The following is a 51529-nucleotide window of genomic DNA, read 5'->3' as shown; positions in this document are numbered from 1 at the left end:
GTTAAGACCATTATGGTATTTCTCTTAACGGGTGTCCACTTTCCATTCTAGTTGCAAGACGTCCGTGCCGGGTTTAACCTCGACATTATTGTAAGTCAGCCCGTTGCCATCCATGACGTATCCCCGTTTACCGTACAACCGTTGGGCATTTCCGTAATCCTTATATAATCCGACACCAAGCCCGATATACTTGAATGATTCCGATGTTTTGCTCTCGAGCTCGTCCAGCAGTTTGCTGGCGATCCCCTTTTTCCTGTACTCTTGAAATACGCTTAAATCATTTACTTCCGGTATATGACGTTCGGCAAAATACGGGTATTTGGACTCGTAGATCAAATGACAGCAGCCCGTCAGCTCCTCCCCGTAAAAGGCCATCAACGTTATTCGTTTCCCGGCACGGTTCTCTTCCAAGCATCTGATATAATAATCGCCTTGCCGATACCACGGAAAATGTGCGGCAAATTCCTTATTCAACATCTCGGCCTCGTCCAGGCTGGAAAGCTGTCTCAGTGAAATCCTGTTAGTCATTTAAATACACCTCCATGTAGAAAATAAAGCGATATGGAGTATTTTACCATGACGGTATAAAGGTACAATAAATTCTTTTTCATATCGCTTGACTTAAACCAAGGTTTAAGTCGTATGATATTCCCGTCGACAACAAATTGGAGGACTCCAGATGAACTATTATTCCATTGGTGAAGCTGCTGCCAAATTAGATATACCCGAATCAACGATTCGTTACTATGAGAAAAAAGGTCTTCTCCCGCTAATTGAGCGTGATCATGCCGGCAGAAGGTTATTTTCGGAAGATCAAATGACATTGCTTGGAACGGTCATGTGCTTAAAAAATACGAACATGCCCATCGATGAGATCAAGCAATATATCGATTGGGTCATTGAAGGCGCAAGCACGGTGACTCTTCGTCTTGACATGCTGAACAAGCATAAGCAGACGGTGCTGGCGCAAATGGCTTTAATGACGGAATCCCTAGAGGGAATCGAAGTAAAAATACAACGTTATATCAAACAAACCCAGGAGGCGCTAATATGAAACTTTCAGGAAATACGATACTCATCACAGGCGGAAGCACGGGGATTGGTTTAGCATTCGCGGAACGATTTATGAAAGCCGGCAATACGGTTATTGTTACCGGAAGGCGCGAGCAAGTGCTTCAAGCCGCGCAAGACAAGCTGCCCGGCCTTATAACCAAAGCCAGCGATTTGAGCAATGAAGCCGAGCGGATCGCTCTGTTTGATTGGGTGACTGCGAATTATCCGGCGACCAACGTATTGGTTAACAATGCGGGGATTCAGCAGCGTTTCAACGTGTTGAAATCGGATGTAAAGAACGACTGGGCGTATTTCAATAAAGAATTGACCACAAACATTGAAGCTCCCTTCCATCTTGCGATGCTGTTTGCTCCGTTTTTTGCGGAAAAAGAGAACGCGGCTATAATCAATGTGACATCCGGTCTGGCCTTTACGCCATTCGCCATTGCACCGATCTATTCGGCTACGAAGGCTGCCCTCCACTCCTTTACGATCAGCTTGAGACATCAGCTCTCGGCAACTTCCGTAGAAGTCATCGAGGTTGCCCCTCCGGCCGTTAATACCGATCTGGGCGGCGCGGGTCTCCATTTCCACGGCGAGCCTCTCGATGCCTTCGCCGATGGTATCTTCCAAGGTCTTCAGGAAGGCAAATCCGAGATCGGCTACGGCACCTCGGTAGACCGTCTCCGCATGTCCCGCGACGATATCGATAAATACGCAGAGAACATGTACCAAGCGACAAAAAATTTGATCGAATAACCAACCGATCCTGCTACCCCACAAAAACAAACTAACAAAACAAAGGAGCTGCCAAGCTCCTTCTTTCTTTTTATTTTTTTCTTTTGTGAGCGCTTTTTCAAATTTTAAAATGGTTGGTATAACGAAGCTGCTCGAATGATTCTGGAAAAGCGGAGCGTTCGCCTTTGTTCCCGGATTCCCACCATTAAAATTTAAATTCAAGGAATCTGGGAACAACAGCGATTGGAAGAACATTCGACTGCGCAGTTTTACCGTACCATTTCATTGTAATTTGACCATGCGCATCACAATTTCCTGTACTGGTTAGGCGACTGCCCCTCAAACTTCTTAAACACCTTGCTGAAATATTTATCGTCGTCATAACCGACCATCTCGGCGATCTGGGCGATCTTCAGATTCGGATTTTGCAGCAGCAGCTTCGCTTTTTCAACACGGATACGGCCCAGGTAATCAAAAACATTCTCCCCCAACTCCTGTTTGAAGCGGCGGGAAATATATTCTCTGCTCAGGTAAAACCTTTCGGAGATATCCTGCAGCGTAACCTCGCGATTATAATTCTGCTCCATGTATCTGGCAATGTCCCGCATAATGCTATGCTCTTTATTGCCGCCGGCACCCGTTAATGCCGCAAACGCGCTAAGCCCGTTCAGCAGCTCGCGCCTGCAGAGCTCCAGAGACAATCTGCCCTGCTCATCCAGCAACACATACAACGGCAGGCTCGAAGACGGCTCCGCACTTGCCTGAATGTCCTGCTTGGCCGCAAGCTCCTGCCGCCAGCGGCTCAGCATGGATTCGTATTCGAAGCGCCATAGCTCAATCTGCTCTTGCGTAATAACCGGCAGCAGCCGTGCATTCTCGAGGAAGCTCTCGACGGCCGTCTCGATATCTTTCTCCTTGCCGCTCCACACCGCAAGACGGAACCGCTCTTCGTAAGCGGCAATGCTCAGGGAGTGGATTCCCGTTTTAAAGCCTTGCTCGCTGCAATGAACATAACTGTTGTCCTTGAGCAGATTACGCTGCTTCAGCGCGGCTCTTGCCTCCTGGTACGATAACGATAAACCCGTTGGGAAAGCCTGCTTATGCCCTACTCCGTAATGGAACCGTCCATGAATCGACTTCACGATTCCTTCCGTGATTTGCGCAAGCAAGTCCTCCCAATCCGCCAGCCGATCCCACAGCAAGATAATAATCTCATGCTCGCTGTTCCAATAGCGGAACGCAAAGCCGTTATTTTTCGGCTTGAGTATTTCGTTGCACACATTGATCAGGCAAAAAGTGAGCAGATCCCGGTTACCATCGAATTTACGGGAGATTTGAGGCTCCAGCATCCCGGTGCTCAGAATGATGACCTGGCATTCCGTCGCGCGATCCAGCTGAAATTCCTCCTTCAGCACGGCCGGAACCGCCACTTGCCCGCCAGCCCCGGCTTCACTGATCATCGTCGAGAACAGCTTATCCCGGTACACCGGCTTAATCTGGTTGATTTCGATGCTGCGCTGCTGATCAAGCCTGCGGGCCTGATCCTCCTGCTCCCAGCTCTGCTTCGCTTTCTGAAGAGCCTCCATCAGCTGCTCCGGGTCAATCGGCTTCAGCAAATAATCCTGACCGCCGTATTTCATCGAGCTGCGCACCAGATGGAAATCGTCGTAGCCGCTGATGACGATCGTCTTGCTTTTTCGCCCCTTCTCTTTCATCCAAGCCAGCAGCTCTACCCCATCTCGGTTCGGCATTCGCATATCGGTAATGACGATTTCCGGCTGGATATTCCCCAGCACTTCAATGGCGGAATCGCCGTTATCGGCTTCGTAAATTTCATTGATTCCGAGCTGCTCCCAATCAATCAGCAGCTTAACCGCTTCGCGCACATGCTGTTCATCGTCTACAATGAGTATTTTCATGCTCGTTCCTCCAGCTCTTGCACAGGTATTCGCAGGGTCACGGTAAATCCGCCCGCAGGCGAAGAGTCAATGCTCATTTCCGCTTCCTCGTTGTAATAAAGCTTCAGCCTCATCCAGACGTTGCTGATGCCGATGCTCCTCTGCTCCTCGAGCAGCGCTCCGGTGGAACGGAATAACAGCTGTCGCAGCTCCCGCAGCTTATCCGGATCCATCCCGCTACCGTTATCCTCAATCCGGATCGTCAGCCAGCTTCCGTCGTCGGTAACTTCCGAGAACAATCGAAGAACGCCGCTGCGCCCCGAGTTCTCATAGCCATGCTTGAAATAGTTCTCGACAAGCGGCTGCAGCAGCATTTTGGGCACCTGTACCGACAGAGAGGCCGGATCAATCTCGTAATGCACCGTCAGCTGTTCGTTGAATCTTTGCTGCTGCAGCTCAAGATACGCCTTCGCATGATTCAGCTCCATCGAGAAAGGCACAATGGACTCGCTGGTATTCATGTTGTATCTCATCATTTTCGCAATCGAAGTGATAAGCGTATATACCTTTGGCGCCCCGGCATGAAGGGCCAGCGTCCCGATCGACTGCAGGGCATTGTACAGAAAATGCGGATTGATCTGCGCCTGCATCGCTCTCAGCTGATTCGTCTTATTGGCAATTTCCAGCCGGTATTCGCTATTGATCAAATCCCGGATCGTCTGAATCATCGTATTGAAACGCCTTGCCAATATGCCGATCTCGTCCTTCCGATCAACTGGCACCACGACGTTGAAATTCCCGGACTGCACCTGGTTGATATGCCCGATAAGCCGCTTGACCGGCTTCGTGAACTGGTAGCTGACGAGGAAGCTTGCGATAACCGCAAGCACCATAAAGATCGCGATAACCGACGTATTAATCGTCCGGATCGCCGTTGCGCTCTCGTACAAATACGAGTACGGAAGCTGCTTCACCACGACCCAGTCCATGTAATTGGTACTGAGTGTATCATAAATGACGATGCCGGAAAAAGACTGATCTTTCCATTTGATCACGCCGTTTTCCTGCTTGGAAGCAAGAACCTGATTCGTCCATTTCAGCTGATCCTGGTCTTCCTGCCCATTTACCGAGCACACGAAATTGCGGCTCCGGTCGATAATATACAGCTGCTCTTCGGAAGACATCGTCAGCTGCCGGCAGATCTGGTTCAGCTCATCCGATTTAACGTCCATCGACAAATAACCGATCACTTCGTCGCTAGGCGTCCGGATAATCGGCCGCCGCAAAGTGAAAACGCTTTCCTCTTTGACGGCATGACTCCAATCCAAATTATAATGCACGCTTGTATGCGTAGCCTCCACAAACGGCTTCGGATTCGAGCCATGCTCCGTTGGCCATTCCAGCGGTTGATTGATCCCTCTGCGGAAAAACCCGCGGGCCATCAGATACGTCAGCTTGCCATCCCCGATCTGCAGCTGGATTTGATGAATCCCGTTTGTAGACTGATAAATATTCAGCATATGGGCGTAAATCTGCAAATTATTTTTCTCGTCGAACATCGGTACGTTTACGTTTGGCGACTGCCCCCGCTCGATCAAGGCATACAGCGAATTGGACTTGTTAATGTTCAAGTACACGTCAAGCGAGTTTTCGTTGATCTTGTCCATATAGCCCAGAATGTTGTTTTTGCCAAGCGCCAGCAGGTTCTGATTCTCGTGAATCGACTGCTGCGTCACCTTATCCTTGATGTAATAATTCGAGATAATCATCGATACCGTAATCGGAATAATCGTGACGGCCAGCAAGAGCGCCATCAGCTTCCGGTTAATACTCGTTGCGAACGCAAACATGACGTCCTAACCCCCAAGGTCAATATATTACACCTAACCCATCATATCTATCGGTGGTTCAAATTTCAATAACTGTTTATAGTCTAGCTATGCACCGATACTTAAAGCCGCATTACGAAGGGGGACTCCAATTGAACTTACGAAAAAGATCAAACGAATGGATACAGCAGCTTGTATTTGTCGGACCGGGCATGATCGTCTTCACGATTATCGTGCTTATTCCGTTCCTGCTTGGCTTCTACTTTTCCTTCACGGAGTGGAATGGCCTGGATCTAGACAAAGCGAAATGGATCGGCATGGATAATCTCCACCGCATCTTTACGAACGACGACAAATTTTGGGCATCCTTTAAATTTACGTTGAAGTTTACGGTCGTGACCGTAGTCGTGACCAATATTCTGGCTCTTATCCTGGGGCTTCTGTTAACCCGGCCCATGCGGGGACGCAATACGCTCCGTACGATTTTCTTCCTGCCTAACATGATTGGCGGTATTCTGCTCGGTTATATCTGGCAGTTTATTTTTACCAAAGGCTTCAAAACCATCGGCGAAATGACGGGCTGGCACTTCTTCGAGCTTCCATGGCTCGGCACGCCGGAGACCGGCTTCTGGGGACTCGTTATCGTCTTCGTCTGGCAGACAACCGGCTACATGATGGTTATTTATATCGCGGCGATCGTTGGCGTACCGAAGGATTTGATGGAAGCCGCAACGATTGACGGAGCAACCTACTTCCAAACCGTCCGCAAAGTGATAATGCCGCTTGTTATGCCGGCCATTACGGTCTGCTTGTTCCTGACGACATCCGGCGCATTCAAAATGTTCGACCTGAACCTATCGCTTACGAAGGGCGGTCCGGGTACTTCCACCCAATCGCTTGCTTATAACATTTATGCCGAGGCGCTGGTCAACAACCGTTACGGGCTAGGCACCGCCAAAGCCATGCTGTTCTTCTTTGCAGTCTCCATCATTGCCGTCACGCAAGTGTGGCTGACCAAACGGAAGGAGGTCGAAGCGTAAATGACAGCTTCCCGTTCCCGGCTTTGGGCCGTAGCAGCTGCAGCGATCCTGCTCGCTCTGCTTTTCATTGCTCCTTTTTACTTCGTCCTTGTCAATTCGGTAAAAGCGCTTGGCGAGATTATGGTGGACGCCGCCTCGTTCCCGGACAAGTACCTGTTCTCGAATTACTCGAAGGTATGGGATATTATTAAATTCCCGAAAGCTTTGCTGAATTCGGTCCTGATTACCGGCATCAGCGTGACTGGCATCGTGATCATCAGCGCCATGACGGGCTACCGGCTTGTCCGCAAGCCAACCGTCTTTAACAAAATCCTGTTTACGGCGTTTATCTCGGCGATGATCATACCGTTCCAGTCGGTTATGCTTCAGCTGGTACGCGTAACCAGCTTCCTGGAGCTTAGAGCCAACATGTTCGGCATTGTCGTCTGTTATCTCGGCTTTGGCTTATCGCTTTCGGTCTTCCTGTTCCACGGGTTTATTAAAAGCGTTCCGCTTGAGATCGAAGAAGCGGCCGTAGTGGACGGCTGCTCGCCGTATGGCGTGTTCTGGAAAATCGTGTTCCCGCTGCTTCGCCCGATTATCGTAACGGTTATTATCCTTAACGGCTTGTGGATCTGGAACGACTACCTGCTGCCGGTGCTGATCATCGGTTCGAACAAGGATCTCACGACCATTCCGCTCGCGATTACCCGCTTCTTTGGGCAATATACGAAGCAATGGGATCTGGCTCTGGCCGGTCTGACCATGGGCATAATGCCGATCATTATCATGTTCCTTATGCTGCAAAAGCATATTATCGAGGGAATCTCTTCGGGATCGCTCAAAGGGTGAGAAAACCACTATCGAGGCTTCTCAAAGATGAACGACCGCGTTTAGAGGTAGGTTTTATCGCCAAATAGAATTTATGTTTCGAGTTCTCCGAAACGTATAAATTCTATTGTGGTAATATCAATATTTTGCACTTTTCACGACAAAAACGTCTGTGTTTCTTGGCTTTCAGCTTCCATATAATCAAACTTGTAAAGAGAACCGCTAAAGCTTGACAAACCATGGGGAGGTTAACGAAATGAAAAAGCTTTCTATTCTTCTCGCTGCAGCAATCCTGACATTGACCGCTGCCGGCTGCGGTAACAACAGCAACAATGGCAATAGCTCGGGCTCCGAAGCAAGCAACAAGCCTTCTGAATCTGCCAATGCGACATCGGAGGCTTCTACGGCTCCTAAGAAAGACGTTAAGATCAAAGTATTCCAGTTCAAAGTGGAAATTGCCGACGCGCTTAACCGCATGGCTGAAGAATATGAGAAAGAGACCGGCGTTAAAGTCGAAGTCGAAACGCATGGCGGCGGCGAAGACTACAATGCCCTGCTGAAGGCTGAAATCGCTTCCGGCTCCGAACCGGAGATCTTCAACTCCGAAGGTTACGCAGCGCTTGAAGCTTATTACGACCGCGCAACAGACTTGTCCGGCGAGCCTTGGGCGAAAGACGTCATCCCTGCTGCTGCAGGACCTGCTCAAGTAGACGGCAAGCTGCTCGGCATGCCGATGAACATCGAGGGCTATGGCATTTTCTATAACAAGGACTTGTTCGAAAAAGCCGGCATCACTACCCTTCCTAAAACGTTGACTGAGCTTGAGGACGCAGCAAAAAAACTGCAAGCAGCAGGCATTACGCCGTTCTCGACAACAAACGAATGGTGGTCGATCGGTCATCACACGATCAACGTTGGTCTTGCCGAACAGCCGGATCCAATCGCCTTCATCAACGGAACAAAAGACGGCAGCGCAAACTTCAAAGACAACGATGTATTCAAGAAATGGATTAACTACGTTGACGTTGTGTTCAAATACAGCCAGAAAGACAAGCTGACAACCGACTATGCGACGCAGGTTGCGAACTTCGCATCCGGCAAAGCAGCGATGATTCAGCAAGGTAACTGGATCCAAGGCGACGTGGACAAAGTAGCGAAGCTGAACGTTGGCCTGCTCCCTATTCCGATTGACGACAGCGGCAATGCTCATATCTACACGGGTCCTGCAAACTTCTGGATCGTAAACAGCAAATCCAAAAACGCCGAAGAAGCGAAAAAATTCCTGAACTGGATGGTTACTTCGGACACCGGCAAATCGTACCTGACAAAAGAATTCAAATTCATCCCTGCTCTCACTTCCATCAAGCCTACAGCGGATGAAATCGGTCAAATGGGCGTTGCCGTATCCGAGCAGGCAGCAACTGCCGGCGGCTGGCATTGGGGCCGTTACCCTGACGGCGTGCCGCAAGGCTGGGGCGCTGCCATGCAGGAGTACCAAGGCGGATCGATTGATAAAGACCAGCTCTTCGACAAGCTGGAAAAAGCGATTCAAGATATCGTAGCGAAATAAGCGAAGACAGGTGGTCTTGAGAAGTCCTAAGCGGACTTTTCGAGGCCGCTTTCTTTTTTGGGCCTACCGGAATTTTGAATTTGTTTGGGGAAAGGCTATAATGGGACTATCTGTATATCGAACGTAAGGAGACAAGCGGATGCAAAATGTAAAAATCTTTTCCGGTTCCTCGAACCGCCCGCTCGCGGAAGAGCTATGCCGAAAACTTGACGTTCCTCTTGGAGACATTGAAATCTCCAGACTGGCAAGCGGAGAAATCAGCCTGCGTTACATAGAGTCAATTCGCTCGGCCCATGTTTATATCATTCAATCATTGTCTCATCCGGTGAATGAGCATCTTGTTGAACTTATGATTATGATTGATGCGGCCAAACGGGCCTCCGCAAAAACAATCAATATCATCATGCCTTATTACGGTTATGCCCGTCAGGAACGGAAATCCGCTCCGCGCGAGCCGATTTCCGCCAAGCTGGTTGCCGATGTCCTGACGACCGTTGGCGCCGACCGCCTCATTACGGTTGACCTGCATGCCGATCCGATCCAGGGCTTTTTCGAAATTCCGGTCGATCATATTACCGCCCTTGATTTGATCACCGACTATTTGAAGAGCAAAAACATTAAAAACCCTGTCGTTGTCTCGCCGGATGCCGGACGCGCAACGACGGCGGAGAAGCTTGCCAACTACATGGACTGTCCGTTCGCGATTATGATCAAGAACCGTCCTGCCCACAATACGTCGAAAATTACGCATATTATCGGCGAAGTCGAAGGCATGACGCCGATTATTATCGAGGATTTGATCGATACGGGCGGCACCATTATCAAGGTTGTGGAAGCCTTGAACAAACGCGGTGCCAACGATGCTTATATCTGCGCCACTCACGGCCTGTTCTCGGAGAACGCGCTTGAGAAGCTGACGCATCCTTTCATTAAAGAGGTTGTGATTACGGATACGATCGCGATTGACCCGAACCATTCGGACAAGTTTGTTGTTCTGCCAATGGCGGATCTGCTGGCGAATGCTTTGCGTATCATTAATAATGGCGGATCGATAAACAGGTTGTTTAAGACGAAGCAGATGTGAAGTTAGGTCGTGCTGGTGGTCGGGATTACGGAAAAGTATCGCCTTGCGGCTGCTGTTGGTCTCGTGGGATTCTGAATGAATTTGATTAGGTGTATTCCCACGAAACCAAAGGCAGACGCTCCGCTCCTCCAGGCGATACATTTCCTCCACCCCTCTTCGCATGCACTTTTAACATCACAAACGCTTCGTCCCACACCTGTTTATCGGGTGTGGGAGTGGGAACAAAACAAGAGCCCCGGAATTGAATCCGGGGCTCTTTGTTATTGGAGAAGATGTTACTTAGCCCGATAGAGGCCGTACTTCTTAAGGCTGTCGCGGATTGGTTTGGTATCCTCGGCCAAGCCGCCGTCGCCGCCGTTAAGGGCGAGATCAACCTGCCAGGCGGTCAAGTCGGCGACGTTCATGGACTCCATTTCCTCGAGGCTGAAGAAGCCCGCGCCGTCTACTTCCACGCCGTCCGGACGAGGCTCGCCGTCGATGTATTCCATTTCGAATGTTATGTAGACGTCATGCACCGAATGCGGCCGGTCGCGAATGCCGATAATTTTGGACACGATCGCGCGGACGCCCGTTTCTTCCCATACCTCGCGAGCAACCGAACCTCTAATCTGCTCGAACTGTTCAATGTAGCCGCCCGGCGTTGTCCAATAGCCTTTTCCCGGTTCATGGGCGCGGCGGACCAGAAGAACCTTGTTATCCTTCACGACGCATGCTCCTACGCCGATGCTGTAATTACCCCAGTGAACAAAGCTGCAGCTTGGGCAAGCCTTGCGGTCCTCCCCGCCAATCCCCCTTACTTCCAGCTTATCTCCGCAAGCCATGCAAAAATTAATATTTTCCATGTGGATTTTCCCCCTCCGGCAAAATGGCAAACAATATAGAGATCATTATACCTTAGCTTTGCGGACAATGGCCCTAATTTTTTATGTGAAACTAATGTACTTTTCAGCTTTGTTTAATCTTGGGAGAACATAATGACCATACTCCCTATTTGATATAGCTTGTCTCTTGGGCCCGTATCCCGAATGCGGGCCACTTTTTTATTCTAAGACAAAAAGGACCGGTACAGAACCGGTCCTTTTCTTCGTTTATTATTCAAATGGATAACGCAGTCCCCATTGCCCGCGGATTTCGTCCATGATCCGCATAAGCTGCAGGGTTTCGTCCAGCGAAATAACCTCGCTCTCAAGCTTGCCTTCACGGATGTATTGCCCTGCCGCTTCGGCCTCATACACGTAACCAAGCGTCGTACGGTCATCCGAGAAGGTTTCTTCCGTACCGTCCGAGGCAACAAGCGTTGCGGACTTGGCATTAAAGAAGGAAGGAATCTTAATGGAGCCTTCTGTCCCCATTATGTAAGCATCACTGCCCGAGTTCAGACGGATGGCCGAGCTCAGCAAAGCGGTCTGACCGCCTTCATAAGAGAGCAGGATGCTGTTCTCTTCGTCTACGCCAGTCTCGCCAAGATGAGCGGTGCTAAGAATCTGCTTCGGTTTTGCCCCAAATAACATGGAAGCGAAGGAGAGCGGATAAATGCCGACATCCAGCAGCGCGCCGCCAGCCAAAGCCGGTTTAAATAAACGTCCTTCCGAATTAACTCCGGTGCGGAAGCCAAAGTCTGCCTTAAGCAGCCGAACATCGCCGATACGGCCCTCTTCGATCCACTCACGGACCTTGCGGATGACGGGCAGGAACCGCGTCCACATCGCTTCCATCAAGAAGATGCGGTTTTCTCTTGCGTATTGCACAACTTCCTCTGCTTCTTTTACATTGACCGTAAAAGGCTTCTCGCATAATACCGCTTTGCCTGCGCGAAGACATTGCAGAACATGTTCCTTATGGGACGGGTGAGGAGTCGCGACATAAATAATGTCGATCTCGGCATCGTTCACCAGCTCCTCGTAACTTCCATACGCGCGTTTCCCGCCGAATTTGCCGGCGAACTCTGCAGCCTTCTCAAGGGAGCGAGAGCCTACCGCGCTAAGCTCTGCATCCTGTGCAAAAGCCAAATCGCGGGCGAATTGGGATGCAATCCAGCCTGCGCCGAGAATGCCCCATTTGATCGTTCTATTCTCCATTATTTCCTACACCTCCAACCGCAGTATATCAGCAATTGACCCGATATGAAAGCGGTTTACGGAGATATGTCCGCGCTTAATTTTGCTGCCTGGAGATGAAAAATAAAGTAAACCAGATAAACACAAAACCTGTAATCTGTGCGCTAGTGATCACTTGGCCGAATACCGTCCAGTTCAGAAGAACGCCCACCATCGGGAAGCTCAGCTCGGCGATTGTCGCATAAGAAGCCTTGATCTTGCTTAAACCTTTATAGTAGACAAGCAGGCTGACCAGCCCCGGAAGCAAAGCCTGAAGCAGCAGATTGACGATAACGGCTACCGGATCCGTTCCTTCCGCCAGCTTCCATGCTGCTCCCTCCGACCAAGTAATCACAAGCAGCAGCGGCAATGCCATCATAAATCGCAGGGAGGTAACCGTCTCGTATTTCATGCTGCCAAGCAGATAACGCCCCATAACCGTCGATCCGCCCCATAGAGCAGCCGCGCCTAGTGACAGCAAGCTGCCAACCTGGACAAATTCATGGACATGCCCAAAAGGAAGCGTAAAGCCAAAGGTCAGCAAATAGGTTCCGACAATGGCAAGAACGAGCAACGGTCCGATTTTTTTGGGCAGAAGCTCTTTCAATAGGATCCTAGCCATCACAATCGCGAAGAGAGGCTGCAGCTTCTGCAGCAGCAGAACCGCGTTAGGATTGCCGTGAACGAGGCCTTGCGTGAATAGAATCGTTGCCAGCGCCGAACCGCCCCATGAGACAAACAGCAATGCGCCAAGCTGGCGGAGACGGACTCCGCGAAGATCCGCACGGAACTTCCATAACACCGGAGCTGCTGCGATGAACAAAATGATATGCTCCAGCAGCACAATTTGAGTAGAAGTTAATGTTTTCAGCAAAATAATGCGGAATACCGGATCCACGCCCCACAGCGCGGCTCCAAGGACAACCAGCCAAAACTCCGGACGAACGGGAGATTTGGTACGAATAAGTGGTGATGCGGTGACATTGCTCATAATGAGTACCCTTTCTGAATACAGGACGGAGCAAGCGTTACGGCTACGCCTTCGGCTAGAAGAACGGCAGACGGTTTCGCTATGCAATTAAAAGCCCCGATCCGCTTGGTTCCGCGAATCGGGGCCAACTCAAATAAACATGCGTTTGGGCGGTTTCCCGTCTACTGCAGGCTTACTTAAGCGATCTTCTATCATCCGGACTATACCGTCGGCCTTGGAGTTGCACCAAGTCAGTCCCCTTGCTGTTTGTCAGCTCAGGGAGTCGCGGGCTTTGCTATCCTCTGCCAAGCAGGGAATCACGTTTACCGCCGGTCAGGAGTTTCACCCTGCCCCGAAGATCCTTATTCCATTAATTTTTTTAAATGATTGGATTGAGTATAACGCTGTTTTTCCGAGTTGTCTAGTGTGAATAGTAAGATTTAAAAATCGTTTAACTATACTTTTACTTGCAGGGCTTCCCGGACAAGCGGCGCAACTTCCTTCGCCAGCAGTCGGATGGAAGACTCCACCTGGGCGGCAGGCATGCCGCCAATGTCCATCTGGGCCATAAAGCGGGAATGTCCAAACAGCTTATGCTGGGCGATAATCTTCTCCGCAATCAGCTCCGGACTTCCGATCGCAAGCGCCCCCGCCAGCTTCTCGAAATCCTCCCGCGAGAGCGGCGTTCCGTTCTCCTTGCCGCCCATGAACTGGGAATAGTATACCGAATAACCGGCGTAAAATTCATCCAGCGCCTGCTCGGTTGTCTTCGCAACATAACAGTGACCGGTAATCGCCACCCTCAGCTCTTCTTCCCGGTAGCCTGCCGCGATGCCCGCTTCCTTGTAGCAGTCTACAAGATGCTTGAATTTCGTCGGTTCTCCGCCAAGCAGCGCAAGTGCCATCCCTGCCCCCTGCCGACCGGCCAGAGCCGCGCTTTCCGCCGTACTGCCAACGCCGACCCAGAGCGGGATTGCCGGCTGCGCCGGACGCGGTGCAATTTCCGCATCCTCCAAAGGACTGCGAAGACGGCCGCTCCATGTAACCCGTTCCGACAAATTAAGCTGTCTCATTAATTCCAGCTTCTCGGCGAACAATTCTTTATAGTCATCCAGCTCAAAGCCAAAGAGCGGGAACGATTCGATATAAGCACCGCGGCCTGCGATAATTTCCGCACGGCCGTCAGAGATGAGATCCAGCGTCGCAAAATCCTCGAATACCCTTACCGGGTCCGCCGTCCCTAGGACCGTAGTCGCGCTTGTAAGCCGAATGCGGGAGGTCGCCTGCGCAATTGCGGCAAGTATAACCGGTGGCGAGGATAAAGCAAAGTCCAAGCGGTGATGCTCGCCTACCCCAAATACGTCAATACCCGCTTCATCCGCAACTTTTGCTGCCCGGATAATCTCCTTCATTCGCTCTCCCGCGTTCTTGAGCCCGCCCGTACGGGGATCAACCGCAAGATCGCCTAATGTGTAAATGCCAAACTCAAAATTCCCGTCATTCCCTGATGAACCCATCCGTATGTCCTCCTCAGCAATGCCACCGTGATCTAATAGTCTAATGATTGACATTGCTTCCATTCCTATTCATGTACGTAAAGTAAGTAGTATACGTATAGTAAGTGAAGTCTCTAGTAAGTAATTGTGCCTAATTCTATAGCATACGTCAAGCTTCCTTGCAAAAAAAGAAGGTTTTGATATCTATCACGGCGATAGTACTGCCGCTAAGCTCGATCAGAATACCATTTTACAGTCTTTTTTAACCCCGTGGACAAAGAAATGGCAGGCTTCCACTGCACTTCATTTTGAAGCCTCGCAATATCAGCCCTTACGACAACCGGCTCTTCCGGCCGTTCATCGCCAAATCTAATATTTGCTTCGCTTCCGATAAGGCTGCCGATCATTATGACCATCCGCTCCAGCTGAACGGGCTGTCCGCTTGCGATATTTACCGTTCCCTCACATCGGCTTTCGAATAAAGCCACCAATGCGTCCGCCGCATCTTGGATATATAAATAATCCCGGTACAGACTGCCTTGCCGGCAATAAGCTTCTTCCTTGTTCAACAAGGAAGTAATCATGGATGCCACCAATCTTTTACCGGGATCAGCTGGGCCGTACAAATGAAACAATCTAGCCCATGCGCTGCTAAAGCCCGCTATCCGCGCATAGGATTCCAGCCAGATCCGCAAGCTGTTCTTGCAGGCTGCGTAAGCATGGGCATATGAATCGGGGGATTGCGTTTCCGACAATACCCCTTCTCCCCATACATACTCCGCGCCCGTTCCGGCTACAACCACGCGCTTGCCGCCGCTTTGGACAAACTGATGAATAAGCGCCATGCTGCATCTTGTCCATTCGTAATTGGTCAAGGACCGGTAACATCCCGGAGGAATGGAGTCCCAAGCAAGATGGATTAACGAATCGGGCTTTACATTCAAGATAAAACGCGCCGCCTCATCTGCGTTCAGCAGATCAACCTGATGCCAATTCTCGCCTAACGCAAGCGGAGCTGTTCGGTATGCGGCATGTACCTCGTATCCTTTTGCCAGCAGCGAAGCGATAACGTACCTGCCAATCCAGCCGGTTGCGCCGGTTACGGCTACCTTATGCGACAAGCGTCAAACCTCCCCTCCAATCTGAAGCAAGCAACCTAAATCTAACGTAATCTCAACGACCGGAATTCCGGGATACGGCGCAAATCCTCCGTTATAGTGGCAAGAGCTAAATAGTTGGTTTCTAGTTCATGCAGATTAAATAGATGATGGCTGCCCATGTTGCTCTTCAAAGCATCTTCCGGAATTGTGGGACCAATCTGCAATTTCCTTGCAATCATGGCATGATTCCAGGGACTGAACGAGAATTTCATAATAAAAGCCGGAATCAGAAGCACCTCGTAAGGCTTAGTCGTCCAATGTCTGCCTGCCGTATATCCGCCGCTTCTGTATTTATGAATAAATCTTCCGTTATACAAGGCCTGAGGATCTGCCGGGAATAAGCCGTGATAGCGCTGTTTGACCAGCGGCTGCGCATAGATAGGATCCGTATAGTAACCTAGAGGATCAACCATCGTAATCGTCCTCACCGAATACATTTTCCCGCCAAGCGAATCCAGGACCTGAAATAGTTGAATGCCGTATCGGCTGACGAGAAATTCCGTTGTATTCAGCACGATTTTCCAGCCGGATACACCCTTCTCGATATCCATTACTTCCTTGTCGACTTTAACGGCATGAAAGTCCGGGACGCTGGAATCCCTTAACTCCCAGTGAGGTGCGAGCTTCCGAATAATGTCCGCGGATCTGTCCGTTGACCCTCGGTTAATCATAATGCCGTGGTCAAATAAGGGAACATGATGCATCAGCCACCAGGGCAGCAAATATTCCTCATTGTAGAAGTGAGAAATAAGCGTCGCCATCCGTTTCACCCCCTTATTGACTCTTTAAATCTGTAAGGATACTTTATCTACTATTATATGAAAGACGGCTGGAAGGGTTCATGCCAGGTAGGTCTCGAGAATCAGACCAACTAATTTGAGGCATGAATATTTTTCGATTGACGTAAACGGTTGCATGAATTATAGTGAAAACGAGCCAAATATATAACAAGCCTTTTGGCATGTTACTAGTTCGACTAGGCATGAGCCAAGGAGAGTATCCGCCCGAATGACGGCGGTGTCTTTTCTTGGTTTTTTTGTGCTCATAATGGGGAATTTACTACTGAGAGGAGGGATTGACGTGGGACTTACGGGACAACTTCGGATCGACCGGATCGTTGGCAACAATGTCATCCTGACGATGGAGCCGAATTCATCGAGGGAATACGTGCTGTTTGGCAAGGGCATTGGCTTCTCATGCAAAGGCCAGAAGTTTATCGATGCCGAAGACCCACGAATCGAGAAGCGGTACCGGCTTGACGACCGGGATAAAGCTCTGCATTACCATTCACTTTTGGAGGAATTGGACCCGGAAGTGGTTCAAATCTCCGAGCAGATCATTGATGAGATTCGGGAACGGCTGGGAACGCCCGTCGATCCGAAAGTGTATTTCGCCTTACCGAGCCATATCCAGTTTGTCGTCTACCGGTTAAGAAACGGCATGGAAATCGTCAATCCTTTCCTGTACGAAACGAAGATGTGTTATCCCCAGGAGTTCAAGATCGCGGCCAAGGCAGCCAAGATGATCAGCGAGAAATTCGACGTCACTATCCCTGAAGATGAAGTCGGCTTTCTAACGTATCACGTGTATTCGGCAGCAGGGTCCGTTACCGCGGGACAGATGGTTCAGCTGACGGAGCTGATGAACGAGATCGTAGAGCGGATCGAAGGTTGGCGGGAAGCGCCAATGTCCAAGAAGAGCTCGGATTATGCCCGGCTGATTATGCATTTGCGTTATATGATGGAACGTATTTTGCAGAATAAGGAATCTGAAAATCCGTTCTCCGCAGAGATTAAAGACAAAATACCTACCGAGCATCGCAAGGCGGAGTTAATTGCGAAGATGATCGGAGAAAGACTAAACGTCAAGGTCTCCACCGACGAGATCGGTTATCTCGCGATGCATTTGTACCGGCTGTTCCGTTCGGTGGATACAGAATGAACATAAACAGACAACAACATGGATAGCAAGGAGTAGATCATATGAAATGGTTTGGCAAAAAATCGAATTCCGTTAGTGTAGCTGCACCTCTTAGCGGCAAGCTTGTTCCGCTTAGCGAAGTGCCGGATGAAGCGTTCGCGCAAGGCTTAATGGGAGAAGGAGTTGCAATCGAGCCGACGGAAGGCCGCGTCATCGCGCCGTTTGACGGTGTCGTGAGCCATTTGATCGACACGCATCACGCCTTGATCATTGAACATTCGTCCGGACTGCAGCTGCTTATTCACGTTGGCATCAATACCGTTGCTTTAAACGGCGAAGGCTTTAAGGCGCTAGTGAAGACAGGCGATTCTTTCAAAGCGGGTCAAACCCTTCTCGAATGCGATCTGGATAAAATCCGCGATGCCGGTTATCCGGTCATAACACCGATTATCGTAGCGAACGAAGACGGCGCGGAGAAAGTGGAATGCACCTTCAAAACCGTTAATGCCGGAGAACCGGATGCGATTAAGGTTGTTCTGAAAACCTAAACTATTTGACATGGAGTGAGATAAGATGCTCGCATTTTTGCAAAAGATCGGTAAATCTCTAATGCTTCCCGTCGCAGCTTTGCCTGCGGCAGCCCTCTTATTGCGTTTCGGCAACATCGATTACGTAAAGGATTTCGGATTTGGCCAGTTCGGCGACTTCCTGAACCATTATATCGCTCCGTTCCTTGCAGCGGGCGGCTCCGCGATTTTTGACAACCTGCCTCTCATCTTTGCGATTGGCGTTGCGATCGGGATGGCCGGCGATGCGGTTGCAACGCTTGCCGCCGTTATCGCGTATCTTGTTCTTACGAACGTGCTGGGCAAAATCCCAACCGTATTCACGGGTCTCGTGGATAAAGACACAACGCTTAACATGGGTGTATTGGGCGGTATCATTGCGGGTCTTGTCGCTTCCTACTTCTATAACAAGTACCATGACATCAAGCTTCCGGATTGGCTCGGCTTCTTTGGCGGCAAGCGATTCGTTCCGATTATCACTTCGTTTGCGATGGTTATCGTAGGTCTTATCTTTGGCCTCATCTGGGGACCTGTCCAATCGTGGCTCGATACGTTCGGCCGCTGGATCGTAGACCTTGGCGGCGTCGGCGCGTTTATCTTCATGACGGCCAACCGGCTTCTTATTCCGTTTGGTCTGCACCACGTCATTAACGCAATCGCTTGGTTCCAAATCGGCGACTACACGGATGCAGCCGGCAACGTCGTTCACGGCGACCTGCACCGCTTCTTCGCAGGCGACCCAACGGCAGGCATGTTCATGACAGGCTTCTTCCCGATCATGATGTTCGCCCTCCCGGCCGCTGCCTTTGCGATTATTCATACGGCAAAACCGGAAAAACGCAAGCTTGTCTCTTCCATCTTTATCGGTTCCGCTCTTGCTTCGTTCCTGACGGGTATTACGGAGCCGCTTGAATTCGCGTTTATGTTCGTGGCACCTGTGCTGTACGTGATTCACGCCGTGTTGACCGGTATATCCGCATGGCTTGTCGTTGAGCTTGGCATTCATCATGGCTTTGGCTTCTCGGCCGGCTTCCTTGACTACGCGATCAACTATCCGCTCTCCACGAAGGGCTGGATGATTATCCCGATTGGTCTCGTATACGCGGTTGTATACTATGTCCTGTTCCGCGTCGTCATTGTGAAGCTGAACCTGAAAACGCCTGGCCGCGAAGACGATGATCTGGTGGAAGAAGGCGGCAAGGACGGTGCTCCGGCAGGTGCGGGCGACGATAAAGCGAGCCAGGTTCTCGCAGCCCTTGGCGGTTCCGGCAATATCGAGAGTATCGATGCTTGCATCACCCGCCTCCGTCTGATCGTTAAGGACGAGAAAGCGGTGAACGACGCTGAACTGAAGCGTCTTGGAGCGGCAGGCGTTATGCGCCTTGGCAAAGGTGCCGTGCAAGCGATTTTCGGTACGCAGTCGGAACGGTTGAAAGAACAAATCAAAAAACGCATGTAGTCAGATAAATAGGATACATTTTAGGAGGATTTATGGTGGAGAAAGCATACGTAGTTATGAACCCGACGGGCGTCCACGCCCGTCCTGCTAAAAAAATCGTTGAAGCTGCTAAAATTTGCGAAGGCACGGTTTACATCGAGAAAGGCGGACGTAAGGTCAGCGCAAAAAGCCTGGTTAACGTGCTGTCAATCGGAGCCAAGCAAAACGATACGGTAACGGTCAGTGCCGAAGGAGAAAAAGCCGAAGCTGCGGTTGACGCTATTGGTGCGGTGCTGGCTTCTGTGGAAGCCTAGTAAGGAGGCACGCAAAATGATGGCAACCGAGATAAAAGGGATCGCCGCATCGGAAGGTTACGCAATTGGCCGTGCTGTTATCCTCCGCGAAGAGGCTGTTCCTCAAGGGATAACTTACGTCGAAGCAGGCGAAGAAGCGGCTGAGCTCAGCCGCTTCGATACTGCTGTGGCGGCAGCGCGTAGTGAGCTTGAAGAGCTTCATAACCGCATGATAACGGACGGGCGCGAGAAGGAAGCCGAAATTTTCGAAGCGCATTTGATGCTGCTTGAGGACGAAGAGTTGATTGGCGCGGCACAGGAACGGATCCGCGGACAACGTTACAAGGCGGAAGCGGCGATGAACGAATCCGGCGAAGAAGTAGCCGACATGCTCGCTTCCCTGGATGACGAGTATTTGCGGGAGCGCTCGGCGGATGTCCGCGATGTCAGCCGCCGCGTCATTCGTAAGCTTGGTCACGGCACGGACGCCGATTCCGTTCCGGCTTCAACAACAGCTACGCATTCAAAAGAAAAGTCTATCCTGTTCGCCTTCGATCTGACGCCGTCGGATACGGCTCAGCTTGATCCTTCTGTGATTGGCGGGTTCGTAACGGCGGTTGGTGGGCGCACCTCCCACTCCGCCATTATTGCCCGTTCGGTCGGCATCCCCGCGATTGTTGGCGCCGGAGATGAGGCGCTGCGTATTGAAGACGGTCAGCTCGTTATCGTAGACGGTGCAGCTGGACTTGTGCTGGTCGAGCCGGAAGACGAAGAGCTGGCCCGATATCAAGCGCTGCAAGAAACAGCCGCGGGACAACGCGCGCTGCTTGAGCAATTCCGCGGCAAGCCTTCGGTTAGCGCGGACGGACATCAGGTTGAACTGGTCGCCAACATTGGCTCCGTGCAAGATGCGCATCAGGCGCATGAACAAGGCGCAGAAGGCGTTGGCCTGTTCCGTACCGAGTTTCTGTACATGGGCCGTTCCGACCTGCCTACGGAGGATGAACAGTTCTCCGCTTATAAAGATGCGGCTGAGGTCTTTGGCCAAGGTGCTCCCATCGTCATCCGGACGATGGACATCGGCGGCGACAAGGAGCTGCCAAGCCTGCAGCTCGAGAAGGAAGACAATCCCTTCCTCGGCTACCGAGCGATCCGGATTTGTCTGGACCGGCCGGAGCTGTTCAAGACTCAACTACGCGCCGTTCTGCGCGCAAGCGCCTACGGCAATCTGAAAATTATGTTCCCGATGATCGCTACGCTTGGCGAATGGCGGCAGGCCAAGGCTTTGCTCGAGCAAGCCAAACAGGAGCTTAGAAGCGAAAATATCGCCTTTAACGAACGGATTGAAGCCGGCATTATGATCGAAATCCCTGCTGCCGCCCAAATGGCGGATCGGTTCGCCCGGGAGGTCGATTTCTTCAGCATCGGCACCAATGACCTCGTGCAATATACGATGGCAGCCGACCGGATGAATCCGAAGCTTGGCTACTTATCCGATCCCCTCCACCCTCCCGTCCTCCGGTTGATCGATCAGGTTATCCGGGCGGCCCATAAGGAGAACAAGTGGGTAGGCATGTGCGGCGAAATGGCGGGAACGCCAATCGCCATTCCGATTCTGCTTGGCATGGGGCTGGATGAATTCAGCATGAGCGCATCGGCCGTCCTTCCCGCCCGCGCGCTTCTCTCGCGTTTAGACCGCGAGAAACTGACTTCCCTCGCGGAAGCCGTGCTTGATCTGGACGATGCGGAAGCCGTGCGTTCCTACGTTGAGCAGCACGTTTCGGAGCTTGCGAAATAAACATGAAAGACAGCTTACAGCAGATAAAATGCTGAAGCTGTCTTTTTTTTTGCAGGTATAGATATTACTCTAGATACGATGTCTGTGCTTAACTAGGAAAGGGTTGGGAAACACTAAAAAAAAAATCCCGATCGGCAGTGTTGACCGGGATTTAACGTAAACATTCATTCTTTTTTAGATGACGTTTAAAAACTCGCTGCGCCTCGTAATTTCCGCGGATAAGCTCTCCGGCATTCTAGAGCCTACGCAAATAAACCGAACATCCGTATTGATATTTAGATATCTTAACAGCTCGAATATCTCGGAGATATTCGTGCTCGTTTCAAATTGTTGAATATTATCGAAGACAAAATGAGAGATCTTCTTTTTTGCCAGTTCCGAACACAACAAGTGAATTAAATAATCATTTTGATATTGTTTGACAAAAGGAACTTCTATCGAATGCAGCAATTGAAGGATCAACGATTTAGTAGATCTAGCAGACATTAAATTCATATAAGCAGCATGATCGTTATCCTTGCAGTATCTCTTAAGCACGAAAGAATTCCCGCTTGTATGATCTGCTGTCAGAAAACAAAACACTTTATCGTTGCTTTCGTTCAAAAAGCTAGATATTAAAAGATGAGTTTTATCATAACTCAGTTGTTGACTCATAGAAATAACCTCCAAATATACTAGATATTCAGAAGTATCGTCGCTAAATTTAACTTTTATACAACAATAGACTAGTTAGGAAATCTTAGATGGGTTAAACGATCTTCCAAAATCAAACGCAGCTCTTCTGGAATACGCTCAAACACGACCCCTTTCCCCAAAAATAACAGCCAATCCGCGTAGTAAGCCAGTTCCTCAGCATCCGTCACATTGAGCTGAGCATTAAAAATCCCGCTCGACTGAAACATTCCGGTAAAGGACAAAATAATTCCCGGCGGGTGCATGCGTTTAAAACGCTGAATCCCAGCCGCGTCAAGCTTCACAACTAGATTGGACTGACGCGCACCGATCCGTTTTTTGCTTAAAATCTCTTGCTCGGAGTGTTTCAACTCATCCTCGGAAATCGCGGAATCCCGCAGCAAATCAACCGGCAAATAACGAAATTCGTCCGTATCAAAATCGTAAACCTCGACTAGCCACTGGGCATTCGAGTTGAAAATATGCAGCAAAAAAACATCCAGCAACTGCGGCCAGCCGGGACTCGGTTCATACGTCACGCGCAAATGCTTATCTCGCACAGCAAGCGAAATCAACTGATTTAATTCCGCAGGCGCTGCATCGTCGAGCTCCAACAGATTCGGATTGGCAGGATTCGTATTTTCAAAAAGCAAAATATGATTCAGCTCGATTAGCTCGTCCTGCTGCGTTTGCGACGCGATGCCGATAAGTTTTTCCGTGATCGAGCGGCGATTTTGCAGATAGGGCAGCTGTGAGTTTTTCGAGGCTATAAAACTGATAAAAATCGCCTTCAGCTCATCCGGCGTGAAACGTGCAGCGGGCAAATATTGATTTTGCAGGACATTGTAGCCACCACCCCGCCCCAGCTCGGTTGTCAGCGGAAAACCCATCGCCTGGATCTCGTTTATGTCGCGAATCGCCGTCGCACGGGAAATTTTGAACTCCCGCTGAATCTCGGCAATCGTAAAATGCGCGCGGTTATTGATATAGCGCATGATTAGGTTTACTCGTTCTGTTTTCTTCATGTGTTTATTGTATCAAAAAAGTATCATTTTTTGATACATTCGGCAAATAGAATCAATCTTGTCAAAGTAAACACACAAAGGAGATAATAAAAATGTCTAACTACTCCATCAAAACGATCTCGGAAAATTACAAAATGACGGCTTTCGGTGTTTCTTTCGAGGACTTTAACGACTGGGCAGGCAACGCAGCAAAAACGGCAGCGAAAAAGGCTGAAATCACCGAAAACGGCAAGCTTGCTGAGCTTCTCGCGCTGGCTGACGGGCAAGAATATCAAATCAATTACGTGCTCGACGGCAAGGCTTGGCGCGGCTTCGGCGTGATGGGTGATTTCAAGGTGGAAGACGCGATCGTCCTCGATTTCCTCGCCGGCGACTACCTCGTTGTGCCTGGCACAGGCTCTAACAAAGACAGCCTTGCTGATGAAATCACAGGCAAAGTTTTCGGCGGCTTGCTGCAAGAAGTTACTGACTACAAATACGTAGGACCTGGCAACTCAACATTCGTCAAAGCAGCCGAAAACGGTGAATTCTACGGCGAAATGTGGCTTCGCGCAAAAAAAGTCGACGCCTAATCTTTGCGAAATTCGAAAGGAGCTCCCATGGCAGCAGAATATACAATCGAGCACAAAAAATCGTTCACATTAACCGCATACGGTTTTTCAATCCAATCCAATTTCCAGGACATGACAGCTTTGCAAAAGGAAAAAGCCGAATTCTGGGGCAAACTCAAGGCTGACGGGCGATTTGCTAAGCTCAAAGACGCTGCAAAAGATGACCGTGAATGGTCCGTGAACGAGGTATATCAAGGCAAGCCGTGGAATTATTTTGCTGTGGAAGCTGGAAAATCAGTGGCTGACGCTACCCGCATGATCGAATTTCCGGAGAGCGAGTACATCGTTGTCGCGGGAAAGGGTGACAAGGAGACTCTGTTTGATCAGTTGACTTACCTTGCTTTTGGCGAAGTCTTGTCCCAAATCACTGATTATGCTTACATCGGCGGACCAAATGCGACCTATCGCGAGGATAACGGAGAGGGCATCTTTTACGGCGAGTTCTGGGTACCTGTGGTAAAAAAATAACTTGCACCGCCATGAAGCTGTCGACAATATCGGCAGCTTCATCCTCGTTGCGTAACGGTATGGCTATTTCTCCAACTCATAACGGGTCGCAATAATGCCCGACTTGAACGTTCGGCTGGATAACAGCTTGAGCTTAACCTTCTCGCTGCCTTCGAATACCGATTTTCCGCTGCCCAAGACGACCGGACAAATCGTCAGCAGGAATTCGTCGATCAGGCCAAGCTCAAGCAGTGTTTTCGCCGCTCCCGGGCTGCCGAAGATGACGAGATTCTTCCCTGGCTGCTCTTTAAGCTCCTTGATTTGCTCTGCGATATTCTCCTTAATCAGTATCGTATTGTCCCATTCCGACTTGTCCATCGTTCCGGAAATGACGATCTTCTGAACATCCTGCAGCCATCTGGCATGCTCCATCTCATGGACTGACGCATCAGGATTGTCCAACATCGTGGGCCAGTAGCCCTCCATCATCCGATACGTCGTACGCCCATAGACGGGAGCTCCGACCTCGGCAACGATCTCCTCGGCGTATTTCTCTAGTTCCTCGTTATACGGAATCCAATCGAGTCCTCCGTTCAAATCCGACGCATACCCATCCAGCGATACATGCATAAACAATACGAGCTTTCTCATGTCCGTTACTCCTTTGATTTCGAATTTATTCACTTTTATCATAAACCATTACGTAACGTCAGGTTCAAGCAGAATTTTTCTTTGGCTGCATCATCGTAATGATCCCCGTGAAGATGGGTAATAATAACTGCATCAATACCACGGAAGATTTCGTCCACCGATAACGGCAATTCAGTTAAAGGGTTTGCCATGTCGTCTTTCAGAGTAATTTCAAGTACACGGGTTCCAGAAGGTCACTTCATCTACCTCTAATCTTACAGTCGGGTGTCCAGGTTCTTTTGCTTTTCCAACAGCGATCAGTAGAACATTAACGAGATTTTCTGGTATATTGAACTCTTTACGAAACTCTTCAACATCGTATCCAATCATAGGTACAGTATCGTAACCTCTTGCTTTTGCAGCTAACATAAATTGCATAGCTGCTAGGCCGCTATCAAGCATTAGCCATTCTCTTTTGACTTGCTCATTTACATGCCCACTAAAATTGTCTATGCTATTATCAATTTTTTCTTTAACTTCTTTTGTCATAAAACCCGCATCGACAGCTTTTTGGTTAATTCTATCTGAGTTTTCTATAGAATAAGCATTCAAATCACCTAACACAGCAATTACAACAGATGCTTCAAGTGCTTGACGTTGTCCTAAAGCAATTTTGTGTAATCTTTCTTTAAGAACAGGATCCGTAAAGACCATAAACCTCCAAGTGTTTAGATTATGAGCATTTGGAGCAAGGATAGCTTCTCCAATAAGTTCTTTAATTTCTTCATCCGGAACATGAACTGAAGTATCATATTTGCGAACAGATCGGCGATCATGAATCACATCGTAAAAACTAGCACTTAGATTTTTCTTCTTTTCCATTTGCCTTGCCTCCGTCATATATGAATAGATTAGTTTAAGCTATAAGACCTAAATAGCTTACCGGGTTTATTATGGTATAGTACAAATACATTGAAAAGTACGCACTTTTTCGTGATATACACACGAAAAAGTAACAATTGCATTATTGTTAGGAGATCAAATCAAAATGAGAAAGACATATAATAATCAAGTTGAAGTAGTGTTAGATGTAATGGGGGGAAAATGGAAGTCACATATTATCTTCAATTTAGGAAGTGGACCTGTTAGAACGGGTGAATTAAAACGTTTGGTTACGGGGATTACACAAAAAATGCTTATAGAAAAATTAAAGGAACTCGAACAAGATGGGTTAGTTTCCAGAATCGTGCACAATCAAGTGCCGCCGAAGGTTGAATATTCGCTTACAAACTTAGGGGCTTCATTGAATGATGTTTTAAAAGGAGTTTGTGATTGGGGAGATCTTTATGTTAAGCAAAGATACTCTGAGGATGAAGTTATAATAAGGGCGAATGAGCATGACACACACCCATAAATAAAGGCAGCCGCTCATTCATCCTCCGATCTGCTGCTTCTTTTTAAAGGCTTGCTATCGATATCTGACGGAAGCACACTCACGATTGTTGCGCTAACCTGCCCTACATAAACAAAAGCCGTAACTGATCATCCGATCTGCTGCAGCTTTATGTGTTGAACTTATATATTAGAATGAATAAAACATCTAAGATTTCTTAGCATCTTTATACAAATTCTAAATATCTATGATTCCACATCTTTTCATAAAAATTAATAGTCTCTTCTGCAGACATAAATGAATTATTTAATGTGGAGGTTGCGTTTTTTACCATAAAATTTTTGTACCCCAGTCCATGAGCAAACTTAATAGTAGCATCCATACAGTATTCTGTTTGGGCACCGCAAAATTCTATACTGTGTACATTTAATTGATCTAAAATCTCCTTTAAGTTCGTTCTATAAAAAGAATTTGCATGTATCTTTTTTATCAAAAAATCTTGTTCTTGGACATCAAGTTTAGCATCAATAGCCCAAAGTTCCTCTCCAGGTATGAGCTCCTCATCACAATGTTGAACAAAAATAATTTGTTTATTCAACTTTCTGTATAACGAAATTCTTTCATTTACTTTAATAAGTAATTCCTCTAATCCAAACAAGTGTTCTTTGTTGTAACATACACCATTTTGTAAATCGATAATTATTAAAACATCAGCACTAGTTTCCATAATTTCCACCTCTTTATTTATCTAAAACTTAATAAATTTAATTATATCATTCTTTAATTAACTGTAATTCACCTTTATAAAAATCTATAACCTTCATCAGTATAGTAAGGTTTTCATCTATATTTCCGGACTCTAATCCATGATCTGCATTTGGAATTTCAAAAACCCTTTGTTTATTTTCAATTTCAATTGCATTTTCCCTTGTAAAGTACGGATCGTTTCCACCATAAATGACAATTCCTTCTGATGCATTAATGAATGGAATCGTTTCAACTAAAGGGGTTAAGTAAATATGCTTTGCTTTTATTTGTAATCTTTTGTAAACCTCACCTGCCACAATAGTCCCCATACTCTTGCTAATAAAAATAATTTCATCATAGCTATCCACTTTACTCTTAATGGAGTCATAACATTCATCTATTACTCTAGATAAATCATTCATGTCAAAACCGGTTCGTGCAGCTTGATATCCGTATTCCAATATAAATAAATCATAATTGTGTTGAAGCGCGACATTCCCCGCATAATAAAGAAGCGGAAGTTCACAAGAGTAATTTCTACCCGGAAATAGCACAACAAGTTTATTATTTCGTTCTTGAACTGAAATAAGCTTTTGCTTTAAATCAGTTCCCCAAAATGAAGGAACTGAAACAATTTCAAATTTCATTTCTCCTCATCCCTTCATAACTCATCTGCTCCACTGTAACCAGATGTGACCATCCAGAGCCTTCATTTCATAAATTTTTTGGAGAATATGGACACACTTCGTCTTCTCATCATCTGCCACCGTATGGAGATACTGCTCCACAAGCCTGTATCCAAATACAAGAAGGATTATTTCGTAGACACAATGATCGGTAATAAGGGATACATCCACATACTCCGAAAAGCCTTTATAGTACGCAGGGATGCATCGCTGGTAGTGTTCTACCATGTGATCGATATCTGCTTCATCCGCAATCAGGCTTGCGAGATCCTCGCCGAGGTAGCCCGATCCGCTGGTATCCCAGTCGATGAGCGCGAATTTCCCGTCAACATATATCAGGTTGGTTACCCAGAAGTCCCGGTGGCATAGCACGAGGGGCAATTTTTCGATACGGGCGAATATCTGATCTGCTTGCTCATCGATGTCTATAAGCATTTGTCGCACGTGTAGCGGAAATTGGCAGTCTTCCGATCGGATATAATCGTAGACGACCGGCCATGACCGATAATGCAAGTAAGTATTCTTCATGAAATCCGTATGACTCAGGTTGGTCAGGCTCTGTAGCACAGCGGGCTGTTCCGCATACAATTTGCCTTGAAAGCGCCCTAACTCTAGCGCAGCTTTTTCATACATGTCACTGGTCAAGTCTAAACCGGTTAAGCCATCTATATATTCCAGCCAAAGCTGGTATTCATTCTCTTCCGCATTGAGTTCGGCGAAATAACATGTCGGCGAGCGAAGGGCTGGCGAGAACGTCGATCCTAGATCAGACGAATACAGATCATATTCCCGACGCCATGAGCCCGGATCGCCGTAACGCTCCCATTTATTCTGGTGTTTCAGTACTATACGGTACGGCAATTTTTCGCCGTCCACGGTTTCAGCGATCCCCTTTAACAGGTACACATTTCCGACAGTTCCGCCCTGTAAAGGAATAGTTTCGCAGTCGGCAGAGATGATATCCATCTTGAAGCGTTGGTTTAAAGCATAAATAAGCTTCTTATGTTCAATATTCATTAATTCCTCCATTTTCTTCGTTTACTTAATCCACATTGCGAGAATCAGCAGCTGCTTAGATGATTATATCAAATGGAATTACCAATTTACGGAAGACTTTAGTTATAACGATTCTGCCTTCGTTGACATACTGGCAGCGAAATTAATTTTCCATGCTCCATCGTATATTTGTACATTGCATAGTACTGAATCTATGAATCTAATATATGAAAATAAGATAAAGAAGAGGACAGGAATTAGCTTTGCAGTTAGGTGTTCTTCCACGCATCGCAAATAATTGAGCCTCCGTCTGCTTGAGAGCCGCCCCCCATAGGTTATCCCCCCGAAGTACGCTATCTCAATCTCTATTACACTTTTTTAAAGTGAAATCCCCCAGACCGATAAGGGACAGATCATATAGGTCCTATTTCGTTCTACAGAAACAGCTGGTAGGAGTACGACTACCGTAATTGGAGCCCGTTTTGAAAGGAGGTGATAGTATGTCAGTTAATATTGTAGATCACCAATATCAAGATGTTGCAGCAGGAACGGGTTCGCTTCCGTTTATAATCTCTCCTGGTGCGGAATACCTGTTGACCTCATTCTTTCTCCAAGTGAACAACATCAACAATCGGATCGAAATAAAAGCAACAATTGGCTGGGAGGCACAGCTGCTTCTACTCACAATTGTTCCGAAGCTGCTCTTTCGCATCCGGAGAGGCGGAACCGCTGCTCCTGCTCCTATTATTTACCAGACAACAGATTCTGCTTTTATCGGAACAAGAGATGAGGGTCCTTGGGTATCGCTTGATTTCACGACAGCCTTCCAGCATACGGAAATGGCAACAGCCGCTCTAGTTGGTACTTTCCAGCAATATGCTCTGACCGTAGAACAAATCGGTCAAAATTCCGTTACCATAACCGGTCCTGTGCATCTTGACGGAACGGTCTATCTGTAATTAGGCAGTAAATAGGCGGTTGGTTAGCTTAAACTAGGTAACCAACCGCCTCTTTTTTATCCCTCGGCCAAATGCTCCGGGCTTGCCATTCTGGCCAAAGAGTATCGCCTGATTAATAAGCTTTACGTTAGGTGATAACATATTGCCCCTTACTTCAACAAAAATGGCAACCGATCATTTTTCAGATCAGTTGCCATTTTGTTGTTCTCAACTAAAGTTCGCCGTTAGCGTAAAAACCTTTATACGCTAATGTAACGCCAACCGCCAGAATCGGTAATATCTTCAGCTATTTGCTCCGCATAACCTTCGCAAATAAAGCCGGGAATTTCGGTGCCATCCTCAAGCTCGACTTTCCCGATTCCAAGCGGTGCAGGAATAAGGGCTGTGAATGCGCCAAATGCCGCCTTCGGCATTTCCCATACTTCCAACTGAATGGACTGCCCTCCGTTACCCTTCTTGATCAAGCCGGGTTTAGCCGGAACGGTCGGCAATTTAATCATTTGATATTTTGCGGCTGTAGCCGCCTCACGAACAAAATGGGCACCATGCTCCAGCATTTGCTTCTCCAGAGGAAATCCACGCATATGAAGTCCGCATACGGCAACGGGTACCATTGCTTGCTCCGTTACGGAATTAGGTATAGGCGGGTTAGCTGCGCCACATTCTCCCGTAAGGAAAAGCTCAGCAGCGCCGGTAATGAGTGCCTCCTCTTCTGCAAGCGCGAACAGCGTAATCCCAAATGGCAGCTCATCAGCGGCAAAGCCTGCAGGAATCGAAACCGCGCATAAATCAAGCAAATTGCAATGATTGGTATAGCGCCCCATATCCGAGTTTGCCCCTATTGGATCGGCACTCACCTGCTCGCGCGTCCATGTGCCTCCGCAGGTCGGCATCACCATTACCGCCTGCTTAAGCAGCTTCTTCGTTTCCAGCTTATACTGCTGCAATTGGTGCATAGCTTTAAACACAGAAGCAGCGCTGTGCTTCCCGGAAGCACCTGACCTCAAAATTCGCTCCGTCGTCTCAAACGTTACGCCCGGATTAGCTGTCACGAATGGTTCCAGACTCGCCCACCGCTCCGCAACCCAAGGCCCGTCGTATAATAACGCCGCCGCCCGGGAGAAGAAATCATAATCGATATATTCCACAGCGACTCCAAGTTTAGTAATTCTCTCTACTGCAGCTTCCCAAGCTTTTTCATACTCTGCGGCATAAGGTCCATAGAACTGCAGCTTGACGCTTGGCAATACAACTTTGTTCGGGAGCTTTGATGCGGAACGCTCGATGCTGCGGGACCATGGATCGGATTCATGAATGCCGCGCGCAAGCTTATCAACCTCTAAGGCATCCGCGAGGGAGTGGGCAAATACATTGACGCAGTCAAGACTGGCGCAAGCCGGAACCACGCCTTTGGTCGGCCAGGCTCCAAGGCTTGGCTTATAGCCGACCAGATTGTTTAATGCAGCCGGAACCCGGCCGGAACCGGCGGTATCCGTACCAAAGGCAAAAGCCGCATGGCCGCGTGCAACAGCAACCGCCGAGCCCGAGCTTGAGCCGCCGCTAATCAGCTCGGGCCGCAGCGCATTATGCGTCTCGCCATACGGGCTGCGCACGCCTACTAGTCCGGTCGCGAACTGGTCCAGGTTTGTTTTGCCGAGTGGAATCGCACCTGCATCTATCATCCTCTGCACAACAGCTGCATGCTCCTGAGGTGTATAAGCAAATGCCGGGCATGCCGCCGTCGTAGGAATTTGAGCAACATCGATATTATCCTTTATGGCAAACGGAATCCCCCATAACGGAAGGCTTTCCGGGTCCGTCCCTTTCAACCGATCCAAATAGGGCTGCACACTATCCATAGTTGGCGGCGTAATCCAAATATTCATGCCGGCATCCGCCTGAACGCGCTCCATAATTCCATTAATAACAGCCTCGGGCGCAAGCGCGCCGCTTGCGTACAACTCTCGAAGCCGCTCGATGGTCAGCTTGTCCGGAATACCTGATTTGCTCATGACCAACCTCCTACTCTCATAACGTTACCGGCCGCATCTCGTTTAGCTTAACGGCCAAATACAGCTGTAAAATATCGTCGCCGTCATCGACGTTAATGCCTAGCAGCTCGCATACTCGTTCCACCCGGTAAGAAACGGTGTTGTAATGCGTAATCAGCTCCGCGGACGTCTTTTTTACGTTCCGGTTATATTTGAAATAAACGCGGATCGTCTCATATAGCTGAGATTGATGTTTCTTATCGTATTCGAGCAGTGGAACGATATACTGATCCCGATATTGAATAACTGCCTCTGAATGAGGCAGGTGATATAACAGTTGAAAAGCTCCAAGCCGTTTAAAATCCACATAGGGCTCTTCATAATTGCAAATCGTGCTGATGTGATGAATTTTTTTGGCTTCTTCATAGCTTTCGCACACCAGGTCAGGCCGGCTGGCGACATTGCCGATACAAAGCGAGAACGCAGTTGACGAACCAATAACCGATCTCAGGTCTGCCGCAACCCGGTCCAGCGCCGTCTGCTTCGAGTGCTGCGCGGAAACCGGAATAAGAAAAATCAATTCCCCTTCCGCTATCGTGAACTGCAGTCCTTCGCGAAGAGACTTGGAACGAAGCTTTTTGACTACTTGCTGCAGCTGCTTAACCGCAGGCTTTCCATTTAACCAGCGCACAAGCGCTACGAATAGCTGCTGCTGATCCTCCAACTGGCTGCCCGATGCTTCTGCCCTGAGTTTCAAATCCTCCATTGCCACGATCCGCCCGGAAATCCAATCCTGAAGAAACTGGTCAATATATTTCAATTCAACCTCTCTCCGGGCGTTTGCGTTGATCATTTCCAAGCCTACTAGAATGCCAACCCGATCTATCGTAAGTTGATCGACGATGGAATGCTCCTGATTCCACTCCAGCAGAATAAGCAAACACTTCTCATGCTGCTTATCGTTCACCTCCGAGACGTATACCCGAATACGGCGGTCGCCAAGGGAAATGAAGCTGACGCCAAGATTCGTCTCCATCCGCAGCTGCGACCAGAGCTCGACATTCGCCGCTTGGGCAAGCATCCCCGCTTGCGGGGATAGAAACAGCTGATCGGTATCATCGAGCAGCACGATTGGATTGTTCAACATACCATCGAGCGTTTGCAAAAATTCTTCAATTCCATTTCCGTACAACAGCTGCTGGGATAACTTTTGGAATCGGCTCTGCAGAAGCGACAGCTCCCTTACTTCGGTCACCAGCACTCGCTCCATAATATCGCGGACAACATCCGAGAACACGGTCGTAGCCGGAAGTTCGAAGACGGGAAAAGCGAGTCGGTCCGCCAGCTCAAGCGCCCGCTCAGGAATCTCGTCAATGAACCGCTTCGTCTTAATGCCAAGCGCGGCAACGCCTTTTTCAACCAACTGCGGAATAATGTCCGCTATTGCCTCCGGCTGATCCCGGAACGGGAATCCGCTCGTAATGAGAAATTCCCCCGGTCTCACCCAATCGATGACATCAGGCACTTCCATGACATTGACCCGGTTAATGCTCCGATGCATACCGCCGGCACCGGCTAGTACAACTGCTTCCTTGAAGTCGGGTATCAGCAAGATGTCTCCGCAGGTGAAGCTTGCCTGATTGTTAGTCTCCAATGGCACTACCCCGCTATTCTATTTCTTAATGGAATAAACATCTTCCACGAGAGTTGTATTGAAAAACGAGTTGGCAGGCACGTTCTCCTCAACGGGGAGGAAAATACTGATTTGTTCGGACGGCTGATCATCATCGTTCGCTACGGAATGAATAACCCCGGCCGGCACATGAAACGTATCGCCAGCTTTGTAGCTTTTCCATTCGCCGTTACAGAGCAGTTTTACTTTTCCGACGGAAATATAAATAATTTCGGCGACATCGTGATAGTGAGGCAGTACTTGCCCGCCGACACCGATTTTCTCCCATAGAATCGAGCTCGAACGGATTCCCAGCCTATCCGCTTGCGCCGCCGATACGATTTCTCTATGATACAAATGAATATGGTCTGGCATCAGCCCCCATTCCATTTGTTCCCCAACGATAACCTCTGTCTCATTTGCAATTGTCATATAATCAGTCTCCTATCATTCGCTATTTATGTTCGTTACGCCGGAAAACAACCGCTACCGGGCCGCCGCCCGCCGGACCCTGATGCTCCGCGCCGCCGGATACGTAGATCATTGGATCGCCGCATACGGAAGCGAGAACGCCTCCGACGACTGCGCGTGCATGACGGGTATGATTAATGTCCGAGTCATCGAGCATCGTATGCCGTTTGCCTCTTATATTTCCGGTTGGATCAGCCTCAGCCTTAGCAAGCACCTGCACCATCTCGGCATCCGGATATTTCTCCAGAATCCGCTTTAGTGCTCCCGCGTCAATCGCATCCTTCATCACATCGTGATCGATAAAATATGGCCCTTCCGCATAAGCGGAGTTGCCGAATACGATAACCTCGCAATAGGCGAGTTCGCTGCCAGCCGACGTAGATGCCACATGGCTGAAAAGCTCCCACGAGTGGCAAATATCCGTATCCTGCAGTCGCTCCCGTTCAATCTCTCCAAGCGCTACGGCTGCGCCAAGCGCCGATGCCCCGCGAGAGTAGCCCATAGATTTGTAAGTATCCTCGGTTACAGTGGAGGCATCTCTAAGAACCGCTTCCTGCACTTGCTCCGCCGTCAGCAGCGGACATTTAATTTGAACAAAATGCACGTCGGCAGCATCGTTAATGCCCGCCCCTTCCATTGCCCGGAGAACAGCCTCCGCCACTTGATCCACTTGGGCGAGACGCCCAAGCTCCTCAGGCATGAAATCAGGAGTTCTTGCTACGCCAATCGCTAATGAAGACAACTCCTGCTTGCTCCTAATCGAATCGGATTCACTCCGGGTAATGACCGAGAAATGAGGGCTTAATATCCCCTCCGTTCCTCCGGACATCACGAACGAGACCGGTTCAGCAGAAGCTTCCTTATAAGGAGCGAACAAGTTTTTCAATGCCAGAACCGCAAACCCACGGGTAAAGTCGTTGACACAGCCGTTCCCCTCCGTTTTGCCCAGCACGGCTACAACTTCCTTCGGGTTAATAAGCGACTCGTCAATATAGCGCTGAAGCACAGTCATATCATTCGGTGAACGAGCCGGTACTTTAATAACTGAACATTTCATCATAGATCATCCGCCCTTTGCCAGAATACAACTTTCTTCTCCAACCAGCTGATGCCCCAGAAAAGCAACAGTCCGCATAATGCCGATGCAATAATGGCCGAGAACATAATCGGCGTATCCATATGATAGGAAGATACGAGTACGACATAGCCTAGCCCTTTGTTCGCTCCGACAAATTCCCCGACGATCGCTCCTACGATTGCAAGCGACGAGGATATTTTCAAAGCAGAGAATACGTAAGGCAAGCTCGTCGGAAGGCGCAGCTTCCAGAATATTTCCGCTTTTGTTCCTTTATAAGTGGAGAACAGCTCCCAAGCCTCATGTTCAATGGCTTTCAGACCTTTGACACTATTGACGAGAATCGGGAAAAAGCAGATAAGCATCGATGCGACAACCTTCGAGGAATAGCCGGTTCCCATCCAAACGACCAACAGCGGAGCTAACGCGACGAGCGGAGTCGTCTTAAGCGCAATGGCGAGCGGGAAGGCTCCCTTCTCAATGGACTTGGAGTGAACGAAAATAACGGCCGTTATCATCCCCAAAATATTAGCGAGCACAAAACCTGCCAACGCCTCCGTTAGCGTGACGAGCATATGGGACGACAGCGATCCGTCCATAACCTCAATGACGGCAGAAGGAGCGGGAAGTAAATACACGGGGACATGGAACAACCGGACGGCCAGCTCCCACAAAACAATAAAGCCAAGCGCAAAACTGATAGGGTACATGCTGCTTTTTATTTTATTCATCATAAGTGCTTGACCCTCTTTCTTAATTCATTAACGGTATGATGGTACTCCGGAAGCTCCTCCATGCCCACTTCACGGTGCGCAGGAAGCGGAACGGGAATAATGGCATCCACACCGGCCGGTCTTGGGGACATCATGACGATTCTGTTCGACATAATGACCGATTCTTGAATCGAGTGAGTGACCATAACGACTGTGCTTAAGCTTGTGTCTGGACTTTCCCACAGCCGCAGCAGCTCGAAATTCAATTTCTCTCTCGTAAATTCATCCAACGCGCCAAACGGCTCATCCATTAAGAGCACGGCCGGGTCAGCGGCAAGCGCTCGCGCGATAGCGATACGTTGCTGCATGCCACCGCTTAGTTGATGCGGGAAGTGATTCGTAAAGTCCTGCAGGCCAACCAGCCGAAGCGCTCCCTCCGCTTTGTCCCGGGCTTCTTTCTTCGAGAAGCGCTTCTCTCCGATCGTCAGTGGCAGTACGATATTCTGAATGGCCGTAAGCCAAGGCATCAGAACCGGCTTCTGAAAGACCATCCCGATTGAGAGATCCTTTGCGAGCTTAACCTCCCCTCCGGCATTCGGCTGGAGGAGACTCAGCATTAAGCGCAGAAGCGTGGACTTGCCGCAGCCGCTTGGGCCAAGGATAGAAACAAATTCATTGTTATAGATGTCCAAGGAAACATTGTTCAGTACAGGAACATCGCCGAACGAAAGGGAGCAATTCTTTAATGTAACCGCGATTTCGTTCATCGAAGAAACCGATGCTTGTTCTTGCTTTGCCACTCCATTCCTCCATTCACTTACCGTCGCTTGCACATCAATCACTCCCTATTCGATATAGTCATTCGTAAACACTTTATCCAGATCTTGTTCTTTCTTCAGAAACTTCAAATCAATCAAGCTTTTTTGCAAAACGTCCCAGGCTTCGGTATCCATCTTGCCAAGCGGCAGTTTATCCGGCTCCAGCAGCGGAATGCTTGCTTTCATCATCGCTGTCTCATGCTCGAGGTTCAGCTTATCGCCGAACTTCAGACCATACCCGGCTGCTTCTTCCGGATTGGCAATCGCATATTCCCAACCTTTCATCGAAGCCTCAACGAAGCTTTTCACCATTTCAGGATCCTTCTTAATCAACGATTCCGTCGTAAATAACGTATCTGCATAAAAATTAATGTCGTAGTCGCCAGGCTGGATAATATTCACCTCATGCCCTTGCTCTTGTACGGCAAGCACTTCATTGATGACATAACCCGGCCACGCTTTCACTTGACCGCTGAGCAGCGGGCTCATGTCGTATTTCACTGGCATTTCATCAATCGATTTCGCATTTATGCCCGCGCTTTTGACCATCGCTCGGAAGGTCAGCTCTTCATTGCCGCCAAGCTTCACGCCTACCTTTTGGCCGGCAAGATCTTCGATCTTCGTAATGCCCGAGTCTTTTAAGCTAAACAATACGAATGGCGTTTTGCGGTATACCGCGGACAACGCTTTAACCGGTACGCCTTTCTCCCGAGCCATCAGAATTTGATCCGCGCCCGTTACGCCAAACTGCTCGCTTCCCGAAGCGACCATCTGAACGGAAGGGAAATCGGCTCCGCCCGGCCTGATTTCAACATCCAATCCCGCTTCCTTATAGAAGCCTTTCTCAACCGCTGCGTAATAGCCGGCAAATTGCGCTTGATGAATCCATTTCAGCCTCAGCACGACTTTTTTCAGCTTCTTTGTCTCTCCGGCTGCCGAGTTGGAAGAGACCGCATTTGAGCTGGTGTTGGTTTTTGCATTGGTACCGCAAGCCGTTACTACAAGCATCAGAGCCGCCAGAACAATAAACAATGATTTTTTATTCCACATTATATTTCCCTCCGGTATGTCTCTATTTATGGATAAATAATAGCTGGATGCTGAATAGAAGTTTCGCGATAGTCCGTGTTAGTAGCTTTCCAGAGCCACCAGTACATCCGCTGAGCTGCTGACGCTGCCGAATACCCCGCCTTGCATCGTCACCATATGAAGCGCCGCTTGATGATTGGTTGGATCGGTCGCGCCTGTGCAGTCCTCAAGGATTAAGCATTCGTAACCTCTATCATTTGCTTCCCGCATTGTCGTATGGACGCAAACATCAGTCGTGATGCCAGTCAGTATTAAGTGAGTAATCCCCCTGTTCTTTAAGACCAGATCCAAGTCTGTTGCATAAAAGCTTCCCTTGCCCGGCTTGTCGATAATGAACTCCCCTTCAATCGGGGTAAGTTCTTCAATGATTTCCCAGCCCGGTTCACCTCGCACCAATATGCGTCCGGCAGGACCAAGTGAGCCGATTTCCGCGCCGATTTGCTTGCTTCGCCAGCGTTTATTTGCAGGAAGGTCGGACAAGTCGGGCTTGTGGCCCTCTCTGGTATGGATAACCGTCATACCTTCAATCTGGCGAACCCGGTTCAGCAGCGTTTTGATAGGTCTAATAGGCTTGGCCGTCAACGACAAATCGTATCCCATCTGCTCTACATAACCACCTTTGCCGCAAAAATCGATTTGCATATCAATAATAAGGAGCGCTGTTTTCGCAGGATCGATCCTGCCATCGTACGGCCATGCATAGGGATTTGCTGTAACCTGCATGTTAGGTTTCCCCTTTCCTCACTCTCATTTTGTAAGAATTAATAACAATCCATCACATTTCCGATGTTCTTCTTTCTTATATGTCACATTATATCACATAAAATACCGATTTTCTTTGTGAATCTCACAAAAACATGAACTTGTTTGTTGTGATTTTTTATAAGAAGAATAATTCGTGTTATGTTTAATTACATAATGAAGCAAAAAGAGACTTACTTAATTAAGATCAAGTGTTGCATGAACCGTTTATTTCTCATAACATCGGTAAACACAAAAAAGCCGCAATTTATGCGGCGACTAATAAGATATTTAAGAGCTCTTAATAAGCCGGTCCATAGAAGCAGTGTTTCTTCCAGCGTCCAACAAGCTTAATAAACATCGATTTTGAAAGGTTTTGATTCAATTTCAAATTCAAAGTCTTTCCCCTCTTTTTTAATTCTGAATTTCGCCTTTGAAATGATTTCATACCTTCCTTCCTGTAACGAAAGCTCGTTATACTTCGGGAAAACATGCTCCCCTTCATCATATTAACAGCAAACACCTGATTAGCTTGTAAATGGCTAGAAGTATGTACTTTAATACTGAACATACTAGCCTTCGGTACTACCTCAGTTTCACTTTGACATCCAACCGTTGTAATAAGTATGAGTAAAAGAATAATTAGGATAAAAACCTTCAGAAATAAAACCTCCTTCTTAATAAAAATGGCTACTGATCCTATGATCGGCAGCCTGGTTTCGTACTGATCTATAATTCCTCCGTTAACTCAATGGACTAAAGTTGTCTACGTGAGAAGCAGCCGTTCCTGTTATGACGAGCTTATTTGGCGGAGGCCTGTGACTTGCCCGTTTTGGCCGATACGGAAAAATACCTCATCTCGCCGGGTGAAACAGGCTTTGATTTCGGTTCAACCCATACGTTCTCTTCATCCGAACAATCCCGTCTATATTTCCCTTCATCCAGCTTCATATCGATAAAATCTACAACTTGCTGCAGTGAAGTAATCTGGCTGACAATATTTTCACGATGACTTCTTAGGAGTTCCACAAGCTCGGGATATTCCGCGGGATCAGTATCAACTGAGACTTCCAAGAAAGGCCGAATTTCCTCTAACGGCATCCCCGTTTTTTTCAGGCATGCTATCAGCCGGATCGTATCGATGTCCTCCTGCCGGTAGATGCGGTGCCCGTTATCCTTCCGCTCTGCGCGAGGCAGCAGCGCGATCTTTTCGTAATAACGGATTGTATCCTCAGTAATTCCCGTTTGCTCGGCGGTTTGTTTTATCGTAAAACGTTGCTCTTCCTTCATCCCGTTCCCTCCCCAAAATTGATTAATTTTTGTACATTATACATCTTGAGGCTCGCTCCAAGTCAAACCAATTATCCTTGGAAAAAACATTATATTCGCATCTTGACTTGGAGTCGACTTCAAGTTATAGAATTTGCGCTATCGAATCAAATATCCCGATATAAAAAGGAGATGCACAATGAACAAGCACCAGCATGAACATATCGCATTGATTACAGGCGCAAGCGCCGGGATCGGGTTGGAGCTCACACGGAAATTACTGTCGGAGAACTGGCATGTGGTTGCTGTAAACCGTTCTGACTTTCCTGCCGACGATATGAGCATCCACAATGCGGTCAAGAACGGAGCGCTTCGTATTTATAAAACGGATGATCTTGCCGACTTCGCAAGCTTGAGACTTACTTTGGAAGAGATTAAAAGCAAGGAGCGGCGGATCGATATTTTATTCAATAACGCCGGAGGATCCTTTCCCGAGCTGAGCTATTCGAAACAAGGGCGCGAGAAGCATTATGAGTTGATGACGGTCGTTCCTTATATTATTCTGATGGAATTGAAGGAACTCCTGAAAAATAGCCGTTTAAAAACGGTAATCAATACCTCATCCTCCGCTCTTAAATTTACAAAACAATTTTCGATCGAAGTCCTGGAGCATCCCAAAACCTTTCGCAAGCTGCTTGGTCCTTACGCGACCTCGAAGCTAGCTCTTTCGCTATGGACTGAGGCCGTGGCATCGCAGCTCGCCAAGGACGACATCAAGATCCGCAGCGTTGACCCGGGTGGCAACAATACGATAAGAAAAGGGAAACAATCCGGACTGCCCGTTGTGGTTGAAGTATTGATGAAGCTATTTTTCTCGCCTCCTACCCTCGGCGCCAATAAGCTGTACGAAGGTGCTCTCGGGGAACACCATCATGAGAGCGGCGTGTTTTTGCTGAAAGGACGGGTTGCGGAATTAAAGTTTAAAGACCAGGCGCGGAACGTTCTGGAAAGGATTCAAGCGATTTACGAATACGAATTTCTCGTGTCTTAGCTATTGTATCTAATCATTTAGGCTGAGCAGCCAGTCTTATTGATGTTAGCTTCCCGGTGTGTTTGTTCTCGTCTTTTGTTTTAAAATCGTATGATACAGCGTAAAGCTCACCTATTAATATCAGATTCCATGTATTTTCATTATTCACTTTAAGCCGGACTTCCTCGGGATGATTACCTAAATCTTCGACTTTAATCCAGTATGAGTCCCTCTCTGGTTGCTCTTTATCAACAACTTTAATTAACCCAACGGTCGTGCTAGTGGTACCGCAAGATGCAAGCATTCCAACCAGAATTACAACACTGAAAATTTTTGGCATAAACTTGAACATGATTACACTTCCTTATCCATGAGACCGATGAATTCCCGGATCGGCTGTCGTCTATATAAACGAAGGCTTAAATGAACACAAACCAATTTGACGAAGAGGTGTTTTGAAAATGGCATTAACGTCCGCATTCACGAGCTTTAACCTGCCTGTAAAGAACGTTGAACAATCGAAAACGTTCTTCACCGGACTCGGATTCGAACTCAACCCGCAATTCCCCGATAACGAGAATTCGGTAGCCATCGTAATCGGCGACAACCTGCAGGTCATGCTGATCAATCAAGCATTCTTTAATACGCTAACGGAGAAGCAGTCCGTCGATACGAGCAAGTATGCGCAGATGACGATCGCATTGGCTTTCGAGAGCCGCGAAAAAGTCGATGAAATCGTAAATACCGCAGTCTCCTTGGGCGGGAAATTGCACGCTGAACCTGAATATCATGGGTCCATGTATCATTGGGGCTTCGTGGACTTGGACGGTCATCTGTGGGCCATCAACTGCATGAACATGGATGCGGCACAAGGTTAAGGCTAACGGAGAGCACGCTCGTACCAGGGTTCTAAAAGAAAGACGCCGGGCATCTTCCCCGGCGTTTTCTTCTTGATGATTAGTTTTGTTCGGTATAGGCTTTGAAATTGTCCATGATCGCTTCCCAACCTGCTTGCTGGAACTCGACGGGATTGGAGCTTTCCGCGTCGAACGTTTCAATGACCTTCGTTTCATTCCCTTGATCGACGAAAGCAATATCCACTCTTCTTCCATCTTCCATGGTGTAGCCGATCGCCTCATACCGATTCACGACATCGTAGACGCCGCCAAAATCAAAGCCCATGCTGCCATCCTTCGCTTCCATCCGTGTCAGAAACTTGCCGCCGACCCGCAGATCGTTTTCGGCTCTCGGCGCATGCCAGTCCTGGGATGCTTGATTCCACTTCGTGATGTGATCCGGCTCGGTCCAATAGCGCCATACCTTCTCGACAGGGGCTTGAATGACGGCTTGCACGGTTACTTTCGTCGGTTGACTCGTTTCCATCTTAAATAGACACCTCTCTCATGATATTCGTTGTTTGGTGATTCTCAATGCTATAGACGTAACCCAATGACGAAATTCATCGGTCAATTCGCTCAGGCAGCCCAAATCGTGAAAATAATGGCGTATGAATGAAGTTTTGAACATGCAGGATTTGATTTTCTTTGGTTTCGATGACGTGGATGCCCCAGGGTATCAAGCCAGGGCCCTCTTTGTCCGGCATATACTGGGCCAACGCCGGGTAACCGCCATTCACCGTAATAGGCACAAATCGCGAACCTTCGCAATGCCAACGAGTAAGCGAATAGAAGGCGGACAAATCTTCCTTGCCGCGGATCCACATCTCGAAGGGCGGCATCGACATGCATCCTTCCTCGTGAAACAACGCGACGAGCGCAGCAATATCGAATTGCTCGAAGGCTTCCACATATCGGGACAGCAGCTGCTGCTCCGGTTGAACGTCCATGCTGCTGAGCTCATCCGAGCGAAGCTGCGCCCGGTCCATCGTCTCTTGGGCTCTTTGCAAGGCGCTGTTCACCGCTGCCGGCGACATCGCCAACGTTTCCGCGATCTGCTTGGAGGACCATTCAAATACATCCTTCAAAATGAGTACCGCGCGCTGTCGCGGAGGCAAGGTCTGCAGGAGAGCGATGAAGCACAGTTGAAGAGTATCCCTGCGGAGGAGCAGATCTTCCGGATTGCCCCCAAAGTCGGAAGACGGCCAGATCCAGGCAGAGTCCGGCAGCGTTTCGCGCGGCTCGACGATGGAGACGGCCGGATCGAACAGGTCAACGGGAAGCGCGCGGCGTTTGGATTGTCTCAGCTTGTCCAAGCACAGGTTGGAGGCAATCCGATAGACCCAAGTTTTGAATGAGGAATCCTGTCTGAACGTGCTCCAGCTCTGCCAGACCCGAATACTCGTCTCCTGTACGGCATCATCCGCATCGTCCATGGAGCCTAACATTCGGTAACAGAACGAGGTTAAGCCCGGCCTCAGGCTTGCAAATAATGGTTCGTCAAATACGGTTTCGTTCATCTCGGCCTCCCTTAACGATCTTCCCGAAGGGAGGTTCCTTCCCCCTCTTCTTTCTCAGAAAAACTATACGACACATTTTACGCTTCCAATACTTGGATAGTTGCGTTAAACTGCCCTTTATTTCAAAAAACGGCAGCCTTGTATGAAGGCCACCGTTTTGTAGGGGGATTAACGAAGTTTGGTATGATTTCTGTACATACATAAGTGGAAAATAAACCAGGCTGCAGGAACGAGGAGTACGAACCACTCAGTTACCTGCTGAAGTAATCCTCAAGCCCCTTCGCAATTGCTTTGGCTGCTATTTTCTGATAGTCGGAGCCGCGGACGATGGATTCATCATATGCGTTGGACAAGAAGCCGAGCTCTACGAGTGTGGATACCGTATCATTTTCCCGCAAAACGTGAAGATTGCCGTATGATATCCCGTTGCTCTTCAAGCCGATACCATCCGCAAGCCTGTTTTCTATGGCACGGGCCAACGGCCGATCTTTTGTATTCGAATAATAGAAGGTAAGTATGCCGGACGTGTTTTTCTCCGAAGAATTATAATGGATGCTGACGAATGCGTCCGCACCGGCGGATTCGCTTATCCTGACCCTATCGGAAAGCCCGGGCTTCTCCTCATTCTTCGTTCTTGTCATGAGGACGCGCGCTCCGCGGCTGCGAAGCTCGTTCTCTAGGTAGAAGGAAGTGCTCAAATTAAGCTTTTTCTCAATCGTTTCATATGTAGTTCCGATCATTCCGGGATCGTCTCCGCCGTGACCGGGGTCGATTACGATTACTTTCCCCTTGAGGCTCTTCGATTTTCCCGATGCAACCGCCGCCGTTTGTGTTTCGCCTTTCGCGATATAACGATCCGATACCCAGCCGAGTTGCTTATCCAGAGTCTTGACCCGAGCCCATCCTTCCCGGTTGTCTATTATCGTAACAGTCTCACCTTTTGTTAGATATCCTAGAATTTCATGATCTAATCCGGCGCCTGCCCTGAGCCGAAGCCCATCGGCCAGCACAGTCGCACGTGCGGCTGCAGAGCTCTTCTTCACGCTGTCATCTTGATCTGTCGCTGGTGCCGTAACGGCATTGACTTTCTTCAAATAATGTCCTGCCACCCAACCGGAGACGCGGTTCGACTTGATGCGCAGCCAGCCGTACTCTTCCGCTGAAACGGTGACAATATCGCCATTCTTCAAACCGCCTACAATCAACGAATCACCCGATGGCTCGCTCCGGACATTCAAGGAGTCGGTGTATACCTTGGCCGTATAACTACCGCTTGCTTCCGCCCGGTTTGGCATATAACCGGAAATACTAATCAACCCACAGATCAAAATTGTCAGGTATACAATTTTTTTCATATAAGCCTATAAGTCTCCTTTAATATTCTTAGGTTATGTAGGCTTACTATTATACCTGAATTTACTAGATTCGTGCAGACCTATATTAACCCGCATTCTCATACGCCACCAAAGAACTAGATTTTCTAAATAGGATTACTCTTCAATCGGTGTACATGCTCGTTGAGAATGAATTGGCTATTAAGGCCCATTCCACAGAGGTTAATAAGTCCGATAGAATAGGTTTAAATTTGTAATAAAGGAGAAGATTACGTTTTGGATAAGAGAACAACACGCAGCAGCAAACATTCCAAAGGCAGATTGGTATCTTTAAAACAAACAAATCTCATCATCTATCTGGCGATAGTCATCATTCTTATTGGCATTTGCGGAGTAATTTATGGGAAATATACGAATAAAGTTGACTCTAAACTTCCGCTAGCTGCCGAGAATGCCGAGCAAGCCAATGGGCAGAGCAGTATTAGCAAGCCAGCTGATTCGGATTCCCTTAATAATGGAAATGGCGGAAACGAGCTATCGGAAGATGACCCCAGCCCCGCCGGAACCGTTAACAGTGAAGACGAACAAGAGCCTGCTTCCAATGATTTGATAGAGAAACCTGCTCCTCTTGCATCCAACACACCGGTCAGTGAAAGCGATACGCCAACGGAGACGCCTAAGCCTGCACAGACAGAAAAACCTATGCAAGAAAATAAGGATTATGGCAATAAATCAACGGAAGCCCCCGCTAAAACGGTTAAGCTTCCAACCACCTATGTGGTTCAAAAAGGCGACACGCTAAGAATGATATCAGAGAAGTTTTATCAATCTAAGGAGTATTATACGCTGCTTGCAGAGTATAACCATATCTTGTTTATTAATGATATGAAAGCCGGAGATCATCTTAAGATCCCCGCCTTGTCCTCAACAAACGGCTCGATTAATGGAGCCCAGCAAGGAACTAAAGACTATTCGAAAATACACTTGCCCGCTACCTATCTAATCCAAGCAGGCGACACGCTGTCGGAGGTTTCCAGAATGTTCTACAAATCGGTGGAATATGTGGATTATATCGCGAAAGAAAATAAGCTTGATAAAAATGCAGGCTTGAAAGCTGGCACCAACCTCATCATTCCTTCCTTGAAGACATCCGTTCATACCGTAAAGAGTGGTGAGACGCTCTACAGCATCTCCAAAATCTATTACGGCTCCGACAAATATGTAAAGTTCATCGCGGATTACAATCATATTGATAATATGGATGATGTGAAAGCCGGCATGGTGCTGAAAATTCCAAAGGCTTAGGTCATCGAAATCTTATGATCAAAGGCTCCGCTATAGCGGAGCCTTTGATCATAAGGCCAGTCCTTCCTTCCGTATGCGCAGATTCATTCCAATAACTCCGGCAACAATAAGTGCTGAACCGATAAAATGATACCAGGCAACAGGTTCACCGAGGACCCCAGCGCCGGCAGCAATGGAGACAACCGTCGACAAGTTGATGAATACTCCCATTCGCGAGGCTTCGATTCGAGACAGGATGTAGTTTCCCATCAGCGCCGTGGCGACTTGAACCGCTCCGAGGCAAAGAATCAGCATCATGAATGTCATGCTCGCAAGCGGTGCCGTGAGTCTGCTCAGCGTTCCGTCTGATATATGGAAAGCAAGGGAGAATACCAGCGATGCGGCAAATCCCGTTCCTACCATGAAATAACTGATCTCCACCGGGCTGAAAGATTTCGACACGGAACGGGCAAGCACGCTGTATCCGGCGAGAGCCGCGCAAGCCAGCAGCAACAGAAGCACGCCCTTCATATTGGAGAAGCCGATTCCGTTGCCCTTCATGATGAATATAAAGGCGACGCCTGACACGGACAGGATAAGGGAAAGCTTCTGCGGCCGGGACGTCGCTTCTTTCAAAAATACGGAGGCGAGCACCATCGTCGCGAGAGGCGAAAGCGCATTAATAATTCCTCCCTCCGCGGAAGTTGTGTACTGCAGTCCGTACGTTTGCAAGGTGAAAAAACCGAGAGGATACATACTGGACAACATCAGCAATTTGTATAGCGGTTTGCCGCGGTAGTTCAACTTGAACAAGCCGGATGCTGCCATGATGGATAGGATGGCGAACGCTGCGGCGAAGCGAAAAGTCAACGTATCGAATGGGCTTGCGTAGTCAAGCGACTTTTTGACGACTAGGAACGACATCCCAATTACGACGGCATTGACGACGGCCAGCAAGTAGGCCAGTTTAACCCCTTTCATCGCTCATCACCTCCAAAGCAGCTTTCTTAGCGCTTGCCATGCCTGCAGCCAGATATACGGCGGCCGTAAGACCCGACAGTCCTCCGCCAATCACCGCTACATCGTACAGGTTTTCTAGTCCTGCCATTTCAATCCCCCCCCCGTTGTCTGTCAGTACTTACTGACATATGGTTTGAAAAAAAAGCTAGGGGGTTAAAGCCCTAGCAAACATTCTGACGCTTTCCTCGATGAAAGGTTCCAGCGCGATATCCGGGTAGTTCCTCCCCGCTTCCAGATCGTTCATAAATGCTCCGTACTGCGACATCATGAACGTAAAAGCCTGCATCCTCGGATCCGTCAAACGCAGCTTCCCTTTCTCGCTCATCGTGTTGAAGTAACTCGTTAGAAACTCGAGCAACTGCAGAGGATGCCTAAGCAATCGTTCTTTAAATCCCGACATCTGAGTTTCGTCCTTGATGCTGATCTTGAGCAATTTGCGATTGCGGTTCATGATCTCGTGATAGGTCTTGCTGATCGTCAGGAGATCTTTTTCCAGCTCCCATGATAGCTTTTCCGCAAAAATCTTTCTCATCTCTTCGGCGTAGTGATACCGTTCGAAGGCGGCTTCAAGTAGCTTCAGCTTGCTGCCGAAGTGCCGGAACAATGTCTTCTCGCTCAGGCCGGCGGCCGTAGCGATCTCTTGCGTGGTAACCCCATTGTAGCCTCTCTCCGAGATGAGATCGATCGCCACTAGCAAGAGTCTTTCGCTACTTCCCAACTTGCTGATGTCTATGATAAACACCTCGTCTCCCGTTAATGTCTGTCAGTGGTGACTGACATCATGTTATCCTATATTTGGATGGCTGTCAACTCAGTACCCAGGAGCTAAAATCGACGAAATGCATACAAAGCCGTACCGATTGCCTCGGTTCGGCTTTGAAAACCTTCATAACAATTAAAGTTTCACTTGCCATATGCCTCAATCAGCGTCATCGCGGCTTGCACGATTTCAGCCGGCGGAGCTCCGGGGCCAATTAACCGTGCGGTCATGCAGAATCCTTCCATCAGCACGAAGAGCTGCCTCGACAAGACCTCGGGGGACCGAAACTCTGCTTGCCGGCACAAGCTTTCCAATCGCTGAACGATAGATTGCTTGTGATGGCTTACGGCTTGATTCACCATATGGTCAGGGAATGGATATTCGACTGCGGCCGATTGATACAGACAAAAACTCGACTGCGGCGACTTTGAGTGCTGGCTTGCGATCGCTTGAAAAAGCGCGAGCAGTTGGCCCCTCGGTTCAGCCTCACCCTCGACCGTCTCCTCGAACCAAGCCCAGTACCTCTCGCTCGAGCGTTCCAGAATGGCAACGATCAAGTGATCTTTGGATGGATAATGTTTGTAAAGCGTCATCTTTGTAACGCCAGCTTCGCCAGCAATGCGGTCGACGCCGATGGCATGGAAGCCATTCGCGAAAAATAGCTTGCTCCCGGTCAACAGCAATTGCTCTCGTGCGGCAGACTTCCGATCGTTTGCAACACTCATTATTTTTCACCTCTATAGTTGACAGTATACAGATCGGTATGTATACTGTCAATAAAATCCAAAAGTATACAGACTTGTATGTATACTTTTCTAAGGAGGAGAAGGTATGAAGATTGGATTCATTGGTTCAGGCAATGTCGGGCAAACGTTGGGGCATGTTCTGGTTGAGCAGGGTCATGATGTTAAATTAGGAGCGAGGCAACCGGCCAAGCTGACGAATTGGAAGCAATCTCTTGAGAACAGCGGACTTGCAAGCGTTGGTACGTATCGGGAAGCAGCCGAACATGGCGAGCTTGTGATTAACGCTACTCCGGGAGTCGCCTCGCTTGAAGTGCTGCAGTCGATTGGTCAGAAGTCGCTTGCCGGCAAAATTCTCATCGATGTTGCGCTGCCGCTTGAATTCACCAATGGTAAGCTGCGATTGTCAGTCGCCCCTAACGACTCGCTTGGAGAGCAGATCCAGCAAGCCTTCCCGGAGACAAAAGTCGTCAAAACTCTAAATACCGTAACGTCTGCCCTTATGATCAATCCGCTTAATCTAGCCGAGGGACAGCATGATATGTTTATCGGGGGCAATGATACAGAAGCTAAAAATAAGGTTTCGGAGTACCTGCGACAATGGTTCGGCTGGAAGAACATTATTGATCTAGGCGACATTTCGTCCGCGCGCGCAACGGAGGGCCTTCTGCTGCTGACTTCCAGAATATATGGCGTTCTCGGTCACTCGAACTTCAATCTGAAGGTCATCCGTTAAGGCCGCTATGGATGGTACAACAGATTCGTCCTCCACATCGGTCCGTCATTTGACCGTGCCGATGGCCGCAATTATCGTCGGGATGTTCATCGTCTATCTGGATCAGACCGTACTGCTCGGATTAATCATTTATAGGGGGGTTCAAGTAGTCCTTGCTCTGAAATTCGGGGTTTCGCCCTACTTATGATAAGGCGGGTTTATCGGCGAATGAGGTTAACCATTAAATGGTTAACCTCATCATATGCATACAAAGTTCACTTCCGCCTTAGCGGCGCTCAAATGCTAACCTAAAGGCAAGTCCTGTTAATACGCTAGACATAATCCAGCGTTGTGCCTTTAACCATAAAGGACGTCCTCCGATTAATGACGCAATTCTGCTCGCTAGAAGAACAATCAGTAGATTGACTGCCAAGCTGATAATAATCTGAGTCATGCCTAACACCGTGCCTTGTAAGAGCAACGAGCCTTGTCCTGGAACTTGGAATTGCGGCAGCAGCGATATATACAAAACAGCAATCTTCGGATTGAACAGATTAGTCATAAACCCCATAAAGAACAATCTCCTCGGGCTCTCTATGGTTAGTTTCTTGACTTCAAAAACAGACCTGGATCCGGGTTTAATTGCATTCCATGCCAGCCAAAGTAAATAAGCCGCGCCCGCCCATTTGATCGCAGTATATAGAAACGGAACAATATGAAATATGGTTGTAAGCCCGAGCAATGTTGCAAACAAATAAATCACGAATCCGAGTACCACACCACCTAAGGATACGACTCCTGCCTTACGTCCTTGTGTGATGGACCGTGATATTAAATAAATCATGTTTGGACCAGGGGTGCAGACCATTCCCAGAGAAACCAAACCAAATGCAATTAAAGACCCTACACTTATCAAGTAAACTCCCCCTAAAGATCCAGACATTCCTGGTATTCTACCATTTCAGGAGATTCCATGTAAATATGCGATTGCATATATTAAAACCATTTGTCCTTTGCTTTGCCGTTAGTTCAATCTAAAAGGATTCAATGGCATGAAAACGAGAGTTTTCGATAATATCTTTTACCGTTTCTGTGGGGTGTTTATGGGTAGTGTTATAGCTAAATTTTTTATTATAATGTGAACTTTCCATCTTGTTTAATAAAAACAAGGAACGTTCCAAGGAATCAATATCCCCTCGAGAGTTTAGCCGTTCGATTATTTTTTCTTTATCCGCTATCAGCACGACGTATTTTAAAGTCACATTTTTCAAGTCCGATAAATGTTTACAAAACCATTCCAGTTCTTCCTCCACTACAAAATCAATAACGACATTTAAATCATGCAGCAAATAGTTCCTGGTTAATGTCAGTATATTATCCCATGTGAGTCGTAAGCGTTCTTCCCACGAAAGTGAGAGTTCGTCATTTAACATGCCAAGTAGAATATCACCTTCAATAAGTACGCATTGCTGAACATTTCGTGCAAGTTCTTTCGAAGTGGTTGATTTGCCAACTCCGAGTGGTCCCGATATCAGATAGAGAATATTTTCATTATGTTTCATTTATTCATTCCCCCATCGTATTAACAATGTGAAATATTTGTTGATGATCTTTAAGTACATCGGTCCGCATATTTCGCCGTGCCTAAAGTATTCGGCGGATTGATTAAACGATCCTGTCTCTATGATTCAATGAAAAACAGCTGCCGTTTTAATCACGGCAGCTGTTTTATTTGACTCAGTTCCAGAAATATTGCATCTTCCTATACCCAACATCCCATATTTTTTCGTTCCCCTCAATTGTTATCGTGAGCTCGCTCCCCGCTTCGATAGGAATCTCGCACATAGCCGGGAATAGTTCCGGATAACGGCGTTGATCTTCTCCAGAACCGGTCATTACCTCGCTCCCATTGACGGAAACACGAATGCTTCCGGAATCATCCGTTTGATCAGGTATTCCGTAATACAAGGAGAAAATAGACTTCTCCTTAAACGTATAGGTGAACGTTTCTAAATTTTCACCTTCGACGCCATACATATTATTGCGGGGTTTTACGTTTTGACCGCTAATTATAAAGCTATTTGTTTTTTCTCCCGTTGATGAATTTCCAGAGCTGTCTTTCAATTCGTTTATCGCCACAAAGGGACCTTCTTCTTTGGTGAACGCTTTATCTACAATCCCAAACAATCCCCATACTCCTAATAAAAGAACCATGCAGGAGATGGCAGTCATCAAAATATTGCGCCAACCTTTTTTTGAGCGAACACCAAGCTTGTATGCCCCAAAACCGACTGCCGCGCCTAATGCGTTATGAATCGCGTCGTTAATATCGAAGCTGCCGAGCAACGTTAGTGCCTGTATGGTTTCCATTAAGAGAATCGACAGGAAGAACACTGTAATGAATCTAACAAAGGTGATCCGATATAACAATGGAATCAATAGGCCGAAAGGAATGAAGGCTGC

Annotated in this window: 56 protein-coding genes, 1 pseudogene and 1 riboswitch (1 of these 58 cut by a window edge); of the genes and pseudogenes, 20 read left to right on the top strand and 37 right to left on the bottom strand. The window is 48.2% G+C overall.

Going from position 1 to position 51529, the window contains the following annotated elements:
* Nucleotides 1–24: 24 nt before the first annotated feature.
* Nucleotides 25–528, bottom strand: coding sequence for a GNAT family N-acetyltransferase (locus PGL01S_RS09830; protein ID WP_127493973.1), 504 nt, complete (start codon nt 526–528; stop codon nt 25–27).
* A 151-nt stretch (nt 529–679) separates the two neighbouring features.
* Between PGL01S_RS09830 and PGL01S_RS09825 the strand changes: the two genes are divergently transcribed.
* Complete coding sequence (locus PGL01S_RS09825) at nt 680–1054, top strand: MerR family transcriptional regulator (protein WP_127493970.1); 375 nt, start codon at nt 680–682, stop codon at nt 1052–1054.
* Nucleotides 1051–1812, top strand: a complete 762-nt coding sequence (locus PGL01S_RS09820) for an SDR family oxidoreductase (RefSeq protein WP_127493967.1) — start codon at nt 1051–1053, stop codon at nt 1810–1812. Before PGL01S_RS09825 ends, PGL01S_RS09820 begins: the two co-directional genes overlap by 4 nt.
* 284 nt (nt 1813–2096) lie before the next feature.
* Here PGL01S_RS09820 and PGL01S_RS09815 read toward each other — a convergent pair whose 3' ends face one another.
* Complete coding sequence (locus PGL01S_RS09815; protein ID WP_127493965.1) at nt 2097–3710, bottom strand: response regulator; 1614 nt, start codon at nt 3708–3710, stop codon at nt 2097–2099.
* Nucleotides 3707–5539: a cache domain-containing sensor histidine kinase gene (locus PGL01S_RS09810; RefSeq protein WP_127493962.1), complete on the bottom strand. Its 1833-nt coding sequence runs from the start codon at nt 5537–5539 to the stop codon at nt 3707–3709. Before PGL01S_RS09810 ends, PGL01S_RS09815 begins: the two co-directional genes overlap by 4 nt.
* 131 nt (nt 5540–5670) lie before the next feature.
* Here PGL01S_RS09810 and PGL01S_RS09805 point away from each other — a divergent pair, with 131 nt between their 5' ends.
* From PGL01S_RS09805 to PGL01S_RS09790, 4 genes are all read left to right on the top strand, one after another.
* The gene (locus tag PGL01S_RS09805) at nt 5671–6558 is read left to right on the top strand and encodes a carbohydrate ABC transporter permease (RefSeq protein WP_127493959.1); all 888 of its coding nucleotides are present in this window, start codon (nt 5671–5673) and stop codon (nt 6556–6558) included.
* Nucleotides 6559–7389: a carbohydrate ABC transporter permease gene (locus PGL01S_RS09800; RefSeq protein WP_127493957.1), complete on the top strand. Its 831-nt coding sequence runs from the start codon at nt 6559–6561 to the stop codon at nt 7387–7389.
* 235 nt (nt 7390–7624) lie between these two features.
* On the top strand, nt 7625–8938 hold the full coding sequence (locus PGL01S_RS09795; RefSeq protein ID WP_127493955.1) for an ABC transporter substrate-binding protein: 1314 nt from the start codon (nt 7625–7627) through the stop codon (nt 8936–8938).
* A gap of 139 nt (nt 8939–9077) precedes the next feature.
* Nucleotides 9078–10022, top strand: coding sequence for a ribose-phosphate diphosphokinase (locus tag PGL01S_RS09790; protein ID WP_127493953.1), 945 nt, complete (start codon nt 9078–9080; stop codon nt 10020–10022).
* A gap of 275 nt (nt 10023–10297) precedes the next feature.
* Here PGL01S_RS09790 and PGL01S_RS09785 read toward each other — a convergent pair whose 3' ends face one another.
* From PGL01S_RS09785 to PGL01S_RS09760, 6 genes are all read right to left on the bottom strand, one after another.
* Nucleotides 10298–10864 (bottom strand): NUDIX domain-containing protein, encoded by a 567-nt coding sequence (locus PGL01S_RS09785; RefSeq protein ID WP_127493950.1) that lies wholly within the window; start codon nt 10862–10864, stop codon nt 10298–10300.
* Nucleotides 10865–11113: 249 nt separating this feature from the next.
* Nucleotides 11114–12100: a Gfo/Idh/MocA family protein gene (locus tag PGL01S_RS09780; protein WP_127493947.1), complete on the bottom strand. Its 987-nt coding sequence runs from the start codon at nt 12098–12100 to the stop codon at nt 11114–11116.
* A 76-nt stretch (nt 12101–12176) separates the two neighbouring features.
* The gene (locus tag PGL01S_RS09775; RefSeq protein WP_127493944.1) at nt 12177–13109 is read right to left on the bottom strand and encodes a DMT family transporter; all 933 of its coding nucleotides are present in this window, start codon (nt 13107–13109) and stop codon (nt 12177–12179) included.
* A gap of 179 nt (nt 13110–13288) precedes the next feature.
* Nucleotides 13289–13452: riboswitch (FMN riboswitch) on the bottom strand.
* A gap of 91 nt (nt 13453–13543) precedes the next feature.
* A complete protein-coding gene (locus PGL01S_RS09770; RefSeq protein WP_127493942.1) occupies nt 13544–14605 on the bottom strand; it encodes an LLM class flavin-dependent oxidoreductase in 1062 nt (353 codons plus the stop codon).
* A gap of 206 nt (nt 14606–14811) precedes the next feature.
* Nucleotides 14812–15705 carry an NAD-dependent epimerase/dehydratase family protein gene (locus PGL01S_RS09765; RefSeq protein WP_127493940.1) on the bottom strand — a complete coding sequence of 298 codons (894 nt, stop codon included), beginning with the start codon at nt 15703–15705 and terminating at the stop codon, nt 14812–14814.
* A gap of 41 nt (nt 15706–15746) precedes the next feature.
* On the bottom strand, nt 15747–16505 hold the full coding sequence (locus PGL01S_RS09760; protein ID WP_127493938.1) for a glycosyltransferase family 2 protein: 759 nt from the start codon (nt 16503–16505) through the stop codon (nt 15747–15749).
* A gap of 319 nt (nt 16506–16824) precedes the next feature.
* Between PGL01S_RS09760 and PGL01S_RS09755 the strand changes: the two genes are divergently transcribed.
* Genes PGL01S_RS09755 through ptsP form a run of 5 tightly spaced genes read left to right on the top strand, consistent with a single transcriptional unit; the run spans nt 16825 to nt 21759 of the window.
* Nucleotides 16825–17685 (top strand): PRD domain-containing protein, encoded by an 861-nt coding sequence (locus PGL01S_RS09755; protein ID WP_174806541.1) that lies wholly within the window; start codon nt 16825–16827, stop codon nt 17683–17685.
* Between the two features lie 41 nt (nt 17686–17726).
* Nucleotides 17727–18212, top strand: coding sequence for a PTS sugar transporter subunit IIA (locus PGL01S_RS09750; protein ID WP_127493936.1), 486 nt, complete (start codon nt 17727–17729; stop codon nt 18210–18212).
* Between the two features lie 25 nt (nt 18213–18237).
* Complete coding sequence (nagE, locus tag PGL01S_RS09745; protein WP_127493934.1) at nt 18238–19689, top strand: N-acetylglucosamine-specific PTS transporter subunit IIBC; 1452 nt, start codon at nt 18238–18240, stop codon at nt 19687–19689.
* Between the two features lie 32 nt (nt 19690–19721).
* On the top strand, nt 19722–19982 hold the full coding sequence (locus tag PGL01S_RS09740) for an HPr family phosphocarrier protein (protein ID WP_174806540.1): 261 nt from the start codon (nt 19722–19724) through the stop codon (nt 19980–19982).
* 16 nt (nt 19983–19998) lie between these two features.
* Nucleotides 19999–21759 carry a phosphoenolpyruvate--protein phosphotransferase gene (gene ptsP, locus PGL01S_RS09735; RefSeq protein WP_127493932.1) on the top strand — a complete coding sequence of 587 codons (1761 nt, stop codon included), beginning with the start codon at nt 19999–20001 and terminating at the stop codon, nt 21757–21759.
* A 174-nt stretch (nt 21760–21933) separates the two neighbouring features.
* Here the strand turns inward: ptsP and PGL01S_RS09730 are convergent, their stop codons facing one another.
* Both PGL01S_RS09730 and PGL01S_RS09725 read right to left on the bottom strand, forming a co-directional pair.
* Nucleotides 21934–22413: an AAA family ATPase gene (locus tag PGL01S_RS09730; protein ID WP_127493930.1), complete on the bottom strand. Its 480-nt coding sequence runs from the start codon at nt 22411–22413 to the stop codon at nt 21934–21936.
* A gap of 71 nt (nt 22414–22484) precedes the next feature.
* Nucleotides 22485–23456, bottom strand: a complete 972-nt coding sequence (locus tag PGL01S_RS09725; protein WP_280525705.1) for a helix-turn-helix transcriptional regulator — start codon at nt 23454–23456, stop codon at nt 22485–22487.
* A gap of 92 nt (nt 23457–23548) precedes the next feature.
* Between PGL01S_RS09725 and PGL01S_RS09720 the strand changes: the two genes are divergently transcribed.
* Together PGL01S_RS09720 and PGL01S_RS09715 are read left to right on the top strand one after the other, a co-directional pair.
* Nucleotides 23549–24028, top strand: a complete 480-nt coding sequence (locus PGL01S_RS09720; protein ID WP_127493926.1) for a hypothetical protein — start codon at nt 23549–23551, stop codon at nt 24026–24028.
* 27 nt (nt 24029–24055) lie between these two features.
* Complete coding sequence (locus PGL01S_RS09715; RefSeq protein WP_127493924.1) at nt 24056–24535, top strand: GyrI-like domain-containing protein; 480 nt, start codon at nt 24056–24058, stop codon at nt 24533–24535.
* A gap of 63 nt (nt 24536–24598) precedes the next feature.
* Here PGL01S_RS09715 and PGL01S_RS09710 read toward each other — a convergent pair whose 3' ends face one another.
* From PGL01S_RS09710 to PGL01S_RS09705, 3 genes and pseudogenes are all read right to left on the bottom strand, one after another.
* Nucleotides 24599–25165: a dihydrofolate reductase family protein gene (locus PGL01S_RS09710; protein ID WP_127493922.1), complete on the bottom strand. Its 567-nt coding sequence runs from the start codon at nt 25163–25165 to the stop codon at nt 24599–24601.
* A gap of 77 nt (nt 25166–25242) precedes the next feature.
* A pseudogene (locus PGL01S_RS31540) lies at nt 25243–25365 on the bottom strand (MBL fold metallo-hydrolase); the annotation flags it as partial.
* A 10-nt stretch (nt 25366–25375) separates the two neighbouring features.
* The gene (locus PGL01S_RS09705) at nt 25376–26026 is read right to left on the bottom strand and encodes a nitroreductase family protein (RefSeq protein ID WP_127493920.1); all 651 of its coding nucleotides are present in this window, start codon (nt 26024–26026) and stop codon (nt 25376–25378) included.
* Nucleotides 26027–26192: 166 nt separating this feature from the next.
* Here PGL01S_RS09705 and PGL01S_RS09700 point away from each other — a divergent pair, with 166 nt between their 5' ends.
* Nucleotides 26193–26558, top strand: coding sequence for a winged helix-turn-helix transcriptional regulator (locus PGL01S_RS09700; RefSeq protein WP_127493918.1), 366 nt, complete (start codon nt 26193–26195; stop codon nt 26556–26558).
* Nucleotides 26559–26763: 205 nt separating this feature from the next.
* Here PGL01S_RS09700 and PGL01S_RS09695 read toward each other — a convergent pair whose 3' ends face one another.
* The 3 genes from PGL01S_RS09695 to PGL01S_RS09685 are packed head-to-tail and all read right to left on the bottom strand — an operon-like array spanning nt 26764 to nt 28987.
* Nucleotides 26764–27264 (bottom strand): cysteine hydrolase family protein, encoded by a 501-nt coding sequence (locus tag PGL01S_RS09695; protein WP_127493916.1) that lies wholly within the window; start codon nt 27262–27264, stop codon nt 26764–26766.
* 46 nt (nt 27265–27310) lie between these two features.
* Nucleotides 27311–27931, bottom strand: coding sequence for an alpha/beta hydrolase (locus tag PGL01S_RS09690; protein WP_127493914.1), 621 nt, complete (start codon nt 27929–27931; stop codon nt 27311–27313).
* Between the two features lie 21 nt (nt 27932–27952).
* Nucleotides 27953–28987, bottom strand: a complete 1035-nt coding sequence (locus PGL01S_RS09685; RefSeq protein ID WP_127493911.1) for a phosphotransferase — start codon at nt 28985–28987, stop codon at nt 27953–27955.
* A gap of 479 nt (nt 28988–29466) precedes the next feature.
* On the opposite strand from PGL01S_RS09685, the gene PGL01S_RS09680 reads away from it, so the two are divergent.
* Nucleotides 29467–29925, top strand: coding sequence for a hypothetical protein (locus PGL01S_RS09680; protein ID WP_127493909.1), 459 nt, complete (start codon nt 29467–29469; stop codon nt 29923–29925).
* Nucleotides 29926–30164: 239 nt separating this feature from the next.
* Here the strand turns inward: PGL01S_RS09680 and atzF are convergent, their stop codons facing one another.
* From atzF to PGL01S_RS09635, 9 genes are all read right to left on the bottom strand, one after another.
* Nucleotides 30165–31937 (bottom strand): allophanate hydrolase, encoded by a 1773-nt coding sequence (atzF, locus tag PGL01S_RS09675; protein ID WP_127493907.1) that lies wholly within the window; start codon nt 31935–31937, stop codon nt 30165–30167.
* 16 nt (nt 31938–31953) lie between these two features.
* Nucleotides 31954–33570: a PucR family transcriptional regulator gene (locus PGL01S_RS09670; protein ID WP_244935559.1), complete on the bottom strand. Its 1617-nt coding sequence runs from the start codon at nt 33568–33570 to the stop codon at nt 31954–31956.
* Nucleotides 33571–33588: 18 nt separating this feature from the next.
* Nucleotides 33589–34020 carry a cupin domain-containing protein gene (locus PGL01S_RS09665; RefSeq protein WP_127493905.1) on the bottom strand — a complete coding sequence of 144 codons (432 nt, stop codon included), beginning with the start codon at nt 34018–34020 and terminating at the stop codon, nt 33589–33591.
* Between the two features lie 22 nt (nt 34021–34042).
* The gene (gene atzD, locus PGL01S_RS09660) at nt 34043–35119 is read right to left on the bottom strand and encodes a cyanuric acid amidohydrolase (protein WP_127493903.1); all 1077 of its coding nucleotides are present in this window, start codon (nt 35117–35119) and stop codon (nt 34043–34045) included.
* Entirely contained in the window at nt 35116–35868 is a 753-nt protein-coding gene (locus PGL01S_RS09655) for an ABC transporter permease (protein WP_127493900.1), read from the bottom strand. Before PGL01S_RS09655 ends, atzD begins: the two co-directional genes overlap by 4 nt.
* Entirely contained in the window at nt 35865–36647 is a 783-nt protein-coding gene (locus tag PGL01S_RS09650; protein ID WP_244935558.1) for an ABC transporter ATP-binding protein, read from the bottom strand. Before PGL01S_RS09650 ends, PGL01S_RS09655 begins: the two co-directional genes overlap by 4 nt.
* 45 nt (nt 36648–36692) lie before the next feature.
* Complete coding sequence (locus PGL01S_RS09645; RefSeq protein ID WP_164775431.1) at nt 36693–37715, bottom strand: ABC transporter substrate-binding protein; 1023 nt, start codon at nt 37713–37715, stop codon at nt 36693–36695.
* A 78-nt stretch (nt 37716–37793) separates the two neighbouring features.
* Nucleotides 37794–38477: a biuret amidohydrolase gene (gene biuH, locus PGL01S_RS09640; protein ID WP_127493894.1), complete on the bottom strand. Its 684-nt coding sequence runs from the start codon at nt 38475–38477 to the stop codon at nt 37794–37796.
* Between the two features lie 819 nt (nt 38478–39296).
* Complete coding sequence (locus tag PGL01S_RS09635) at nt 39297–39785, bottom strand: MerR family transcriptional regulator (protein WP_127493892.1); 489 nt, start codon at nt 39783–39785, stop codon at nt 39297–39299.
* Nucleotides 39786–39963: 178 nt separating this feature from the next.
* Between PGL01S_RS09635 and PGL01S_RS09630 the strand changes: the two genes are divergently transcribed.
* A complete protein-coding gene (locus tag PGL01S_RS09630; protein WP_127493890.1) occupies nt 39964–40815 on the top strand; it encodes an SDR family NAD(P)-dependent oxidoreductase in 852 nt (283 codons plus the stop codon).
* A gap of 13 nt (nt 40816–40828) precedes the next feature.
* Here the strand turns inward: PGL01S_RS09630 and PGL01S_RS09625 are convergent, their stop codons facing one another.
* Entirely contained in the window at nt 40829–41146 is a 318-nt protein-coding gene (locus PGL01S_RS09625; RefSeq protein ID WP_127493888.1) for a hypothetical protein, read from the bottom strand.
* 109 nt (nt 41147–41255) lie between these two features.
* Here PGL01S_RS09625 and PGL01S_RS09620 point away from each other — a divergent pair, with 109 nt between their 5' ends.
* On the top strand, nt 41256–41672 hold the full coding sequence (locus PGL01S_RS09620) for a VOC family protein (protein WP_127493886.1): 417 nt from the start codon (nt 41256–41258) through the stop codon (nt 41670–41672).
* A gap of 79 nt (nt 41673–41751) precedes the next feature.
* Here the strand turns inward: PGL01S_RS09620 and PGL01S_RS09615 are convergent, their stop codons facing one another.
* The 3 genes from PGL01S_RS09615 to PGL01S_RS09605 form a co-directional block, all read right to left on the bottom strand.
* On the bottom strand, nt 41752–42177 hold the full coding sequence (locus PGL01S_RS09615; protein ID WP_127493884.1) for an SRPBCC family protein: 426 nt from the start codon (nt 42175–42177) through the stop codon (nt 41752–41754).
* Between the two features lie 76 nt (nt 42178–42253).
* Nucleotides 42254–43210, bottom strand: coding sequence for a sigma-70 family RNA polymerase sigma factor (locus PGL01S_RS09610; RefSeq protein ID WP_127493882.1), 957 nt, complete (start codon nt 43208–43210; stop codon nt 42254–42256).
* Between the two features lie 251 nt (nt 43211–43461).
* Nucleotides 43462–44565: an N-acetylmuramoyl-L-alanine amidase family protein gene (locus PGL01S_RS09605; RefSeq protein ID WP_127493880.1), complete on the bottom strand. Its 1104-nt coding sequence runs from the start codon at nt 44563–44565 to the stop codon at nt 43462–43464.
* Between the two features lie 255 nt (nt 44566–44820).
* Between PGL01S_RS09605 and PGL01S_RS09600 the strand changes: the two genes are divergently transcribed.
* The gene (locus PGL01S_RS09600; protein ID WP_127493878.1) at nt 44821–45849 is read left to right on the top strand and encodes a LysM peptidoglycan-binding domain-containing protein; all 1029 of its coding nucleotides are present in this window, start codon (nt 44821–44823) and stop codon (nt 45847–45849) included.
* Nucleotides 45850–45897: 48 nt separating this feature from the next.
* Here the strand turns inward: PGL01S_RS09600 and PGL01S_RS09595 are convergent, their stop codons facing one another.
* The 4 genes from PGL01S_RS09595 to PGL01S_RS09585 all read right to left on the bottom strand — a co-directional run bounded on the left by PGL01S_RS09595 (nt 45898) and on the right by PGL01S_RS09585 (nt 48333).
* Entirely contained in the window at nt 45898–46809 is a 912-nt protein-coding gene (locus PGL01S_RS09595) for a DMT family transporter (protein WP_127493876.1), read from the bottom strand.
* Nucleotides 46796–46936: a hypothetical protein gene (locus PGL01S_RS30800; protein WP_164775430.1), complete on the bottom strand. Its 141-nt coding sequence runs from the start codon at nt 46934–46936 to the stop codon at nt 46796–46798. Before PGL01S_RS30800 ends, PGL01S_RS09595 begins: the two co-directional genes overlap by 14 nt.
* A gap of 57 nt (nt 46937–46993) precedes the next feature.
* Nucleotides 46994–47581: a TetR/AcrR family transcriptional regulator gene (locus PGL01S_RS09590; RefSeq protein ID WP_127494002.1), complete on the bottom strand. Its 588-nt coding sequence runs from the start codon at nt 47579–47581 to the stop codon at nt 46994–46996.
* Between the two features lie 170 nt (nt 47582–47751).
* The gene (locus PGL01S_RS09585; protein ID WP_127493874.1) at nt 47752–48333 is read right to left on the bottom strand and encodes a TetR/AcrR family transcriptional regulator; all 582 of its coding nucleotides are present in this window, start codon (nt 48331–48333) and stop codon (nt 47752–47754) included.
* A gap of 106 nt (nt 48334–48439) precedes the next feature.
* Here PGL01S_RS09585 and PGL01S_RS09580 point away from each other — a divergent pair, with 106 nt between their 5' ends.
* Nucleotides 48440–49087: an NADPH-dependent F420 reductase gene (locus tag PGL01S_RS09580; protein WP_127493872.1), complete on the top strand. Its 648-nt coding sequence runs from the start codon at nt 48440–48442 to the stop codon at nt 49085–49087.
* Nucleotides 49088–49094: 7 nt separating this feature from the next.
* On the top strand, nt 49095–49274 hold the full coding sequence (locus PGL01S_RS09575; RefSeq protein ID WP_127493870.1) for a hypothetical protein: 180 nt from the start codon (nt 49095–49097) through the stop codon (nt 49272–49274).
* Between the two features lie 78 nt (nt 49275–49352).
* Here PGL01S_RS09575 and PGL01S_RS09570 read toward each other — a convergent pair whose 3' ends face one another.
* The 3 genes from PGL01S_RS09570 to PGL01S_RS09560 all read right to left on the bottom strand — a co-directional run.
* Entirely contained in the window at nt 49353–50009 is a 657-nt protein-coding gene (locus PGL01S_RS09570) for a LysE family translocator (RefSeq protein ID WP_373864154.1), read from the bottom strand.
* A gap of 91 nt (nt 50010–50100) precedes the next feature.
* Nucleotides 50101–50628 (bottom strand): P-loop nucleotide/nucleoside kinase family protein, encoded by a 528-nt coding sequence (locus tag PGL01S_RS09565; protein WP_127493865.1) that lies wholly within the window; start codon nt 50626–50628, stop codon nt 50101–50103.
* A 175-nt stretch (nt 50629–50803) separates the two neighbouring features.
* Nucleotides 50804–51529: the 3' portion of a VanZ family protein gene (locus tag PGL01S_RS09560; protein WP_127493863.1), read on the bottom strand. 213 nt of this gene lie beyond the right edge of the window; 726 of the gene's 939 nt are visible here — the last part of the coding sequence; the start codon falls outside the window, past its right edge; its stop codon occupies nt 50804–50806.

This window comes from Paenibacillus glycanilyticus NBRC 16618 (genome assembly GCF_004000805.1).
Lineage (GTDB): Bacteria > Bacillota > Bacilli > Paenibacillales > Paenibacillaceae > Pristimantibacillus > Pristimantibacillus glycanilyticus.
This window is presented reverse-complemented; position numbering and strand designations above follow the sequence as displayed.

Bases quoted from the DNA above. Each gene is read 5' to 3' on its own strand.
- PGL01S_RS09790 (WP_127493953.1), top strand. From the start codon at position 9,078: ATGCAAAATGTAAAAATCTTTTCCGGTTCCTCGAACCGCCCGCTCGCG.
- PGL01S_RS09770 (WP_127493942.1), bottom strand. From the start codon at position 14,605: ATGGGTTCATCAGGGAATGACGGGAATTTTGAGTTTGGCATTTACACA.
- PGL01S_RS09680 (WP_127493909.1), top strand. From the start codon at position 29,467: ATGTCAGTTAATATTGTAGATCACCAATATCAAGATGTTGCAGCAGGA.
- PGL01S_RS09655 (WP_127493900.1), bottom strand. From the start codon at position 35,868: ATGATGAATAAAATAAAAAGCAGCATGTACCCTATCAGTTTTGCGCTT.
- PGL01S_RS09595 (WP_127493876.1), bottom strand. From the start codon at position 46,809: ATGAAAGGGGTTAAACTGGCCTACTTGCTGGCCGTCGTCAATGCCGTC.
- ptsP (WP_127493932.1), top strand. From the start codon at position 19,999: ATGATGGCAACCGAGATAAAAGGGATCGCCGCATCGGAAGGTTACGCA.
- PGL01S_RS09795 (WP_127493955.1), top strand. From the start codon at position 7,625: ATGAAAAAGCTTTCTATTCTTCTCGCTGCAGCAATCCTGACATTGACC.
- PGL01S_RS09710 (WP_127493922.1), bottom strand. From the start codon at position 25,165: ATGAGAAAGCTCGTATTGTTTATGCATGTATCGCTGGATGGGTATGCG.
- PGL01S_RS09690 (WP_127493914.1), bottom strand. From the start codon at position 27,931: ATGAAATTTGAAATTGTTTCAGTTCCTTCATTTTGGGGAACTGATTTA.
- PGL01S_RS09810 (WP_127493962.1), bottom strand. From the start codon at position 5,539: ATGTTTGCGTTCGCAACGAGTATTAACCGGAAGCTGATGGCGCTCTTG.
- PGL01S_RS09740 (WP_174806540.1), top strand. From the start codon at position 19,722: ATGGTGGAGAAAGCATACGTAGTTATGAACCCGACGGGCGTCCACGCC.
- PGL01S_RS09760 (WP_127493938.1), bottom strand. From the start codon at position 16,505: ATGGCGACGCTTATTTCTCACTTCTACAATGAGGAATATTTGCTGCCC.
- PGL01S_RS30800 (WP_164775430.1), bottom strand. From the start codon at position 46,936: ATGGCAGGACTAGAAAACCTGTACGATGTAGCGGTGATTGGCGGAGGA.
- biuH (WP_127493894.1), bottom strand. From the start codon at position 38,477: ATGCAGGTTACAGCAAATCCCTATGCATGGCCGTACGATGGCAGGATC.
- PGL01S_RS09665 (WP_127493905.1), bottom strand. From the start codon at position 34,020: ATGACAATTGCAAATGAGACAGAGGTTATCGTTGGGGAACAAATGGAA.
- PGL01S_RS09780 (WP_127493947.1), bottom strand. From the start codon at position 12,100: ATGGAGAATAGAACGATCAAATGGGGCATTCTCGGCGCAGGCTGGATT.
- PGL01S_RS09785 (WP_127493950.1), bottom strand. From the start codon at position 10,864: ATGGAAAATATTAATTTTTGCATGGCTTGCGGAGATAAGCTGGAAGTA.
- PGL01S_RS09620 (WP_127493886.1), top strand. From the start codon at position 41,256: ATGGCATTAACGTCCGCATTCACGAGCTTTAACCTGCCTGTAAAGAAC.
- PGL01S_RS09635 (WP_127493892.1), bottom strand. From the start codon at position 39,785: ATGAAGGAAGAGCAACGTTTTACGATAAAACAAACCGCCGAGCAAACG.
- PGL01S_RS09565 (WP_127493865.1), bottom strand. From the start codon at position 50,628: ATGAAACATAATGAAAATATTCTCTATCTGATATCGGGACCACTCGGA.
- PGL01S_RS09575 (WP_127493870.1), top strand. From the start codon at position 49,095: ATGGATGGTACAACAGATTCGTCCTCCACATCGGTCCGTCATTTGACC.
- PGL01S_RS09645 (WP_164775431.1), bottom strand. From the start codon at position 37,715: ATGTGGAATAAAAAATCATTGTTTATTGTTCTGGCGGCTCTGATGCTT.
- PGL01S_RS09630 (WP_127493890.1), top strand. From the start codon at position 39,964: ATGAACAAGCACCAGCATGAACATATCGCATTGATTACAGGCGCAAGC.
- PGL01S_RS09815 (WP_127493965.1), bottom strand. From the start codon at position 3,710: ATGAAAATACTCATTGTAGACGATGAACAGCATGTGCGCGAAGCGGTT.
- PGL01S_RS09820 (WP_127493967.1), top strand. From the start codon at position 1,051: ATGAAACTTTCAGGAAATACGATACTCATCACAGGCGGAAGCACGGGG.
- atzF (WP_127493907.1), bottom strand. From the start codon at position 31,937: ATGAGCAAATCAGGTATTCCGGACAAGCTGACCATCGAGCGGCTTCGA.
- PGL01S_RS09825 (WP_127493970.1), top strand. From the start codon at position 680: ATGAACTATTATTCCATTGGTGAAGCTGCTGCCAAATTAGATATACCC.
- PGL01S_RS09725 (WP_280525705.1), bottom strand. From the start codon at position 23,456: ATGAAGAAAACAGAACGAGTAAACCTAATCATGCGCTATATCAATAAC.
- PGL01S_RS09830 (WP_127493973.1), bottom strand. From the start codon at position 528: ATGACTAACAGGATTTCACTGAGACAGCTTTCCAGCCTGGACGAGGCC.
- PGL01S_RS09615 (WP_127493884.1), bottom strand. From the start codon at position 42,177: ATGGAAACGAGTCAACCGACGAAAGTAACCGTGCAAGCCGTCATTCAA.
- PGL01S_RS09775 (WP_127493944.1), bottom strand. From the start codon at position 13,109: ATGAGCAATGTCACCGCATCACCACTTATTCGTACCAAATCTCCCGTT.
- PGL01S_RS09750 (WP_127493936.1), top strand. From the start codon at position 17,727: ATGAAATGGTTTGGCAAAAAATCGAATTCCGTTAGTGTAGCTGCACCT.
- PGL01S_RS09695 (WP_127493916.1), bottom strand. From the start codon at position 27,264: ATGGAAACTAGTGCTGATGTTTTAATAATTATCGATTTACAAAATGGT.
- PGL01S_RS09700 (WP_127493918.1), top strand. From the start codon at position 26,193: ATGAGAAAGACATATAATAATCAAGTTGAAGTAGTGTTAGATGTAATG.
- PGL01S_RS09625 (WP_127493888.1), bottom strand. From the start codon at position 41,146: ATGTTCAAGTTTATGCCAAAAATTTTCAGTGTTGTAATTCTGGTTGGA.
- atzD (WP_127493903.1), bottom strand. From the start codon at position 35,119: ATGATGAAATGTTCAGTTATTAAAGTACCGGCTCGTTCACCGAATGAT.
- PGL01S_RS09605 (WP_127493880.1), bottom strand. From the start codon at position 44,565: ATGAAAAAAATTGTATACCTGACAATTTTGATCTGTGGGTTGATTAGT.
- PGL01S_RS09705 (WP_127493920.1), bottom strand. From the start codon at position 26,026: ATGGAAAAGAAGAAAAATCTAAGTGCTAGTTTTTACGATGTGATTCAT.
- PGL01S_RS09715 (WP_127493924.1), top strand. From the start codon at position 24,056: ATGGCAGCAGAATATACAATCGAGCACAAAAAATCGTTCACATTAACC.
- PGL01S_RS09800 (WP_127493957.1), top strand. From the start codon at position 6,559: ATGACAGCTTCCCGTTCCCGGCTTTGGGCCGTAGCAGCTGCAGCGATC.
- PGL01S_RS09720 (WP_127493926.1), top strand. From the start codon at position 23,549: ATGTCTAACTACTCCATCAAAACGATCTCGGAAAATTACAAAATGACG.
- PGL01S_RS09685 (WP_127493911.1), bottom strand. From the start codon at position 28,987: ATGAATATTGAACATAAGAAGCTTATTTATGCTTTAAACCAACGCTTC.
- nagE (WP_127493934.1), top strand. From the start codon at position 18,238: ATGCTCGCATTTTTGCAAAAGATCGGTAAATCTCTAATGCTTCCCGTC.
- PGL01S_RS09585 (WP_127493874.1), bottom strand. From the start codon at position 48,333: ATGAGTGTTGCAAACGATCGGAAGTCTGCCGCACGAGAGCAATTGCTG.
- PGL01S_RS09730 (WP_127493930.1), bottom strand. From the start codon at position 22,413: ATGAGTCAACAACTGAGTTATGATAAAACTCATCTTTTAATATCTAGC.
- PGL01S_RS09610 (WP_127493882.1), bottom strand. From the start codon at position 43,210: ATGAACGAAACCGTATTTGACGAACCATTATTTGCAAGCCTGAGGCCG.
- PGL01S_RS09570 (WP_373864154.1), bottom strand. From the start codon at position 50,009: ATGTCTGGATCTTTAGGGGGAGTTTACTTGATAAGTGTAGGGTCTTTA.
- PGL01S_RS09580 (WP_127493872.1), top strand. From the start codon at position 48,440: ATGAAGATTGGATTCATTGGTTCAGGCAATGTCGGGCAAACGTTGGGG.